General features: G+C 69.3%; 40 protein-coding genes (2 of these 40 only partly in view). 23 read left to right on the forward strand and 17 right to left on the reverse strand.

Going from position 1 to position 57,671, the window contains the following annotated elements; genetic code table 11:
• The 4 genes from NMK34_RS06825 to NMK34_RS06840 all read right to left on the reverse strand — a co-directional run.
• Positions 1–223, reverse strand: partial view of a hypothetical protein gene (locus NMK34_RS06825; protein ID WP_318332684.1) — the 5' portion only. 686 nt of this gene lie to the left of the window's left edge; 223 of the gene's 909 nt are visible here — the first part of the coding sequence; its start codon is at positions 221–223; the stop codon falls past the left edge of the window.
• Between the two features lie 80 nt (positions 224–303).
• Positions 304–1,122: a ribonuclease HI gene (locus NMK34_RS06830; protein ID WP_318332685.1), complete on the reverse strand. Its 819-nt coding sequence runs from the start codon at positions 1,120–1,122 to the stop codon at positions 304–306.
• Between the two features lie 25 nt (positions 1,123–1,147).
• Positions 1,148–1,894 (reverse strand): hypothetical protein, encoded by a 747-nt coding sequence (locus NMK34_RS06835; RefSeq protein ID WP_318332686.1) that lies wholly within the window; start codon positions 1,892–1,894, stop codon positions 1,148–1,150.
• Between the two features lie 68 nt (positions 1,895–1,962).
• Positions 1,963–2,496, reverse strand: a complete 534-nt coding sequence (locus NMK34_RS06840; RefSeq protein WP_318332687.1) for a DUF4352 domain-containing protein — start codon at positions 2,494–2,496, stop codon at positions 1,963–1,965.
• A 100-nt stretch (positions 2,497–2,596) separates the two neighbouring features.
• Here NMK34_RS06840 and NMK34_RS06845 point away from each other — a divergent pair, with 100 nt between their 5' ends.
• From NMK34_RS06845 to NMK34_RS06860, 4 genes are all read left to right on the forward strand, one after another.
• A complete protein-coding gene (locus NMK34_RS06845; RefSeq protein WP_318332688.1) occupies positions 2,597–4,504 on the forward strand; it encodes an N-6 DNA methylase in 1,908 nt (635 codons plus the stop codon).
• A gap of 383 nt (positions 4,505–4,887) precedes the next feature.
• Positions 4,888–11,136, forward strand: a complete 6,249-nt coding sequence (locus NMK34_RS06850) for a protein kinase domain-containing protein (protein WP_318332689.1) — start codon at positions 4,888–4,890, stop codon at positions 11,134–11,136.
• Between the two features lie 51 nt (positions 11,137–11,187).
• The gene (locus NMK34_RS06855) at positions 11,188–14,121 is read left to right on the forward strand and encodes a DEAD/DEAH box helicase (RefSeq protein WP_318332690.1); all 2,934 of its coding nucleotides are present in this window, start codon (positions 11,188–11,190) and stop codon (positions 14,119–14,121) included.
• Complete coding sequence (locus tag NMK34_RS06860; RefSeq protein WP_318332691.1) at positions 14,121–18,224, forward strand: Eco57I restriction-modification methylase domain-containing protein; 4,104 nt, start codon at positions 14,121–14,123, stop codon at positions 18,222–18,224. The genes NMK34_RS06855 and NMK34_RS06860 overlap by 1 nt, the downstream gene beginning before the upstream one ends.
• 86 nt (positions 18,225–18,310) lie before the next feature.
• On the opposite strand, the gene NMK34_RS06865 is transcribed toward NMK34_RS06860, so the two are convergent.
• Together NMK34_RS06865 and NMK34_RS06870 are read right to left on the reverse strand one after the other, a co-directional pair.
• Positions 18,311–18,814: a hypothetical protein gene (locus tag NMK34_RS06865; RefSeq protein ID WP_318332692.1), complete on the reverse strand. Its 504-nt coding sequence runs from the start codon at positions 18,812–18,814 to the stop codon at positions 18,311–18,313.
• Between the two features lie 6 nt (positions 18,815–18,820).
• Positions 18,821–19,057, reverse strand: coding sequence for a GntR family transcriptional regulator (locus NMK34_RS06870; RefSeq protein ID WP_318332693.1), 237 nt, complete (start codon positions 19,055–19,057; stop codon positions 18,821–18,823).
• A 111-nt stretch (positions 19,058–19,168) separates the two neighbouring features.
• On the opposite strand from NMK34_RS06870, the gene NMK34_RS06875 reads away from it, so the two are divergent.
• Together NMK34_RS06875 and NMK34_RS06880 are read left to right on the forward strand one after the other, a co-directional pair.
• Positions 19,169–19,687: a hypothetical protein gene (locus NMK34_RS06875; protein WP_318332694.1), complete on the forward strand. Its 519-nt coding sequence runs from the start codon at positions 19,169–19,171 to the stop codon at positions 19,685–19,687.
• Positions 19,684–20,118, forward strand: coding sequence for a hypothetical protein (locus NMK34_RS06880; RefSeq protein ID WP_318332695.1), 435 nt, complete (start codon positions 19,684–19,686; stop codon positions 20,116–20,118). The genes NMK34_RS06875 and NMK34_RS06880 overlap by 4 nt, the downstream gene beginning before the upstream one ends.
• Here NMK34_RS06880 and NMK34_RS06885 read toward each other — a convergent pair.
• Positions 20,099–23,290 carry an N-6 DNA methylase gene (locus tag NMK34_RS06885; protein ID WP_318332696.1) on the reverse strand — a complete coding sequence of 1,064 codons (3,192 nt, stop codon included), beginning with the start codon at positions 23,288–23,290 and terminating at the stop codon, positions 20,099–20,101. The two genes, NMK34_RS06880 and NMK34_RS06885, sit on opposite strands and share 20 nt — an antisense overlap.
• Positions 23,291–23,408: 118 nt before the next feature.
• Here NMK34_RS06885 and NMK34_RS06890 point away from each other — a divergent pair, with 118 nt between their 5' ends.
• On the forward strand, positions 23,409–25,556 hold the full coding sequence (locus tag NMK34_RS06890) for a UvrD-helicase domain-containing protein (RefSeq protein WP_318332697.1): 2,148 nt from the start codon (positions 23,409–23,411) through the stop codon (positions 25,554–25,556).
• A gap of 124 nt (positions 25,557–25,680) precedes the next feature.
• Here NMK34_RS06890 and NMK34_RS06895 read toward each other — a convergent pair whose 3' ends face one another.
• The gene (locus NMK34_RS06895; protein WP_318332698.1) at positions 25,681–26,472 is read right to left on the reverse strand and encodes a winged helix-turn-helix domain-containing protein; all 792 of its coding nucleotides are present in this window, start codon (positions 26,470–26,472) and stop codon (positions 25,681–25,683) included.
• Positions 26,473–26,660: 188 nt separating this feature from the next.
• Here NMK34_RS06895 and NMK34_RS06900 point away from each other — a divergent pair, with 188 nt between their 5' ends.
• Complete coding sequence (locus NMK34_RS06900) at positions 26,661–27,518, forward strand: hypothetical protein (protein WP_318332699.1); 858 nt, start codon at positions 26,661–26,663, stop codon at positions 27,516–27,518.
• A 59-nt stretch (positions 27,519–27,577) separates the two neighbouring features.
• On the opposite strand, the gene NMK34_RS06905 is transcribed toward NMK34_RS06900, so the two are convergent.
• A complete protein-coding gene (locus NMK34_RS06905) occupies positions 27,578–28,339 on the reverse strand; it encodes a DUF429 domain-containing protein (protein ID WP_318332700.1) in 762 nt (253 codons plus the stop codon).
• A gap of 173 nt (positions 28,340–28,512) precedes the next feature.
• On the opposite strand from NMK34_RS06905, the gene NMK34_RS06910 reads away from it, so the two are divergent.
• The 4 genes from NMK34_RS06910 to NMK34_RS06925 are packed head-to-tail and all read left to right on the forward strand — an operon-like array spanning position 28,513 to position 35,603.
• Positions 28,513–29,784 (forward strand): hypothetical protein, encoded by a 1,272-nt coding sequence (locus NMK34_RS06910; protein WP_318332701.1) that lies wholly within the window; start codon positions 28,513–28,515, stop codon positions 29,782–29,784.
• Positions 29,781–31,781, forward strand: a complete 2,001-nt coding sequence (locus tag NMK34_RS06915) for a hypothetical protein (RefSeq protein ID WP_318332702.1) — start codon at positions 29,781–29,783, stop codon at positions 31,779–31,781. Before NMK34_RS06910 ends, NMK34_RS06915 begins: the two co-directional genes overlap by 4 nt.
• Positions 31,778–35,239 carry a helicase-related protein gene (locus NMK34_RS06920; protein WP_318332703.1) on the forward strand — a complete coding sequence of 1,154 codons (3,462 nt, stop codon included), beginning with the start codon at positions 31,778–31,780 and terminating at the stop codon, positions 35,237–35,239. The genes NMK34_RS06915 and NMK34_RS06920 overlap by 4 nt, the downstream gene beginning before the upstream one ends.
• Positions 35,220–35,603 (forward strand): hypothetical protein, encoded by a 384-nt coding sequence (locus NMK34_RS06925; RefSeq protein ID WP_318332704.1) that lies wholly within the window; start codon positions 35,220–35,222, stop codon positions 35,601–35,603. Before NMK34_RS06920 ends, NMK34_RS06925 begins: the two co-directional genes overlap by 20 nt.
• 162 nt (positions 35,604–35,765) lie before the next feature.
• On the opposite strand, the gene NMK34_RS06930 is transcribed toward NMK34_RS06925, so the two are convergent.
• A complete protein-coding gene (locus NMK34_RS06930; protein ID WP_318332705.1) occupies positions 35,766–36,008 on the reverse strand; it encodes a hypothetical protein in 243 nt (80 codons plus the stop codon).
• Positions 36,009–36,378: 370 nt separating this feature from the next.
• On the opposite strand from NMK34_RS06930, the gene NMK34_RS06935 reads away from it, so the two are divergent.
• Both NMK34_RS06935 and NMK34_RS06940 read left to right on the forward strand, forming a co-directional pair.
• Positions 36,379–38,475, forward strand: coding sequence for a hypothetical protein (locus NMK34_RS06935; RefSeq protein ID WP_318332706.1), 2,097 nt, complete (start codon positions 36,379–36,381; stop codon positions 38,473–38,475).
• An 8-nt stretch (positions 38,476–38,483) separates the two neighbouring features.
• Positions 38,484–40,136 carry an Hsp70 family protein gene (locus NMK34_RS06940; protein ID WP_318332707.1) on the forward strand — a complete coding sequence of 551 codons (1,653 nt, stop codon included), beginning with the start codon at positions 38,484–38,486 and terminating at the stop codon, positions 40,134–40,136.
• Here NMK34_RS06940 and NMK34_RS06945 read toward each other — a convergent pair.
• Complete coding sequence (locus NMK34_RS06945; protein WP_318332708.1) at positions 40,090–43,470, reverse strand: DEAD/DEAH box helicase; 3,381 nt, start codon at positions 43,468–43,470, stop codon at positions 40,090–40,092. The two genes, NMK34_RS06940 and NMK34_RS06945, sit on opposite strands and share 47 nt — an antisense overlap.
• A gap of 345 nt (positions 43,471–43,815) precedes the next feature.
• Here NMK34_RS06945 and NMK34_RS06950 point away from each other — a divergent pair, with 345 nt between their 5' ends.
• From NMK34_RS06950 to NMK34_RS06965, 4 genes are all read left to right on the forward strand, one after another.
• On the forward strand, positions 43,816–44,406 hold the full coding sequence (locus NMK34_RS06950) for a DUF7019 family protein (protein WP_318332709.1): 591 nt from the start codon (positions 43,816–43,818) through the stop codon (positions 44,404–44,406).
• 9 nt (positions 44,407–44,415) lie between these two features.
• Entirely contained in the window at positions 44,416–47,874 is a 3,459-nt protein-coding gene (locus NMK34_RS06955; protein WP_318332710.1) for a protein kinase domain-containing protein, read from the forward strand.
• Between the two features lie 6 nt (positions 47,875–47,880).
• Complete coding sequence (locus NMK34_RS06960) at positions 47,881–48,495, forward strand: hypothetical protein (RefSeq protein WP_128136632.1); 615 nt, start codon at positions 47,881–47,883, stop codon at positions 48,493–48,495.
• A 144-nt stretch (positions 48,496–48,639) separates the two neighbouring features.
• Positions 48,640–49,431, forward strand: coding sequence for a class I SAM-dependent methyltransferase (locus NMK34_RS06965; RefSeq protein ID WP_318332711.1), 792 nt, complete (start codon positions 48,640–48,642; stop codon positions 49,429–49,431).
• A gap of 23 nt (positions 49,432–49,454) precedes the next feature.
• On the opposite strand, the gene NMK34_RS06970 is transcribed toward NMK34_RS06965, so the two are convergent.
• From NMK34_RS06970 to NMK34_RS06985, 4 genes are read right to left on the reverse strand one after another with little or no spacing between them, the layout of a single operon-like run.
• On the reverse strand, positions 49,455–49,739 hold the full coding sequence (locus tag NMK34_RS06970) for a hypothetical protein (RefSeq protein ID WP_318332712.1): 285 nt from the start codon (positions 49,737–49,739) through the stop codon (positions 49,455–49,457).
• Between the two features lie 3 nt (positions 49,740–49,742).
• Entirely contained in the window at positions 49,743–50,882 is a 1,140-nt protein-coding gene (locus tag NMK34_RS06975; RefSeq protein WP_318332713.1) for a WXG100 family type VII secretion target, read from the reverse strand.
• Positions 50,879–51,199 (reverse strand): type VII secretion target, encoded by a 321-nt coding sequence (locus NMK34_RS06980; RefSeq protein ID WP_318332714.1) that lies wholly within the window; start codon positions 51,197–51,199, stop codon positions 50,879–50,881. Before NMK34_RS06980 ends, NMK34_RS06975 begins: the two co-directional genes overlap by 4 nt.
• Entirely contained in the window at positions 51,186–51,587 is a 402-nt protein-coding gene (locus NMK34_RS06985; RefSeq protein WP_318332715.1) for a YbaB/EbfC family nucleoid-associated protein, read from the reverse strand. The genes NMK34_RS06980 and NMK34_RS06985 overlap by 14 nt, the downstream gene beginning before the upstream one ends.
• Positions 51,588–51,751: 164 nt before the next feature.
• Between NMK34_RS06985 and NMK34_RS06990 the strand changes: the two genes are divergently transcribed.
• From NMK34_RS06990 to NMK34_RS07010, 5 genes are read left to right on the forward strand one after another with little or no spacing between them, the layout of a single operon-like run.
• Positions 51,752–52,609, forward strand: a complete 858-nt coding sequence (locus NMK34_RS06990; protein ID WP_318332716.1) for a hypothetical protein — start codon at positions 51,752–51,754, stop codon at positions 52,607–52,609.
• 19 nt (positions 52,610–52,628) lie between these two features.
• Complete coding sequence (locus NMK34_RS06995) at positions 52,629–52,955, forward strand: hypothetical protein (RefSeq protein ID WP_091427010.1); 327 nt, start codon at positions 52,629–52,631, stop codon at positions 52,953–52,955.
• Between the two features lies 1 nt (position 52,956).
• On the forward strand, positions 52,957–53,451 hold the full coding sequence (locus tag NMK34_RS07000) for a hypothetical protein (protein WP_318332717.1): 495 nt from the start codon (positions 52,957–52,959) through the stop codon (positions 53,449–53,451).
• A gap of 28 nt (positions 53,452–53,479) precedes the next feature.
• Positions 53,480–53,929, forward strand: coding sequence for an EndoU domain-containing protein (locus tag NMK34_RS07005; protein ID WP_139135500.1), 450 nt, complete (start codon positions 53,480–53,482; stop codon positions 53,927–53,929).
• Between the two features lie 2 nt (positions 53,930–53,931).
• Positions 53,932–54,345: a hypothetical protein gene (locus NMK34_RS07010; RefSeq protein ID WP_318332718.1), complete on the forward strand. Its 414-nt coding sequence runs from the start codon at positions 53,932–53,934 to the stop codon at positions 54,343–54,345.
• A gap of 6 nt (positions 54,346–54,351) precedes the next feature.
• Here the strand turns inward: NMK34_RS07010 and NMK34_RS07015 are convergent, their stop codons facing one another.
• Positions 54,352–55,719, reverse strand: coding sequence for a pyridoxal phosphate-dependent decarboxylase family protein (locus NMK34_RS07015; protein ID WP_318332719.1), 1,368 nt, complete (start codon positions 55,717–55,719; stop codon positions 54,352–54,354).
• Between the two features lie 40 nt (positions 55,720–55,759).
• On the reverse strand, positions 55,760–57,671 hold the 3' portion of the coding sequence (locus NMK34_RS07020; protein ID WP_318332720.1) for a BTAD domain-containing putative transcriptional regulator. It continues 56 nt past the right edge of the window; 1,912 of the gene's 1,968 nt are visible here — the last part of the coding sequence; its start codon lies off the right edge, out of view; it ends in the stop codon at positions 55,760–55,762.

Here is a 57,671-nt window from a genome sequence, read left to right on the forward strand (position 1 = left end):
CCTGGTCGGGCGGTGGCGTCGGGCTCGGAGTAGGGGATGCCGCCGTGGGCGATGCCGCCGTGGCCGACGGCGTCGACCTAGCGGCGGGCGCCGCGCCGTCGTCGCCGCACGCGCTGATACCGACGGTCGCGAGGGTGGCGGCGAGCAGCAGGCCGGCGGGTCGGCGCCGCAGGAGGCCGGGACCGGCCCAGCGGGTCCGGTCGGAGTCGGGGAGGAAAGTCATCATCGTCTCCAGGCACGTGCGATCTTCGGATCGACAGCTCGTAGATTCGCTGCTGGGTGGTGTGTGAAGTCGCGGATCGCTCAGCGGGTGAGGCTTGCGTGCCAGTCCTCGAGGAACGCCTCCACGAGGGCGTGCGCCCGCGGGCGTACGTCGAAGGTCTCCTCGAGCCGGCGCCGGGCCATGTGGGACAGTCCGTCGGCGGCCTCGTTGAGTGCGTGTCCGCTGTGCCCCTTGACGTGCTGGAAGGACAGGTCCGGCCGGCGGCTCACCTGCTCGGCGAGCCGGACCGGGGTCGGCTGCTCGGACCAGCGGCGCGGTCGCAGGCTGTAGCCGGCCGGCATCGCGGCCACCTCGCCGGTCTGCCATCGCCGCAGCCAGCGCAGCGCCACGATGCTGTCCAGCAGCACCGTCATCCCCGCCGGTGCCTGCTCGTAGGCGGAGAGCAGGAAGTCGACCGCGCGCAGCTCGTTGATCAGCACCCGGGAAGCGCCGGTCGGGTCGAGTCGGCCGGTGCCCCGGCCGCGCAGGCCGTAGTGGCCGTCGCTGACCACGTACGCGATCCCGCCGCCGCGCCCCTTCCAACTGGCGTCGGTCGCGGCGACGACCGGTGCCGGCGCCGTTGCCCACCGGCCGACCCGGCCACGGCCGCGCTGCTGGCCCGGCTGCGGCCGGCAGGCGGTGCCGTGCGCGGCGGCGAGCCGTGTGGCGGTGTCCAGGAGCTGCTCGGCCGAGCCGATCTCGTCGTAGTGGGCGGCGGTGAGCGCGATAGCCACGGCGTCGCCGATCCGCAGGCATTCCGCGCAAGCGGCACCGAGGACATAGCCGCGCAGTGGAAGGGCGCGGGCGTGCAGTGCCGGGGGGAGCAGGTGCAGGGCGTGGAGGAACTCATCGGGACGCACGACGCCTCCTGTCATGCCGTAGGGGTCAGACCACCTTGATCGAGTCGATCTGGAGCAGCGGCACGGTCGTCGAGCCGCCGATCTGGGTGTCGTAGCTGAACGAGCCGAGGACCATGACGTTGGCGCGGAAGGTGTCGTCCTCGACGAGGTTCTCCAGGTCCGATCCCGAGCCGGAGAGCATGGTGTTGGTTTCGTAGTCGAACTCGTCGGCCATCCGCCGGTGGGCGACGTCGGCTCGGAACGTGTCGGTTCCGGTCGCCGCGTCGAACTGGGTCACCCGGCCGTACACGACGTAGTGCTCGCCGATGTGCCCGTCGGGATTCTTGGCGATGAGCTTCCACTGCCGGGCGGTCAGGGTCTTGTAGGACGGCGGCTTCGGCGGCGCAGCGGTCTTCCTCGGCGAAGGCGCGGCGCTGGTGGGGGCCGCCGTCGTGGGGACGGCGGCGGTGGGCGTGCCAGTGGTCGGCGTGGCAGTGCTCGGACTCGTGGACGTCGGGCCGGCCTGGGTCGTCTGGTCGCCATTCGTGGCGATCACGACACCACCAATGCCGAGGGCGATGACGAGGGCGATGCCGCCGACCGCCCAGGCGCGAGTGTTGGAGCGCGCGGGGGGAGTGGCCGGGCTGTCCGTTCCGGCGACCGCGGCATCCTGAGGGCCACCGGCGGGCGGGACCGCGGCGGCGCCGGCGAGGAGCGGGTCCGGCTGCGGCGACCCGCCGGTCATGTTGGCGGACTCGTCGGGCGGCGGCGCGGAATCGGTCGGGTCGGTCATGACGGTCTCCTTCGTGAACACGGGGCAGGGCGGGGCGGGCGGGTTGCCCGCCCCGGGTCGGCGGTGGGTCAGGTGAGGGAGACGGTCACGCCGCCGGAGAACGGCGAGTCGTGCAGCTCGAGCTTGGCGAGCTTGACGTCCTTCGGGATGTCGAAGACGACCACGCCGGTGACCTGGTTGCCGGGGTTGATCTCGTTGAGGAACGTCTCGGCGTTCTTGTTGGCGTAGATGGCGGCCCCGCCGTCGGCGGAGTACTCGGTGCCGTTGGCCGCGTACGCCTTCTGGCTGCTGCCGTCGAACATCTGCGCTTCCTTGCCGATGTTCTTGACGGTCATGGTGACCAGGCAAAACTGGCCCTGCGCCTTCGCGCCGAGGGTGCTGTCGCCGACGTTGGCGACGCCGCACTTGGCCGACTTGACGGTGAACTCGAACTTCCCGTCCCGGGCCGGCTTGCCGATCTTCGCGGTCTTGGCGGGGGTGTCCCCACCCTTGCCGCCGCTGGTGTCGTTGCCCGAGCCGCCCGCGTTGTCGGTGGCGCCGGAGCCGCAGCCCAGCGCGACGAGGCCGGTGGCGATGAGGGCGAGGGTGGTGGTCTTGCGCATCGATGTCCTCCTGGTGTGAACCGTGGCGGCGTCAATAAGAGCATCCTCTGTGAACGGTGTCAACATACATGATGCTTGACGGGTGTGACACACTTCGGAGGTGCAGGAGACAGCGACAATCACGGCGGCGGAGATCGCCCGGCTCGCCGGGGTCGGACGCGCGGCGGTCAGCAACTGGCGCAAGCGGCATGCCGACTTCCCGGCCCCCGTGGCCGGCACGGCGGCGAGCCCCGAGTTCGACCTGACCCAGGTCGAGCAGTGGTTGCGCGGCCAGGGCAAGCTGCCCGAGCTGTCCGCCGTGGACCGGCTCTGGCGCCGGCTCGCCCCCACCCCCGAGGTCGGCCCCGGAGCGCTCGCCGCCGTCGGCGCGCTGCTGCTCGCCCGGCAACGCGGCGAACGCCCGTCACCCCGGCAGGTCGACCGACGCCTGACCGACCTGCTTCCCGACATCGACGCCCTCGCCGAGGAGTCCGGCCCGCAGGCTGCCTTCGACCAACTGTGGCAGCGCCTCTCCGCCCCCGGCCCGGGCCGGCCGTGGGCCACCCCGGACGACCTGGCCGACCTGATGGTCGGCCTCGCCGACGTCGGCGGCGGCTCCGTCCTCGACCCGGCCGCCGGCTCCGGCGCCACCCTGCGGGCCGCCGTCCGCGCTGGCTGCACCTCGGCGAACGGGCAGGAACTCGACGAGACCCTGGCCCGGCTGGCCGGGCTCTGGCTCGCCCTGCGGGACGTACCCGGGGAGGTCTGCCCCGGCGACTCGCTGCGCGCCGACGCGTTCCCCGGCCGCCACGTCGACGCGGTGCTCTGTCACCCGCCGTTCGGCGCCAGCAACTGGGGACACGAGGAACTCGGCTACGACCCGCGCTGGGAGTACGGCGCCCCGCCGCGTACCGAGCCGGAACTGGCCTGGGTGCAGCATGCCCTGGCCCACCTGCGACCGGGCGGGCACGCCGTATTCCTGATGCCGCCGGCGGCGGCGAGCCGGCGGGCCGGGCGACGGATCCGGGCGGACCTGCTGCGCCGTGGCGCGCTTCGGGCCGTCGTCGCGCTGCCCAGCGGGGTGGCCGCGCCGCACGGCGTACCGCTGCACCTGTGGGTGCTGCGGCGACCTGCGGCCGACGCGCCCGCACCGGCGCGGGCGCTGCTGGTCGACGCCGGCGAGGGTGACCTCGTCGAGTTGGCGCCTCGGGTGCTCGCCGCCTGGCGTGCGTTCACCGCCGCGCCCGAGGCGGAGGTCGAGGAAGCCGGATTCGCTCGCGCGGTTCCAGTGATCGAGCTGCTCGACGAGGAGGTCGACCTCACCCCCTCCCGCCGGCAACCCGCCGTCGGGGGCGAGCAGAGCGGCGAGCACGTGGTACGCACCAGAGAACGCCTGGCCGCCATCGTCGGTGACCTGCCGGCCTTGATGCCGCAGGTAACCCCCGAGCCCGACGGGGCTGCTGCGCTCACCCTCTCGGTCGGCGAGCTGGCCCGGACGGGTGCGTTGCAGCTCATCGGTCCGATCCGGACCGCCTCAACCGAGGGGCAGGGGACCTCAGGTGACGGGCCGCCCGTGCTCACCGTGCAGGACGTGCTGAACGGTGAGGGCGCCTCTGGGCGCGACGACGGCAAGCTCGGGCAGAAGATTGCGCTTGCCGTGGGGGATGTGGTGGTGCCGATGATCGCCCGAGCGCTCACCGCTCGGGTGGTCGCCACCGAAGGGGCGCTGCTCGGGCGCAACCTCTACCTGCTGCGGCCCAACCCGGCAGCGCTCGACTCGTGGTTCCTTGCCGGGCAGCTGCGCACATCAACCAACGAGAAGCAGGCGTCGAGCCTGTCGGGGACGCTGCGTTTCGACATCCGGCGGGCTCAGGTGCGGCGGCTGCCGCTCGACGAGCAGCGGGTGCAGGGGGAGGCTTTCCGGCGGCTCGACGCCTTCGAGTCAACAATCCGACAGGCCACAGAGCTTGGGGAGACGTTGGTCAGGCTCATGGCGGATGGTCTCGCCTGCGGGATCCTTCGACCCTGATTGCCTCCGGTACGCAACGCCGCTTCCGGCGCGCTGCCCCCGGCTCGAGGGAAAGAATTGGCTGCTCAGGCGATATCAGCGCCGCGATGTGACCGTCGATGATCAACCGATAGCGGCACAGACCCAGTGAGATGCGGCCCAAGTGGACGCCCCGCAGTCCTGTCAAGGGCGGAGACGATCGGTTGATCATCTCCGCCGACCGGAGGATCCTCCGCTGCCTGCGGCCAGCGATACTCCACGGACGGCAACGCGAAGGAGCCTTCGCAATCCAAGTGTCGGAGCGAGTCCTGTAGGCGGGACCGAGGTGGGTCGAGCGGCCAGCCCACCTCCCGGTATCTGGTGGACGGCGCGTTCGCCGTAATAACGAGCTGGGGGCGTTGAGGGTGACGGGGACAAACGACTGGGTGGCGGGCCGGTTTCGCCTGCAGGGCGCAATCGGCAAGGGCAACATGGGCGAGGTCCATCGCGCCGAGGACATGGACGCGGGGGAGAGCTCAAGCGATCGGATCGTCGCGCTCAAACTGATCCTGCGCAGTCGAACCGGCGCCATGATCGACACCTCCCCCGACAGCAATGCACGACAGCGCTTCGAGCGCGAGGTGCGCATCATGCGCAAGCTCCAGCATCCGCACCTGCCGCGGATCATCGCCGGTGCCGCGCGCGTCGATGAACTGCCGTACATCGCCATGGAGCTCCTCGACGGGGAGACGCTGCGGGATCTGGTCTCCGAGCACCCGCAGCTGCCGATCTCGTGGGTCGCTGCGGTTGGTGCGCAGATCGCGGACGGGCTGTCGGCCGCCCACATTGCCGGAGTTGTGCACCGCGACCTCAAGCCGTCCAACGTGATGCTGCTTCGCGGCGGAGCGGTCAAGGTTCTCGATTTCGGTATGGGCCGGATCCTCGAGGACGGCGACGCCGGACGGTTGACCAGCACGGGAGTCACCGTCGGAACTGCTCGCTACATGGCGCCCGAGCAGTTCCGGGCAGCGGCGGTCACTCAGGCAGCCGACCTGTACGCCCTCGGGTGCGTGCTGTTCGAACTCCTGACCGGTGTGCCGCCTTTCCTCAGCGAGTCCGCTCATGAGCTGTATCAGAAGCACCTAGAAGAGCGGGTTCCTTCGGTCCGCCTGATGCGCTCGGACGTGCCGACCGACATCGCGAGGTTGATCGACCGGCTGCTCGCCAAGGACCCCGCCGACCGCCCGGCAGACGCGGTGACCGTCCGCGAGGCGCTTCTGCCCTTTGCCCAGGGCGCCGATACGGTCCCTGGCTGGGAGAGCTTCGACCCGGTGCGTTACCTGGCGAACGTGCGGGATGCCAGCAGTGCCGCCCTGCCGTCAGTTCAGGCAGAGGAGAACCGCGCTACGGACGCCATCGGTGTTGGCATGGATGTCTTTGGAGTGCACGAGCGGCTTCTCAAGGACTACCGCGCCTTCACCGAGGGCGGCACTATCATCCGGGACGACCGGATCGCGGCCTTCGTCGAGGACGACCTCGACGCCAAGTCGCAGTGGCCCGACCCGTGGGTGTCGCTCAACCCGTTCTTCGCCTCCGGCGGCTCGATCCTCGAACTGGTCAGTCAGGGCGTGCTGCACGACGAGTGCGCGCGGATCTTCCAGGCCGGCAAGAGCGAGGGCGGCAGGAGCTGCGACGGTCGTTCCCTGACCTTGCATCAGCACCAGCGTGAGGCGATCGCCAAGGCGCAGTCCGGCGCGTCCTACGTCCTCACCACCGGCACCGGCTCCGGCAAGTCGCTGTCGTACATCGTGCCGATCGTCGACAAGGTGCTCAAGGCGCGCCAGCAGGAGGGACCGAAGGCGGCGAAACGGGTACGCGCGATCATCGTCTACCCGATGAACGCGCTCGCCAACAGCCAGCTCAAAGAACTCGACAAATACCTTCAGGACGGATACGGGCCCGGCCGGGAGCCGGTTACCTACGCCCGGTACACGGGTCAGGAGAGCGACGAGCAGCGTAAGGAGATCCGCGACAGTCCGCCGGACATCCTGCTCACCAACTACGTGATGCTGGAACTGATGCTCACCCGCCCCGACGACCGGCGGTCGCTGATCAAGATGGCGAAGGGACTTGAGTTCCTCGTCTTCGACGAGCTCCACACCTACCGGGGCCGTCAGGGCGCCGACGTCGCCCTGCTCATCCGCCGAGTACGTGAGGCCTGCCAGGCGGAAAAGCTGCAGTGCATCGGCACCTCCGCCACCATCTCCAGCGAAGGCACCATCGACGATCAGCGGGTGGTCGTCGCGCGGGTCGCCAGCACCCTGTTCGGCGTCGAGGTCACGCCGGCGAACGTCATCGGCGAGACGCTCGTCCGCGCCACGGCCGCCGCACCTGAAACGGTGCCGGTGGATCGGTTGCGGGCGCCCGGTGCACCACGGGCCTACGGAGACCTGGTCAACGATCCGCTGGCCCGCTGGATCGAGACGCGTTTTGGTCTCGCTGTGGACGCCGTAGGGCATCTCGTGCGCCAGAAGCCTGCCAAGATCGAGGATGCCGCGGTCGAACTGGTTGAGGCCAGCGGCCTGACCGCTGCGGAGTGCGCGCGGGCGATCCGGCGCACCCTGAAGGCCGGGTCCGAGGCGCGACACCCGGTCACCGAGCGGCCGCTGTTCGCCTTCCGGTTGCACCAGTTCCTCTCCAAGGGCGACACGGTCTACGTGACCCTTGAGGACGAGCTCACCCGCCACCTCACCCGGGACTACCAGCTCGTCCTACCCGGCTCGGACGGGAAGATCCTGCTGCCGCTCGCCTTCTGCCGCGAATGCGGTCAGGAGTATCTGACGGTCTGGCGCACCACTCGGGACGGCAACGTCGTCTACGAACCGCGCCGGGACATCGTCGCCACGGGCGGGAAGGCCACGGACGGCTACCTCTACATCGACACGGACCGGCCGTGGCCGAACACGCGTGAGGAGGCCATAGAGGGACGGCGCATCCCGGAGTCCTGGCTCGAGATCGACGACAACGGGCAGGAGGCCGTCCGCAGTTCCTACCGGGAGCGGCTGCCGGTCGCGGTCACCGTCGACCCGTACGGATACGAGGGTCGGGGAACACTGAAGGCAGCCTTCATCCCCTCGCCGTTCCTTTTTTGTGCCCACTGCGGTGTGAGCTACGAGCAGACTCGGGGCAAGGACTTCGCCAAGCTCGCCACCCTCGATCAGGAGGGGCGTTCCTCGGCGACCTCGCTGGTTTCCGCCTCGATCGTGCGCTCCCTGATGAGCGCGTCGCCGGAGGCACTCGACAAGAAGGCCCGCAAGCTGCTGACCTTCGTCGACAACCGGCAGGACGCCTCCCTGCAGGCCGGTCACTTCAACGACTTCGTGCAGATCACCCAACTGCGGGGAGCGCTATACAAGGCGGCGCTGGACGCTGGTGAGGAGGGCATCAACCACGAGGACCTGGCTTCCGACGTGACTACCGCCCTGGGTCTCCAAGTCGCGGACTACGCACGGGGTGACGACCTGCCACCCGCGATGGCGCGCAACGCCGCGAAGACGCTGCGTGATGTCGTCGCCTTCCGCCTCTATCTGGACCTTGAACGGGGTTGGCGAATCACCATGCCCAACCTGGAGCAGACCGGCCTGCTGGAGATCGACTACCAGGACCTCGACTGGCTCGCGCAGAACCAGGAGCGCTGGTCGAAGAGCCACGACGTCCTTCGCGACGCGGAGCCTGGCCAGCGCGTCGAGATCATGCGGGCGTTGCTGAACGAGATGCGTCGGTCGCTCGCCATCGACGTGCAGTATTTCCGGGATGATTTCGACTCGCTGCAGCGCGCGAGCGAGGAACGTCTGGTCGACCCGTGGGTGCTGTCAGCGAGCGACGCTCCCAAGGTTGGCACCGCCTACCCGCAGCCGTCGCGGCCGGGCATGGACCGCTCGGGGCTGTTTCTCTCCGGCCGGGGCAAGTTCGGCAAGTACCTGCAACGGGTGCACTTCGGCAAGAAGCTCGGCTTCGACGACGCGCAGCAGGTGATCGTCGATCTCCTGGAGGTGCTGGCGAACGCCAGCGTGATCACCAGGATCGACGCCGCGCCGCAGCGGGCCGGTCGTTTCCGTCGGCCGGCCGGCGCCAGTGCCACCGGCTACCGCGTCTCGGCTGCCTCCCTCATCTGGCGGGCCGGCTCCGGCGAGATTGGCACTCACGACCCGCTGACCCGCACCTACGCCAGCGGCGACGGCCCCCGGGTCAACACCTTCTTCCGCGACCTCTACCAAGAGGCCGCCGGGACCCTCGCCGGCCTGACCGCCCGGGAACACACCGCCCAGGTCGACCCGGCCGAGCGGGAGAGGCGCGAGGAGGCCTTCCGCAAGGCGGAGCTCAAGCTGCTCTACTGCTCGCCGACCATGGAGCTCGGGGTCGACATCTCCGAGCTCAACGCCGTCATGATGCGCAACGTCCCGCCCACGCCCGCGAACTACGCGCAGCGCAGCGGCCGGGCCGGCCGGTCTGGTCAGCCGGCGCTGGTCACCACCTACTGCGCCACCGGAAACAGCCACGACCAGTACTACTTCCGCCGCTCGGCCCGGATGGTCGCCGGCGCGGTGGCGCCACCGCGCCTGGATCTGGCCAACGAGGACCTCGTCCGGTCCCACGTGCAGGCCATCTGGCTCGCCGAGGCGGGCATCAAGCTGGGGCGTGCCATACCCGAGACCATCGACATCAGCTACCCGGAGGACTCCCGCCGGCCGAACCCGGCCCTGGCGCTGCACGACCATATGACGGCCGCGCTGCACGACAGCCGGTCGCAGGAGCGGGCGGCCGCCGCGGCACGCACGGTGTTCGCCGGCCTGCTGTCCGAGTACGCCCAGTCGAGCTGGTGGGACGACCAGTGGATCGAGGACACCGTCCGGACCACGGCCGAGCGGTTCGACCGGGCCTTCGACCGCTGGCGGGACCTGTTCAAGGCTGCCCTCGTCGACCAGGCCGAGCAGAACCGGCGGGTCCTCGACCACACCCTGTCCGAACGCGATCGCCGGATCGCCGTCGGCCGCCGCAAGGAAGCCGAGACCCAGCTCAACCTGCTCAAGAACGAGAGCGTCGACAGCAAGTCGGTGCTGTCGGACTTCAACCCGTACCGCTACCTGGCCAGCGAGGGATTCCTTCCCGGCTACTCGTTCCCGCGGCTGCCGCTCGCCGCCTACGTCCCCACCACCGGCCGCAAGTTCGGTGACGGCGACTATCTGCAGCGACCACGATTCCTCGCCATCCGCGAGTTCGGCCCGGGCGCCCTGATCTACCACGAGGGTGCGCGCTATCAGGTCACCCGGATCCAGTTACCCCCGGACGCGGCCGGCGACGTGGTGACCGGCGAGGCGCGTCGGTGCCACCACTGCGGCTACCACCACGACATCAAGGAGAGCGCCGACCGCTGCCAGATGTGCGGTGAGGTGCTGGGCGAGCGGACCACCGGCCTGCTGCACCTGCACACCGTCTACACCAAGCGCCGCGAGCGCATCTCCTCGGACGAGGAGGAGCGACGCCGGGCCGGCTTCCGGCTGGTCACCTCGTACCGCTTCCATGACCACGGCGCCCGCCCCGGCCGCCGGGACGCCATCGTCTCGGATGCCGTCGGCGGCCTGGCGGTCCTCTCCTACGGCGACTCGGCCACCGTCCGTATCACCAACACCGGCCGGGTCCGGTCCAAGACGGACGAGCCGGACGGCTTCTGGCTCGACCCGGCCGACGGGCGGTGGATGAACGAGCGCGACGCTAGCGAGGCCTCCGGCGACTCCAGCGAGATGCCCCTCATCGACACCGACGGCAACGAGAAGCGCCGCAAGAAGCGGGTCATCCCGTACGTGGAGGACCGGCGCAACATCCTGGTCCTCAAGCTCGACGAGCCGCTCGACGAAGCGGTCGCGCTCTCCCTGATGTATGCGCTGGAGCGCGGCATCGAGGCGGCCTTCGAGCTGGAGGACTCCGAGTTGACCACGGAACTCCTGCCACCGAACGACGGGCCGCGCGAGCGGATGCTGTTCACCGAAGCGGCCGAGGGCGGCGCCGGTGTGCTGCGGCTCATGCAGTCGGACCCGAACGCCCTGGCGCGAGCGGCCACCGAGGCGCTGGCGATCTGCCACTTCGAGCCCGATGGCACCGACACGGGCGGCCCGCACCCCGATCGTCCCTGCGCTCAGGGCTGCTACGAGTGCCTGCTGACCTACGGCAACCAGCTCAACCACCGGTCGATCAACCGGCACCTGGTGCGCGACCTGCTGCTGCGCTTCGCCGCAGCCAAGGCCGCATCCACTGGTCAGGGTGAGTCGCGGACCGAGCAGCTTGAGCGGCTGACCGCGCAGTCGGACACCGCGCTGGAGTCGAAGCTCATCACCTGGCTCAAGCAGCGGGGCCTGCGCCTGCCGGACGAGGCGCAGATCTTCGTCACCGAGGCACTGGCCCGGCCGGACTACGTCTACCGGCTGCCCGGTGCCAACGTTGCCGTCTTCGTGGACGGGCCGGTCCACGACCACGCTGCGGTCGCCGAACGCGACGCCGAGGCGCAGGAACGGCTCTATGACCGGGGCTGGGACGTCGTCCGTTTTCCCCACAACGGCGACTGGGCCGCCATCACGGCGAAACACGCCAACTACTTCGGAACCAGCGCCAGCGGCTGACACTCACCTCCGCACTGACAACAGAACACCACGACGCGCAAGGAACCCCTCATGACCACCCCCTTCAGCGCCGGCTCCCTCGTCACGGCCCGCGGCCGGGACTGGGTCGTACTGCCGGAAAGCGCCGACGACCTGCTCGTTCTGCGCCCCCTCGGCGGCGCGGACGACGACATCGCGGCCGTCTTCCCGAGCTTCGAGACCGTCAGCAGCGCCGAGTTCGCGCACCCGTCGCCGGCCGACCTCGGCGACGCCCAGGCGGCGGGCCTGCTACGGTCCGCGCTGCGGATCGGCTTCCGCTCCGGCGCCGGACCATTCCGTTCCCTCGCCGGCATCGCCGTGGAGCCGCGGGCGTATCAGCTGGTGCCGCTGATGATGGCGCTGCGCCAGAAGACCGTCCGCATGCTGATCTCCGACGACGTCGGCATCGGCAAGACTGTCGAGGCCGGCCTCATCGCCAGCGAGCTGTTGGCGCAGGGCAGCGCGAGCGGGCTCGCCGTGCTCTGCTCACCGGCACTGGCCGAGCAGTGGCAGGCGGAGCTGCGTACCAAGTTCGGCATTGACGCCGAACTGGTCCTCGCCTCCACGGTCTCCCGGCTGGAGCGCGGTCTGGACCTGGGTCAGTCCCTGTTCGACAAGCACCCGCACGTGATCGTCTCCACGGACTTCATCAAGTCGACCCGGCACCGTGACGACTTCGTCCGGCACTGCCCGGACCTGGTCATCGTCGACGAGGCCCACACCTGCGTCGCCGCCGACGACAACACCTCATCGCAGAATCAGCTCCGCTTCGAGCTCCTGCAACGCGTGGCCGCCGACCCCGAGCGGCACCTGCTGCTGGTGACCGCCACCCCGCACAGCGGGCAGGAGAGCGCCTTCCGGAACCTGCTGCGCCTGGTCAAGCCGGAACTCGCGACGGTCGACCTCGGCTCGGACGCCGGCCGCCGGATGCTCGCCCCGTACTTCGTGCACCGCAAGCGCGCCGACGTCCGCCAGTACCTGACCCGGGAGGACGGGCTGGCCGACGACAGCCTGGCCGAGGAGACGTCGTTCCCCGCCGACCGGCACTTCAAGGACGAGACCTATAAGCTCTCCCCGGCCTACCGCGCCCTGCTCGACGACGCCATCGCGTACGCCAGCGAGCGGGTGAGCGCCGCCGACAAGCAGGGCCGGCGAGAGGCCCGAATCGCCTGGTGGTCCGCGATCGCCCTGCTGCGATCCCTGGTGTCCTCGCCGCGCGCCGCCGCGCAGACCCTGCGTACCCGCTCGGCGACCGCGACGGCCGGCACCGCCGAGGAAGCCGACCGCCTCGGCGCCCCGCTCACCAGCGACTTCTCCGACAGCGACGCCCTGGAAGGCCTCGACGTGGCCCCCGGCGCCGAGACCGGCGGCGTGGCTGACGCCGGCGCGCGGCTCGCCGAGCTGGCCGACCAGGCGGCCCAGCTGGAGGGGCCGACCGAGGACCGGAAGCTGGCCGCCCTGGTCACCCACCTCAAGGCGCTGCTCAAGGAGGGGTACCACCCCATCGTCTTCTGCCGCTACATCCCCACCGCCGAGTACGTCGCCGAGCACCTGGACGGCAAACTCGGCAAGAAGACCGTGGTGCAGGCCGTCACTGGCACCCTCTCGCCGCAGCAGCGCATCCAGCGCATCGAGGAGCTCGCCGAGGCGGCCGGCGATGATCCCGCCGCCCGTCGGGTGCTGATCGCCACAGACTGCCTCTCCGAGGGCGTCAACCTCCAGCATCACTTCGACGCCGTCGTCCACTACGACCTGGCCTGGAACCCCACCCGCCACGATCAGCGAGAGGGCCGGGTCGACCGGTACGGCCAGAAGCGCACCGTCGTACGGGTCATCACCCTCTACGGCAGCGACAACGGCATCGACGGCAAGGTCCTCGACGTCCTCATCAAGAAGCACCGGCAGATCCGCAAGGACCTCGGCATCTCTGTCTCCGTCCCCGACGCCGCCTCCTCCGGGGTGACCGACGCGATCGTCGAGTGGCTGCTGCTGCGCGGCCGCGACGGCGAGCAGGGCAGCCTCTTCGACGTCGACGAGTACAAGGCGATCGACAAGAAGGCCGCCGCCCTGGCCGCGGACTGGCAGTCCGCCGCGGAACGCGAGAAGGCGTCCCGCTCCCGGTTCGCCCAGCACTCCATCCGCCCGGAGGAGGTGGCCCGCGAGGTCGCCGCGGTTCGCGACACGCTCGGCCGGGCGGCGGAGGTCCGCGGTTTCGTACGCCAGTCACTGCGCGCCCTCGACGGCGTGCTGCGCGACGACCCGGGCGGCTCCGGGGACTTCACCGCGGAGCTGAGCGGCACTCCCGCCGGGCTCCGCGACGGCCTCGCCCCGGCGCTGGGCGGCGACGTCGTCGAGCTGGGCCGCCCGGTTCCGTTTCGCAGCACGGCGGCCGTCGCGCGCGGCGAGGCCGCACTAGTACGCACCGACCCGGCCGTGGTCGCGCTCGCCGGTTACGTCCTCAACGCAGCCCTGGACGAGAAGGCCTCCGGCCCCCGCCCGGCCCGCCGCTGCGGCGTCATTCGGACCCGGGCCGTCACCGGCCGCACCACGCTGCTGCTGGTCCGCTACCGCTTCCACCTCACCCTGCCGTCCCGGGCCGGCGTACGGCAGCTCGTCGCCGAGGACGCCCGGCTGCTCGCCTTCGCCGGTGCACCCACCAACGCCACCTGGCTGCCCACCGAGGACGCGCTGAGGCTGCTCGACGCGACCGCCGACGAGAACACCGACCGCGACTTCGGCGAGCGCACGATGAGCCGAATCCTCGACGGGCTGCCCGCCGCCACCGACCACCTTGAGGCGTACGGCGAGGAGCTTGCCGCCGAACTCCTCGCCTCGCACCGCCGGGTGCGTAGCGCCGCTGGCGAGATCGTCCGCGGCCTGACCGTCACCGCGCAGAAGCCCGCCGACATCCTCGGCGCCTACGTCTATCTGCCGGCTTCCACCCCCGCCGCCGGAGGAGTCGCCTGATGTCCGCTACCGCCCGCAACCAGGTCTTTGCCGCCGTCCACACGATCGGCGGGCTGATCCCCGCCGACATGCTGCTCCGAATCGCCGAGGGTAGGGACGTCACCGGCTCCAAGCCCGCCGACTACAAGGTGGTCGGCTCCCGGTCGGTGCGCGACGACGCCGAACGGCACTGGGACTACCTCAAGTCGATCTGGAAGGACCTGCGCGACAAGCTCCCCGTCGCCCCGGAGGCCGAGACCCCCGCCGACCCGACCGGCCTGGCGGTCACGCAGTGGCTCGAACCGCTCTTCGACGAGCTCGGCTTCGGCCGGCTGACCGCGCTCGGCGCCGCCGGCATCGCGTCGGACGACGGCGGTAAGACGTTCGCGATCAGCCACCGTTGGAATCACACACCCATCCACCTGGCCCCATGGAACGCCACGCTGGACAAGCGACCCGGCGGAGCCGGCACCGTGCCGCCGCAGTCGCTGGTGCAGGAGTGCCTGAACCGCTCCGAGGCCCACCTGTGGGGGGTGCTCACCAACGGCCGGCAGCTGCGGCTGCTGCGCGACTCCAGCGCGATGGCCACCGCCGCGTACGTCGAGTTCGACCTGGAGGCGATCTTCGACGGTGAGCTGTTCAGCGAGTTCGTGCTGCTGTACCGGCTGCTGCACGTCTCCCGCTTCGACGTCGCCGACGGCGCGGCGCCGTCGAGCTGCTGGCTGGAGAAATGGCGCACGGAGGCGATCGCCGCCGGCACCCGCGCACTGGACCAGCTCCGCAAGGGCGTCCAGGACGCGATCACCGCGCTCGGCACCGGCTTCCTGCGCCACCCGAACAACGGCGCGCTGCGGGAGGACGTCGATCCGCAGGCCCTGCATAACGCCCTGCTGCGCCTGGTCTACCGGCTGCTTTTCCTCTTCGTCGCCGAGGACCGCGACGCGTTGCACGCCCCGGACGCCGACGAGCAGGCCCGCGAGCGGTACGCCAGCTACTTCTCGTCCGCCCGGCTGCGGGCGCAGGCCCGGCGCCGCCGCGGCACTGCACACAGCGACCTCTACCAGGCGCTACGGATCGTCCTGAACGCGCTCGGCGACGAGAACGGCCGCCCCGAGCTGGGCCTGCCCGGCCTCGGCGGCCTCTTCGACGACAACGAGGCCGACGCCCCGCTGCACGGCCTGGCCCTGTCGAACGACTCCCTGCTGACCGCCATCCGGCACCTGTCGCTGGTGCGCGACACCAGCTCGCGGCGCTGGCGGTCGGTCGACTACCGCAACCTGGACGCCGAAGAGCTCGGCTCGATTTACGAGTCCCTGCTGGAGTTGGTGCCGAAGCACAGCGCGGTGGACCGCACCTTCGAGCTGGTTGAACTCGCCGGCAACACCCGCAAGACCAGCGGCTCCTACTACACCCCGTCATCGCTGATCGATTGCCTGCTCGACTCGGCACTCGACCCGGTGATAGACGACGCGGTCAAGCGCGGCGAGATGGCCGCTACGGCAGCCGGACAGCCCGACCCGTCCGACGCGATCGTCTCCGAGCTGCTCGGGCTCACCGTCTGCGACCCAGCCTGCGGGTCCGGCCACTTCCTGGTCGCCGCGGCACGCCGGATCGCCAAGCGGGTCGCGGCGGTCCGCGAACGCAACCCAGAGCCGACCGTCGACGCCGTCCGCCACGCCCTGCATGAGGTGGTCGTCGGCTGCATCTACGGCGTCGACCTCAACCCGATGGCTGTCGAGCTGGCCAAGGTGTCGCTCTGGATGGAGGCCCTGGAACCGGGCAAGCCGCTGAGTTTCCTCGACGCGCACGTGAAGCGCGGCAACGCGCTGATCGGTGCGACGCCTGCGCTGCTCAAGCGCGGCATCCCCAATGAGGCATTCAAGCCCATCGAGGGCGACGACAAGACGATTGCCAAGGGCCTGGAGAAGCAGAACTCTAAGCAGCGGGCGGGGCAGGGCAGCCTCTTCGACCTGGACGCTGGGGCAAAGGTCGCCAACACCGTCTTCGCGCGGGACCTGCGCCGTATCACGGCGGCTCACGTCGACACCCTCACCGACGTGCGTAAGCAGGCGTCCGCGTACCGGACCTGGAAGACTTCCGCCGAATACGCGCGTGCCATGCGCGTCGCGGACGCCTGGTGCGCGGCGTTCGTGTGGAAGAAGACGGCGGCTGCCCCGCCCGCCGTCACCCACGGCGTCTTCCGAGCCTTGGAAAACCCCGACGCCTCAGCCGCGTCGCAGGCGACGCACGACGAAATCGCCCGGCTGCGCGGGCAGTACCGGTTCTTCCACTGGCACCTGGAGTTCCCGGAGGTCTTCGAGGTTCCGGAGTACGGATCAGGTATCGACCCAGCAACGGGCTGGGCCGGCGGCTTTGACTGCGTCCTGGGCAACCCACCGTGGGAGCGCATCAAGCTTCAGGAGCAGGAGTTCTTCGCGCAGCGGGATGAGGCGATTGCGACCGCGGCGAACGCTGCCGCCCGGAAGAAGCTCATCGCCGCGCTGAAGGACGACGAGGACCGCCGCTCGCTGCACGAGGAGTTCGAGGCGGCAAAGCGGAAGGCGGAAGGCGAGAGCCACTTCCTGCGCAACGGTGGCCGTTACCCGCTCACCGGTCGGGGAGACATCAACACCTACGCGGTCTTTTCAGAAACCGACCGAATGTTGATGGGTGTGTTCGGGAGAATGGGCGTAATCGTTCCCACTGGCATCTGCACTGACGCCACCACACAGCATTTCTTTCGCAACGTTGTAGAAACCTCTCAGCTTGTCAGCATTTTCGACTTCGACAATAAAGAATCGATCTTCCCTGCGGTGGGAGCAGTCGTACGCTTCTGCCTCATGACACTGTCAAATGAGGCAGTACCAGAGGTTCTGACATCATTTCTGTCGCGGAATGCTGGAGAAATCCGCGATCCCAGCAGGCTTGTGCGCCTCACGCCCAAGAAGATCTTGCTTATGAATCCCAACACGGGCACACTTACGGCATTTCTGGATGCGAGAGCCGCCGGAGTGCTTTCCTCGATTTACGAAAGAATCAGCATTTTCTCGAGTGACATAAGGCGTGACGGCGAATGGCTCATCTCCTACGGAACAATGTTCCATATGGCCGGTGACTCTGCGCTCTTCCAGACCAGAGAGAAGCTCGAAGCTGAAGGTTGGATTCTTAAAGGATCCACCTTCGTTCGCGGAAATGATGTGATGGTTCCCTTGTATGAGCCAAAGAATCTCCACATCTACGACCATAGGTTTGGAACATTCGATGGAGTCGCCCCTGAGTCACGCTTCACGAGGAAAGCGCCAACGCTCGGCGTCGATCACGAAGACCCAAACGTCGAGGCGGTCCCTCGCTACTGGGTGTCTTGGGCCGAGTTCAACGATAAATGGCGGACTAGTCACCGGTGGGCTATATCTCTCCGCGACATGACCAATCCTGTCACTAACGCCCGAACAGCGATCTTCTGTATCGTCCCGGCGGCCGCTTTCGGGCACAGCGCCCCTGTTCTCTTCTCTGAGTCAATGGATGCACGTCAGCATTCCATGCTTGTGGCGAACTTTGGGTCTTTCATCTATGACTTCATTGTCAGACAAAAGATCACCGGTGGGCATTTGACGCTGTTCCTGATGCGGCAAATTCCTGTTCTTGGTCCGAGTCAATTGTTCATCCATGGAGATTTCATCACCCGCCGCGTGCTAGAACTCAGCTACACCTCCTTCGCCATGGCCGCGTTCGCAGCCGATCTTGGCGATGCGGGAAGCCCATTCCGCTGGGATGAGGCTCGTCGAGCCGTTATTCGCGCCGAACTCGACGCCCTTTTCTTTCATCTTTACGGTATTTCCCGCGATGACGTGGATTACATTATGGAGACGTTCCCGATCGTTAGGCGCAAAGACGAGGCGAAGTACGGCACATACCGCACCAAAGAATTGGTCCTCGCTGAATACGATCGGATGTCCGAAGCGGGTGTCGGTCTGACTAGCCCGCTGGTTGAGGGAGAAAGCTACACGTCAACTCTCGCACCGTCGCCTGGGTACGGTCACCGCCACTCGGCGGCCCCAACCATTCCTCGGCAGCGGGCGGGGGAATCCGAGCCTCAAGCAGCAAGCCAGGTTCGGCCTGGTTAGATGTGCTGACAAGAGGACACCTAGGGGCTGAGCGGATTCCTGGGTGTCCTCTTCGGACCACAAAGAGCAGACGACTTGCCTCGTCTTCAAACCCTCCCTAGGGCAGGCGCTGACGGGTAGGTCGGCAGCGCCCGGAACCTCGTTGTAAGCAGGGGCGTCAGGAGACGGTCAAGGAGGTCGACATCCGGTGCTGGGATGGCGAGCAGCGCTCTGCGCAGGTAGATGCTCCACGCCTCTGGCTTAGGGAAGGCGGATAGCTGCTCCACAATTGGCTGCAACTCCAGCCCACCTGGGTACGGCACCAAATTGTCGATCCGCAGGTCGCAGCCGGAGACAAAGGTACGGCCGGCGATCTCGATGGGCGCGTCCAGCATTTGGGCAGTGGATTGAGCTGTCGCCGTACCGATAATCCTGCCGCGATCTCGGGTCGGGTTGCGCCACGCGCCTCGGGTGGCATACAGGAAGAGGCGATCCTCGGCGGCAAGCGCGGCGACCTCGGCGCGTGGGGTTGCGGGAAACGCCATCCGCTGCTCGTGCAGCACCCATGAGATAGCTTCGCGGTGACCGAGGATGACCAAGTACGTATTCATCGGCAGTCACGAGTTCTGCTGTGCAGTGTCGGCCACGAAAACTCCCAGCCCTTGCCTGCCGACAAGCTCTCCAGACTCGATCATTGAGTCGACCGCTCTCCGGACCGTTGCTGAGCTCGTCGAGTACTGCTCCATGAGCTTCTGCGTCGTGGGGATCTTCTCGCCCGGCTTCAACAAGCCTGCCGTGATCCTTGCTCGGAGATCATCACGTATTGATCTCCAGAGAGGCGCGGCGTACGGCATGCCCTGAATGGCATCACTCGGGGTCGGCGGGTAGACGGGCAACCCTAGGTTTGCTAGGAAACTTAGTAAAGGGTGGTAGACTCGCCAGCGAGCGAAGTGCAGGTAGGGGACATGGGCAGGCAGTGGAAGTGGTTCTTGCGGCCTCGCAAGATCGTGACGGATCTGACCGGGCAGGCGGTGCCGGATGGGGACGTCCCGGGGCGCTTTCGGCGGCTGGCGGTCGAGCACGTCGTACCGGGCTTGCGGATGAAGTCGCGGTGCGACGGCGCGCTCGTCTACGAGTGGCCCGAGGAGCGGGCGGCGGGGTCTGCTGGGCGGAATCAGCGCGCGGGTCGCTACGCGCCGGATCGGCTCGGCGAGCGAAACCAGGGGAGGTTCACAACGCCGGACGGCGAGGCGCTGCCCGGCGGCGAGCCGGTGGAGCCCGTGCGGCCGGACGCGGACGGCGACTTCTTCGTCACCCCTGCTCAGCTCGGGCGGGCGAACCGGCTGGCCGAGCAGCACTGGCGGCGCCCCACGGAGGACCCGCGCACCAGAAAGTGCCCGGACTGTCGGGGGGACGGCACCTGCCCCCGGGCGGCCTGGGCGGACTCGATCATTTCGCGCTGCCTGCGGACGTACTGGAAATGAACGCCTTTGACCTGTCGCCCGCGCAGGTCCGCAACCGGCTGATCCTGCTGGCGCGGCGGGCAGCGCTGGCCGCCGAACCCCGGCCACAGCCGCGCGTGCGCCCGCACGGCCAAGTCGAGGTGGTGCCCGCGGTGACGGTGACCCGGGTACCGGTCATCCCGTGCGTGTCCCTCGCCCCCGGGAAGTTGGTCCGGCTCGCCGAGTCCGACTACCGGTACGCAGCCGGTCCGCTCCGGCTGCGGATCGTCCGGGTCCGGATCGACCTCAGCGAGTGGTACGACGGCCAGTGGGTGTGGCTCGAAGGCGTCGAGATCGGGCCGGATGGCCAGGACGGCCCGCTCCGGCCGGTGCTGGCCAGGATCGCCGCGCTGCCAGGGCCGGAGGAGCGCCAGCAGGAGCCGCGCGGGTCCGTCACCCGAGCATCTCCATGACGATGGCCTCGATATCCGAGGCGGCCGGGTGTCGGGCGAGTTCAGCGCGGATCCGGCGGCGCATCGTCACGAAGCTCATGCCTTCGTCGAAGCGCCCCTCGGCAACGGTCACGTGTTGTTCCCGGCCGAGTTCAGCGAGACGTTGATGCATCGCGTTACCCGCGTCGTACAGAGGAATGGGTAGGTGCCACAGGTGCTTGTCGACGTCGCGCTCGTCCTTGCCGTAGGACATCATCGGCCGGACAAGCTCGGTCAGTGTGGGGCTGTTCAGGATCGCGCACAGGAACAAGCCCTCGTCCCGGGATGCGATCGCTCCCCAGTAGAGCTTGTGTTCGATAAGCGCGGCCGGGTCGTCGACGATGGCGGCGGCTACGTGCATGCCGGACGCGCCGTAGGCCAGCCGCAGTGGCGGCGTGGGGAACTGGGCGGTGAGCTTGCGCCGGAAGTCGAGCTGCTCCGCCAGGGTGAGACGGTCGGAGCTGCGATGAGCCTCCCAGACGGCTTCCGCCTGCCGCCACCAGTTGGCGAGGCCCGGGTGGTAGTCGAGCCTGTGGTTGGTGCCGTTCATCAGGTAGGACCCATCGAGCGGCAGCACAGCCTGTCGTGCGGTCAGGACCCGGTACGGAACGATGCTTTCGCCGAGCAGGACCGGCCGAATGAACTCCTTTTCCACGACGCCTTTGAGAGCGGGAAGTCCCTTCCACGGCGTCTTTTCGAGGCTGCTGCGCGCCGAGCGAACGGCTCGACTGCCGGCGCTGAGCCCAAGTGGCCCTCCCGCCTCCGCTTCGACGAAGAACAGCATGCGCGGCACGATCGTGGCGCCTTGCGAGAACCGCGGCCCGTACGGTGACTCGGCAAGGGCTGGTTCGCCATGGACCAGGTGGGCTGGCTCTCGGGTGATGAGGGGTTCGACTACCTTCCATGTTTTGGCACTCGCCAGCAGATGTCCGGTCCACCGCTCGGTCACCGACGGCAGCCGTCGGTAGGTGCTCAGGGTGGCCCGGTCACCGAAGACGACACTGGCGCCCCGCGGAAAGGGATGGGGACGAAGACGTCGCAGGTCCCAGGAGCCGGTGAAGGCGACGCCGGTCATTTCGCCGGGATCCTCATACCACCCGCTGCGAAAGCCCTCGAAGTATTCGCGGTCGAGCACCGAGTTGGGCAGGACGAAGGCGAACGCACCGCCGTCTCGAAGGTACTGCTGGACCGCTCTCGCGACGAAGAGAGTCGAGAGGTCCTGGTGCGTTGCGAACTTGCTGCCGTGCCACAGCCCGCGGTCGTTGGAGAACTTCTTAAAACTTGCCTGCATCTCCCGCGGCATGTGGCGGTAGGACAGCCACGGCGGGTTGCCGATCAGGATGTCCACCCGACTCTTCTTCCTGGCCAGCCAGACCGGTCGGGCCAGGTTGCGCAGGTAGTAGCTCCAGATGTGGTCGCGCCCCTCGTCGTGCAGCCGGCACATCGCGTCGAAGGTGTCGATGATCATCGGCTGGTCGTCAGCCGCGATATCCATCCGATGGAAGAAGCCCTCCAGCGAGGGCGGGTTGTCTGGATCCCGCGGCTTCGCCGCCATGCTGGCGAGGGTGGCGACGATCCGGTCGAAGTGGCCGGGATCGTCGAGCAGGTGCTGAGGGAAGCGTAACCAGTCCTCGACCTGGCTCGCGTTGTGGCCAGCGCTGATCCGCACGTGGTCCTCCGTGAAGAGGTCCAGTCGCTCCCGCCACTGCATGCTGTCGCCGAGGTACACGGGGATGTTGATGGGCCCTCGCCGCTCATCGGTGAGGCGGTCATGCCCGATCGCGAGCAGGTAGGTCACCCGCGCGAGCGCCACGGCGACCGGATGCAGGTCGACGCCGACCACGTGGTGGGAGAGCTGCGTCAGGGCGGCGTCCATCGGCACGTCCGCCGCCTCGGCCGCCGCGAGATAGCGGCGTACGGCGTGGAAGAGGAACGTGCCGGAGCCACAGGCCGGATCCAGCACCCGTTGCTGCAGCGGATCGGTGACGACAGTCTCGACGAGATGCTCGGCGAGCCAGTCCGGCGTGTAGTACTCGCCCATTCGCTTGCGCGTCTCGGCGCCGATCATGGATTCGTACAGCACCTTCAGGATGTCGTGGTCGGCCCTTGTCCATTCGAACCGCGCGAGTCGGCGGGCGAGGCCGTGGATGAACTCGCGACCGCCGGGCACCTCCGTGGTCCAGCCGAAGAAGTCGTGCTCGACCACGCCGAGGATGCCGGCCTGGTCAAACCGCTGCCCGGTGATCAGGCCCTCGGGCTGCAACTCCATGACGTCGATGCCGACGACCAGGTGCGCGATGATGTGCGCGCTGTTCATGAGCAGCGTGTGCTCCACGAAGAGGCCCGGATCGTTGACGAACTGCGTGCCCAGCGCGCTTCCCAGTAGCTCCGCCCACAGCTGTCGCTTCAACTCCACGGTCGGCAGCTGCGCGTGCTCTTCGTGGAGAGCAGCCAGTGCCGCGAGGTCGAGCTTGTGGGAAGTGCTCTCTGCGCCGAGGCGGCGAGCCACCTCGCCCGGAGTCGGTGGGACGCGCTGGCTCGTCGCCAGGACGCCTTCCAGCCAGTAGAACAGGGCCAGCCCGTCGGGGCGGGCAGCAGCAACGGTGTGGCTGTCGACCAGGGTCAGCGAGCCGCCTCTCATCTGATATGCACGCCAGGTGGCGCCATCGGTGAGGATGCCGACGTACCGCTGCCCGGTCTCCTGGCTTCGCGATCTGACGTACCCAGCGAGTTGGCGTTCGGCCTCATGGAGTGTCCGCCCGGCGCGCAGTTGCTTCTTCACCTCGATGACGGTGAAGCCGATGTCGATGTCGATGCGCTGACCACCGCCGGCCGGAGCCTCCAGCTCGACGTCGAGATGGCTGTCGACGAGGCCGAAGTCACCGGCCAGCAGGAGCTGTCGAATGTCGGCCTGGAGGGTTGCCTCGCTACGCCCAGCGCGGCGATCTGCGATACGCGCCAGCAGCGGCTGCAACGAGGCGGGGAAGCCTTCGGATGCACCCACCCCTGGCGTGACTGGCTTGTGGCGGCTTCGGCTTCCGTTGGGCGTACCGTCCGAGCTGGCCATAAACCAGTTTGGATATTGCGGAACGTGAAGGTGAGTCACTGTCGGGTTATCGACAATCACCAAACGTGACGAATTGGTGGTGACCATGAACGGATACCGTCGGTCGCGTCACCCCGCCGACCCGACGTGTGCTGCCTGGCACGAAATCGCCGTCCGCCGGTAGGGTCACGTCCACCCTCCCGACCAACCATGCAGGAGAGCACCCGTGCCGCAGCTCGCCTTCGCCAACAGCTTCTGGCAGAGCTACGACGTCCTGGAAAAGCCGATCAAGGCCGGCGTGCGCAAGGCGATGGACAAGTTCCAGCAGCTCAGCATCGCCGAGCTGCGCGCCGACAAGGGCCTGCACCTGGAGTCGGTGACGAACGCCCGCGACCCGCGGATGCGGACTATCCGGATCAACGACTTCTGGCGCGGCGTGGTGCTGGCGCCCGACGACGGCAGCGACACCTTCCTACTGCTCAACGTCGTGTCGCACGACGACGCGTACGACTGGGCGGCCAAGCGCCTTTACACTGTCAACACCGCCACCCGAGCCCTGGAAGTCCGCAACGTCGCCGCCATCGAGCAACTCACCCCGGCACTGGAGAAGGCCGCTGCGGAGGCGCCGAGTCTCCTGTTCGCCCGCTACTCCGACACGGTGCTGCGTCACCTCGGCATCGACGACCAGGTGCTGCGGGCTGTACGCACGATCATCGACAAGCGTCAGCTGGATGCGTTCGGCACGCTGCTGCCCGAGGACCAGTTCGAGGTGCTGCAGTACCTCGCCGAGGGCTTCACGCCGGACGAGGTCTACCGCGACGTGGTGGCCGAGCGCCGGCCGGCCGACGCGACGCCGGAGCCGAGCGAAAGCCTGGCGTTGGCGATCGCCAACACCGCCAACCGCATCACTTTGGTGACCCGGCCGGACGAGCTCGCCGAGATCCTCGACAAGCCCTTCGCCGCGTGGCGGGTGTTCCTCCACCCGTCGCAGCGGCGAGTCGCCTACCGGGTCTCCTACAACGGGCCGGCCCAGGTGACAGGCGGACCCGGCACGGGGAAGACGGTGGTCGCCCTGCACCGGGTCAAGCACCTGCTCTCCCGTACGCCCAACAGTCGGGTGCTGCTCACCACGTACACGAATGCCCTGGCCTCGACCCTACGGGAGCACCTGGCGCTGCTCCTCGACGACGAGGAGCAGTTGGCGCGGGTGGAGGTGACCACGGTGAACGCCGTCGCGCACCGCACCGTGCGGGCCCTCGCCGGGCGGGTGCCAACCCCGATCGGCGACGTGGACGAGCGGCAGGTCTGGCGGCGGGTGTGCGGGAGGCTGAAGCTGCCCTGGACCGAGCAGTTCCTCGCCCAGGAGTTCCGCCACGTGATCCTCGCCCACAACGTGCAGAGCCGGGAGGAGTACCGCGCGGCCAGCCGGCGGGGGAGGGGGTCGGCGCTCGGACCGCGCCAGCGCGACCGGGTGTGGGACGCCGTGGACATGTTCCAGAAGGAGTTGTCCGCAGCGGGCACTGCCACGCACCTGCAGATCTGCGCCCGGGCGGCGCAGCTGCTCGGCGACGCCAGCCTCTCCGTCCACGGGTACGAGCACGTCGTGGTCGACGAGGCGCAGGACCTGCATCCCGCGCAGTGGCGGGTGCTGCGGGCCGCGGTGACGCCCGGCCCGGACGACCTCTTCATCACCGGCGACCCGCACCAGCGGATCTATGACTCCCGGGTCTCGCTGGGCGCGCTCGGTATCTCCGTCACCGGTCGCAGCAGCCGGCTGCGGGTCAACTACCGCAGCACCGAGGAGATCCTCTCCTGGTCAACCGGGGTGCTGGTCGGGTCGCGGGTCGAGGATCTCGGCGGCGACGGTGACGACAGCCTCGCCGGTTACCGATCGCTGCTCCACGGCAAGCGGCCCCACGCCGCGGGGTACCCGACGAGCCAGGCCGAGATCGCGGCGCTCGTGGAGCGGGTGGGGAAGTGGCTGGAGCAGGGCGTCGCGGCGAGCGAGATCGCGGTGTGCGCCAGGTTCAACACCACTCTGGGCGACGTGCAGGAGGCGTTGGCTGCCGCCGGGATGCCGGTTGTGCGGGTGCGGGACCAGCCTGGCGCGGAGGTCGACGGGGTGCGGCTGGCCACCATGCACGCGATGAAGGGGTTGGAGTTCCGGTGTGTGGCGGTGGTTGGCGTTACGGCGCGGTCGGTGCCGTTTGCCAAGGAGGTCACGCCGGCCGAGGTGGATCCGATGCAGCACGAGAGCGACCTGCTCCGGGAGCGGTGCCTGCTGTTCGTTGCGAGCACGCGGGCACGGGAGGCGCTGCACGTGTCCTGGAGCGGGCAGCCCAGCCCGTTCCTGGCGCTCTCCTCTGGCAGTTAGCCCAGATGATCCCTGAGCTCGTCTTGAAGTTTCGCCGCCTGCGGGGACTGCGGCGACGCCGTACACGGCGCGGCCGCTGCCGTGGCGATGCTCGGCCCGGCTGCCAGCGCGCCCCTTAAACGCATCACATCGACGTGTTCATTCCTTCTCGGGTCAGCTCCCATACGCCACGATGCGCGGTTCGCTTGATCAGTCCGTCGTCGACCATAGCCTTACGCTCCCAACGAGCGGCGTTCCGCCACCGCACTTCGTCCCCATCGACAACGCCATAGTCGCCATCGAGGAAGACGTGCTCCATGCGGCGTTCGAGTTCCGCGAGCACTTTGTCCACCTCCTGCCGGCCGCCGGCCTCCTGAAGAATCGCGAGTATGTACGGCCGAAAGGCCTTCTGCGGTGTCTGGCCGCGCTTCCGTCCTACGGAACGCTGAGCCGGCACCTCAGATGACGACTCGGTGGATGCGGTGCCGGTCGTTGATACAACCGGATGGTCAAGCTCCGCCCAGATGTCGCTGAGAGCCTTCCCGTCGCGCTGCCGCTGCCAAGCCGTCCAACCGTTGACTTCATAACCAGCGAGATGCCGGGCGGCGCTCGAAGGGGTGTCGTGCAGGGAGCCGTCCCGCAGGCGTAGCCGACCGTCGTCCGTGAGCCAGGCCTCGTGTTGCTGCCCCTGATTCCGCCGGTTCCATACGAGGCGCTCGTTGACGCGGAGGATGCCGTCGGCAAGCAGCCGAGCGAGTTTTGTCGACGATGCTGGCTTCACGCGCGGCCTTCTTGCTGGGCTTTCTACCGGGCCAGTGACGCCTCCGTTCAGGTTCAAGAGTCGTCGCAGCACTGTGTTGGGGGTGTCGACGAACGCTTCCGCCTTGGACTGCAGTAGGGCATACACCTCGTCGTCTACCCGGATGGTCGGAGCCATCTGCTGCCTTTCTGTCTCGACGTACCGGAGGTGACAGTGTTGCAGGCAGACGAAGGGTTTGGAAAGATGCTGGTCGCCTAAGCGACGGAAGGTGGACTGTCGATAGTCAACAAGGCCGTCGGAGCATGTCCGATCGGCGATTCGCCCCGCCTGTCTGTCGGTAAACCCGTACCTCGGTCGGTGCGAACATGATCACCATGTCGAACGACTGCGTCCCTGTTCCGAACCGCCTGCGAGAGCTTCTGCTTCGATGGGAGGCACAGGGGCGCCAACCTCAGGGCGGCATGGGGTGGAACCGCTCAGCGTGGCTCGCCTGCTTGCCGGAGCACCAAGGCCTTCTTGAGGAACTGCCGGACCGGATCGACCGTAACCATGTGACAGAACGGGGCCGCCGGGCTGGCGAAGGCCACGGCGAGGCCGTGCGGGCGTTCGTGACAGCGATGGTGTGGGGGTACGGGCCGGTCGGTTACGGCGCGTTCCGTACCGCCCGGGTGCTTTGCGAGAACGTCGACGCGCCTCGGATTCTCCGCGACGTGGCGTTGAAGACGCGCCGCGATGGCGGGGCAGAGGCGTTCGGTTGGCTGAAGCAGCACCGCCTGCGCCATCTCGGCGTCTCCTTCGCCACCAAGTACCTCTACTTCTGCAGCGGTGCGGAGGCATCGCCGGCGCTGGTGCTCGATCGGCGTGTGCAGCGGTGGCTGTGGCGGCACGCCGACCTCCACGTCAGCCTGAACTGGAACGTCGACGACTACCGCCGGTACCTGTGCCTAGTGACCAAGTGGGCGGGAGAACTCGACCTCAGGCCGGATGAGGTCGAGTACCTCATGTTCTCGGACGACGGCTCGCAGCAGCTCGCCGCCGAGGAGGGACTTGTGGAGTCTGACGAAGTCGCCGTGTTGGACGCTCTTGACGAGGCTGCTGCCGCCTTCGCGGCACTTCCGGGCGACATTGACGTGAATGACCTTGAGGACTTCGGGCGCGGCGTACGGCAGTTGCGCCGGATCGTGCTGGCTCGCGGCTGTACTCGGCGGGATGCGCCGGAGTGATCCGGAAACAGGTCAGGCAGCCGGCGGCTCGCCCGGAGCATCTTCCTCGGCAAAGGTCGTCAGCGTCTCGTGCTGGAGGTGTTGAGACTGCTCAGTGGTGCGGTCGGTAGGGCGATCCAGCCTTCAGTTGCGGCGGCGGCCAGATCGGCGGGACCGGGACGGCTGGCCTGGCCGATGGCAGCCGCACGAGCGGTCAGTGCGGCCACGACAGCGTCGACTGCGTGATCGCTGCTCCGGCACATCCCCTCAAAGTCGCCGAGCTGCAGCCACGGCGTAGCATCCACCAGCCGGTCCATCAAGTCGTTCAGCACGCTTCTGTTCTGTCGTCCCTTGTATCCCCGGTAGGGCAACCCCCATTTCTTGAGCGACGCCGCGGGATAGACCTCGACGATCGTTCCGCCGCCGCTGCGGTCCACGGGTTGCCCGTCTGCGGCGAGCCGCGCCAGCAGGGCGGCACACCGCATCGCCATGTGTGCGATGCGGTCCGCGGCGACGCTGAGCGGCGGGCGACCGGTCACCTCGTGGGCCACCGCGTCGGTCCGGCGCCAGGCCAGGCTTCTGCGCCAGTCGCGCCCGACCAGGTCGGTAGGGGCGACGAGATCCCCGCGATGGTGGGCGATGACGAACTCCACGAACGGCTCGGGCCAGCCCAGCGGACAGTCGATCCCGACCTTGTCCGTCGTCGAAGCGGCCCGCAGGAGCTGGCCATCGCCCGCCCCGATTGTCAGCTCCTCCAGCACGGCTCCAGTCGCAGTCCACCGGATCCGGGCCATCGCGGTGTTGGCGTCCTCCGCCGCAAGATCGATCCCCGCCGTCAACATCCGCCCAAGCTACTCAGCACCAGCAGGCCAACATATCGTCCACCACGTCATCTCTCGACCCGTCGATTCACCGATGACAGCCGAGTCATGGCGCCAGGCGAGGGTGGAATGCCCGAAATCTGTGCCGGTACGGACGATTGGCGGTCGAAATCCAGTTGAGAATGATTGCGCCCGTGGCGCTCTTCTTGACTGACCTCGATCCGCGTGCGCGCGTTAAGGGATCCCGCGACGGGCTCGGTGCGCAGGCCGTCTGGTCAGCCACGGGACGCCCGCTCATCGGCAATCTCACCACGGTCACGGACTCGCTGCCGGGCTTCACCACCCTGCTCGTTGGGCTGCGCCTGGCTGAACTCGCGTCTCCAGACGAGCTGGACAGCACCACGACTGCCTTCCTGATCTGGGAGCAGATGGCGGCGTACGTGCGGCACGTCGTCCACGATCATCGGGGTTTCTTCGGGCTGCAGCGGATCGCCGCGCGAGCAGCGAAGGCCGGCAGCAACGGCGGCAAGGTGCATCTGTCTGCCCAGCCGGAGCACCAGATCCTGAGCAACCAGCGAACGGACGGATTGCTCGGCAACTACACCGCGCCGGCCCGGGTGTCCGGGCTCGTCGCGCCGGGAAGCCCCGTGCGGCTCACCCCTGAAGCGAGCGCCTTCGTGGACGATGTCTACCTTCCGCGATTGGAATCCGGGTGGGGCCGAGATGTTCGCTACCTCGTACGGGAACTGCGGCGGGAGCGGGTCGTGTTCGACCTCGGCGCAAGCGCAAAGTGTGAGGCAGTGGCCAGCATCTTCATACCTGAGATGTCGCAGCAGGAAATCGACTTCTACCGTCACCACCTGGTCGAGGGAGGACCGAGTGATCCGACCAAGGGGCGGCAGGCCAGGCTCGTCGTCCTGCTCGAAAACAGACCCCCCAACTCGATCCGCCCCTCACGGCCGTATCTGACATCAATCGCCGACGACGCTGAGTCGCGCGGCTGGAACGACATCGCCGACCTGGTGCGCCGGATCATCGCCTGCGAATCCGTGCTCGCGCCGGCCTCCCTGCTCTTCAGCTACCTGCTCGGACGGGACGGTGCCCAGCTCGACCACGTCGTGGCCGACCTCCGATCATCCTGGGGGGACCGCCTCGAATCGATCGACCCGCTTGCCGCGTCCGCGCTGCCCGGCCAGGAGTGGCCACGCATCGCCGAGGCGCTCGCCTATGGCGATTATCCGGAGCTCATCAGGATCTTGGCCGAGCGTAACGCCACGGCGATGCAGGAGCGTGGTGCGGCGCTCGCCTGGCTGGAGGTGACCGACCAGGACCAGCTGCGGGTGCGGTTCCGGGATGAGCCGGCCGATCTGCCCACCGGTGACGAGGTCCGGGAGCTGTGGCGGTACCCGTACTTCATCCCGTCACTGGTCTCCATGCTGGCGGCAATCGGGAAGGGTGAGTTGTGAGCGAGGGCATTCCCCGGGCGGTGCTCACCGAGGCGCTCCGCGAGCAGATCAAGGGTCGCGAGGTGCTGGCCGCGGTGTTCTGCACGTTCCGCTTCGACCCCGGTTTCTTCGAGCGCGAGATCCTGCCGGCTCTCTTCGATGTTCAACTGCACCAGGACCCGCAGATCCGGCGCGTCCAGCTCGAGGAGGCGCTGCGACCACTCGCTGGCCGGGTCGCCGTCTACTACGACCCCGGTGCGATCGTGACGGGTGACGGAACAGCGTGCCTGGACGTACGCCGAATCCCGGTCCGGCCCCGCACCGGCTACTTCCATCCGAAGAACGCGTTCATCCTCGTGCGCGATACGTCGACCCAGGAGCGGTCGCTGGTGGTGCTCACCGGCTCTGCGAACCTGACACAGGCGGGCTGGTGGGAGAACGTCGAATGCGCCCACCTGGAGGAGATCGGCGAGCACAGCCGGTCGCGCACTGCCCCGGAGATCCAGCGGTTCCTCGAACATCTGCGGAGAATGGCGAGAAAGTTCGAGCCCCACATAGCCCTGGACGACATTCGCGGTCTGCTTCGCACCGTGCAACCGATCGTGCACCGCTCGGCGAACCATCGGATGCACCCCCACTTCCTCTACAACGGCCGGCGTGGCGCAAAAAACCTGGTAGATCAGCTCGACGAGGTCGCCGGCCAGTGGCTGCGTGGCGCGAATCTGGAGATCCTCTCCCCGTACCTCGACGACGCGGACGCCTCAGCACCGCTGAAGAGCCTGATCGACCGCTTTCAGCCGGGCGAGTGGCGGGTGCTGCTTCCCGAAGAGGGCGGTGTGGCTCGGTGTCGTCCAGAGCTTTACGACTGGGTACGCGAACGAGGCGGGGAGTGGGGGCGGCTACCCAAGGCGGTCCTCGCGCGCGGCGGCAAGCAGGCAACGGGAGCGACATACCGGACCGTGCACGCGAAGGTGTACCGCTTCTTCACCAAGGACTGGGAAGTCACCCTCGTGGGGTCGTTTAACCTGACCAGTCCGGCGCACTCTGGCGGTGGCAACGTCGAGACCGGGATGCTGTCGGAGGTGACCACCGATCGGCGCCCGAGGTTCTGGCTGGAGGAGATCGAGGAGCCGCCATCGTTCGCGCAACCGGTCGGCGAGGACGACGCCGTCGATCAGGGTTACGTGCCCTTGCTGGCGCGCTTCGACTGGGCGTCCGGCCAGGCCGAGGTCCTCTGGGACGGCGCCGGCGACAGCCCGCGCATCGAGGTGTACGACCGGGGCGTACACCTCTTCGAGATCGGCCACCTGGAGCCCGCCGTCTGGACAGCCCTCGCCGCCGCCGACGCGGCGATCCTGCGCGAGCGACTCCGCGAGACGAGCTTCCTCACCGCGGTCGTCGGCGACCAGCGCGGAATCGTCCTGGTCCACGAGACCGGCATGGCGCACCGGCCATCGATCCTGCTTGACCTGACGCCGGCCGACATCCTGCGCTACTGGTCGATGCTCACGGCCGAGCAGCGGAGCGCCTACCTGGCCCAGCATGGCGGCAAGCTGCCCGGCACCGGGGCGGATCTGGCCGTGGAGTCCGGCCCGTTCAAGCCTGTCGACACGATTTTCGATCGGTTCGCTGGGATCTTCCATGGGTTCGCGTCGCTGGGTCGCGCGGTGCGAAAGGCCCTCGACGAGGGTCGGATCGAGGAGGCTCGGTTCCGGATGTTCGGTGCCAAGTACGATTCCCTGCCCGTCCTCATCGAGCAGGTGGCGGACGACTCTGCGGGGGATCCGTTGGATCGGTACCTCATGGTGCTCTGCGCGCAACAGCTCGCCGACGACGCACGCGACGGCTTCCCGGCGTTCTGGGAGTCGGATCCGACCGGGGCCTCCCGGCTGGAACAGGCGCTCCCCGTGCGAGTAGTCCTACGGAAGCAACTTGTAGCGCGAAACGACGCCGAGATGGCCGCATTCCTCGACTGGTACGAACCCGGCTTCCTCAAGACGGAGGCGGTGCCGGCATGAGGATCAGTGTCGACACTGCCGCGCAGTTGCTGGACTTCGACCGGGTGATCCGCAACCCACAGCGGGCGAGGGACCAGCTCCACGGGGCGGTCGCCCTGCACAACATCCTGCAGCGCCATCACGTCGCGTACCTCGCCGACGAGGTCGGCATGGGCAAGACATATGTCGCCCTCGGCGTCGTCGCGCTGCTGCGCCACTTCACGCCGGACCTGCGGGTACTCGTCATCGCGCCACGGCAGAACATCCAGCAGAAGTGGCAGCGGGAGCAGGGCGTCTTCATCAAGAACAACGTGCGCCTCGACGACCTGCGGGTGCGGATGCCGGGTGGCCTGCCGGCGCGCCCACTCGTACACTGCCGCGACCTGATCCAACTCCTCGAGGAGACCGCGGTCGGCCCCGACCGCGACTTCTTCGTCCGCCTCCCGAGTTTCAGCCTCCCCATGCGACGGGACGCGCAGCAGCGACGCAACTTGCGCGACCGGCTGCGTGAGCAGGTGCCGTGGCTTCCCGAGGAACTGGTCGATCTGCGCGCCAACGCGGACGTCATCAAAGACCGGTTCGCGCAGGCGATCAACGCCGCGCTGCCGCACTTCGACCTCGTGATCGTCGACGAGGCGCACAACCTCAAGCACGGCTGGGGCCCCCAGTCGTCGTCCCGAAACCGAGTCCTCGCCACCGTGCTCGGCCGGGAGCGCGCGGACCTCACTCCGGGACTGCGGAAGAAGTACGGCCGGCGGGCCGGCCAGGTGCTCCTGCTCTCCGCGACGCCGGTGGACGACGACTACCGGCAGCTGTGGAACCAGCTCGATGTCTTCGGACTCGCCGAACCCTTCCGATTGCTTCGAGACCCGGACGCCGGCGAGCAGCAGAGACGGGACGTCGCGGGACAGTTCCTGATCCGCCGAGTGACATCGCTGGAGGTCTGCGGGCAGCGGTTGACCAAGAACCTCTACCGGCGGGAGTGGCGCGGAGGGGGCGTCACCGAGCACGATGAACCGATCTGGATCAGGGACGACCGGCAGCGGCTGACCGTCGCGCTGGTCCAGAAGAAGGTGAGCGAACTGCTCGACGACGAGCGGTTCGGCACCCGTTTTCAGGTCGGCATGCTTGCGTCGTTCGAGTCGTTCCTTGAAACCAGCGCGGCGAAGAAACCGGCCGCGGCCGAGGATCCCGACGACATCACCGACGACGCCGTGGAGGCGAACTTCGACGACGTGGAGCAGGCCGCGGATGCGGTCGAGCGGCAAGGTCTCGACGTGCCGATGCTCAACGACCTGGCCCGTGACTACTTCCACCGGTTCGGTCGCGAGTTGCCACACCCAAAGATGGACGCCCTCGTCCATGCTCTAAACACCTCTTGGCGCGACGGTCGCAAAGGGCTCGTCTTCGTCCGTCGCGTCGCGTCCGTCTCCGAGCTCAAGCGCAAGCTCGACGACGAGTACAGCGACTGGCTCGTCGACCGGTTGCGGAGCCGGCTGAACGAGCGGCACCGAGCCGCGTTCGACGACGCCGCCAACGAGTTCCGCCGACAGCGGTCGCTGCGCGAGTCGACCGCCGCCGTGGCGGCCGACCAGGTTCGGGAGGACGATGACGCCGGCGGGCCGGAGACCTTCTTCGCGTGGTTCTTCCGGGGTACCGGTCCCGCCGGCATCGTCAGCGGTGCGACCATCCAGGCGAGGTTTTGTAACCAGAGCGGCACGCTGGGCACCTTCTTCGACGACAACCACGTCATGGCGCTTCTGGGCGTCCGCCCCGGACAGGTCGGAGACTCGTTGGCGGTCGCGCTCGGCAAGGAGCGCGACAAGGTCGACCGGCTCGTCCGCGAGCGCTCACGCCACTATCTGACCGAGGCGAAGCAGTCGACCCGCGGCGCTCGGTTCGACGCCGTTCAGGCCGCCGCGCTCGAACTGCTCGCTCATCACGACGGGCCGTACCGCGAACGTGCCGAGTTGCTCTGGCGCGAGCTGTATCGCCCCGAGAAGCGGAGCGCCGTCTCGGCCGAGGCCGATCCGATGCTTCTGGAGACCCTGACCTTCTTCACCGAGCTTCGGCAGCGGCCCGAGTTGCGCAACCTGATCTGGCCAGAACCCTCACCGACCAACCTCGACGAGTCGTTCCGAGAGCAGTACCTCCGGGCACAGATCCTCTCGGCCGCCGCCCGTCTAGGGCACCCCTTCCTCGATCTGTACGCCGTCGTCAGCGATTACCTGCCAACCCTGGACCCGGCGGCTTCGATCGAGGCCGATGGACTGATCAGCGCTTACCTCGACGAACTCGAACGACAGGCAGCGGTTCCGACCGGAGATCGGGACTGGTCGGCCGTGGACGAGCTCAAGGCCTTGGCCGAGCACCATGACCTGGTGCTCGACATCAACCTTCCCGATGTGCGGCGTGGCGATCTGCGAGAGGCTCGCAGCCTCGTGAGCCGGCTCTTCACGGCGCAGGAACCCGTCGCCGGGATGTCCGGGCGGGTCAACAATCGGCAGGTGCAGCAGTTCCGTCTCCCCGGATATCCGCTCGTGTTGATCTGCACCGACCTCCTACAGGAAGGCGAGGATCTGCACACCTTCTGCTCCCGTGTTTACCACTACGGTCTCGCATGGACCCCGTCGGCCATCGAGCAGCGGATTGGACGGGTCGACCGGGTGCGATCCGAGAGCGAGCGCCGGCTGACGAACCTGACCGGCTCGGCGACCGGGGACGACCTGCTGCAGGTGTACTACCCCCACCTCACCGACACGGTCGAACGCCTGCAGGTTCGTCGCGTACTGCGCAGGATGAACGACTTCCTCCGACTCATGCACGAAGGCCTCACGCTGCCGGCGGGCGGGGACAGCCACCTCGACGTCAGCCGGGAGGCACTCATCGACGACGCCGTCCCACCGCTGCCGGCCGGGCCGCTCCAGACCTCGTTTCCCGTACGCCCCGAGCACCTAAACGGGAAGGATCGGCCGCTGGCATTGGACGAGACGCGCGTCACCGAGCAACTCGAGCGCTTCAACGCGCTGGCGCGCGTGGTTCTGCCTGATTTCGCCGTCGACTGGGAGCGCATCCAGCCCGGCGGCGGGACGCTCCTCGGCGCCGTCGTCTTCGCCGGCGGGCGGCAGCAGCCCTTCAGCCTGCAACTTGAGTGGGAAAGCGCGCACCTCCTCGTTCGGTGTGTGAGCCCCATCGGCCGCACTAGCACGGCCGAGCACTGGGATGACCTGGCGAAATGGTCGGCCGGGGTTCCGGCGCGGCTCGGCACCGTCGAGGCTCGCGGTGGCAGCTACGACGTCACCGTGGAGGAAGATGTCTTGCTTACCACGCCGACGTACGACTCGTCCCGGGTCGCAGCTCTGATCAGGCGCGTCACGACGCTTGCCGATGGGCTGGAACGGGAGCATTTTCCCGAACGCGATCGGCTGCTAAAGGAGTTCAGGGCGGAGTTGGAGCGAGATGTTCGGCACACGCGATAACTGGCGGCGGCTCTGTGGAAGCGACGACATGCGGCCGAAGGGGCACCAGGTCAGGGTTTCGTTCGCCAACAGCCGCTCGCACTCCGTGCACGTACACGATGGCCCGGATGGATATCTCCTTACCGCCGTCGTTGCCGGCGCCGACGTCGTCGACCAGTGGGTCCGCCTGTACCGCGAGGCATGGGAGAAGAACCGCCACAGCCGGTTGGTGGGGTTCCGGGTCGACGGCGAAGGCCGGATGGTCGCCCACGGCTGGACGCCGAAGGATGGCCTTACCGCGGAAGCCTTTCAGACTCTCGTCCGTGCCGTAGCCCGCGAGGCGGATCGTTACGAGTTCCAGCTGACGGGCACCGACCGTCGCTAACCGTCGCCGCCGACCTGTCCACGCGTTCAGGGGGAGACGATGGGCAACGAGTTTCGGTTCTCCAAGATCACCCCTAGCGAGCGATCAGAACCCGGGGACGCTCGCCTACATGGCGCCGGAGCAGGTCCTGGGGGCGAATGAGCCCGGCGCGGCCTGCGACCTCTAGGCGTTGGGCTGCACGAGATGCCCTCCGTGGAGCGGCCGTTCGACGGGTCGACCACGTACCTCCTCATGAACCAGCAGGTCCATGAACCGCCGTCGCCGCTGCGCGACGTTCATGCCGATGTTTCGGCCCGGCTGGAGCGCCTCGTGCTTCAACTGCTGGCGAGGCGGCCCGAGGGTCGCCCGGCCGACGCCGGTGTCGTTCACCAACGGCTGCCGCCCTTCATCCGCGATCTGGGACACCTGCCGGGCGCCCTCGACCCGCGGTCGCATCGCAGCCATGTTCGGATGTACGCCGGCGTGCTGAGCCGGGCATTTACCGATGCGCAGGTGATGGCCCCCGTTCCCGCACCGGTACCGCAGCAGCCAACAGCTCCCGCCGCTCCGCCATCCAGGGGCGCGAGCACTGGTGAGGAGGATGGGGCGGATCTCGGTAGTCGGCTCAGCTCGTCGACACGTTGTTCGACGGCGGAGACTACCCAAACGCGGCACAGGCGTACGCGGAGGTCGTCAGCGACCTTGAGGTGAGCGAGGATCCCGACCGGCTGCTGCACTGCCGGAAGCGGGAGGCTAGTTGCTACAGCCGCCTCGGCGCCGGTCTAAAGTCTCTGCCGTGGAGCGAGCTGAGGTCGTCGTCCGGCAGTCCTTTCGGCGTAGCGGGCGGGCACGGGTCGGCGTGGTGCTGTCGGGAGACAGCGGGCGATACCGCGTCCGCTGGGAGGACAGCGGCGAGGAGGAAGAGCTGCAGGTCGGCGGGCAGTACCGGTGGGCGCGGCGAGGGTCTCTACGTCATCAATTCCTGGTCGATCCGCAACCGCTCCGGGCCTCGTTCGCTGAGGACTCGACTGCCTTCATCCTGCGTCTGCTCCGGGAACAGGGTTCCGCGATGACCCTCAAGCGGATCACCGAAGAGCTCGGCGGGTTGGGCCTCGACAGCCAGGCGGCCAAGAAGGCCTGGCCGGCTGCTAAGCGTGCGATCGACAAGTGCGACCAGGTGCAACAGAATGGCACGGGGTCGGGGCGTACCTACAAATGGATCGGGCCCGATGAAGAGGTGGCTGGCGCAGTCGCGGCAGCGACCACCGACCCTGATGCGGTCCCCAACACGCCCCCTACTGCGCCCGACTCCGTCATCCCGGTCGCTGAGGAACCACCGATCGCGGAGCCAGCCGCCGCCGACGGGGTCGCCGAAAGTCACCACGTGCTGGGAGAGGGCGAACCGTCATCCGTCGAATCGATCCCAACGCAGCCCGCCGAGGCGCCGCCGGATCAGGAGTTCCCGGGCGGCAAGGAGGCCGAAACCCGACCGCGGACAGCACAACCCTCCCTCGCCGAGCGGATCGCCGAGCTCACCGGTGATGAGCACCCAGCCAACCTGCAGGATTACGTGGTGCGGCCGTTGGCTGTCGGCGAACGCTTCGGTGAGATCGAGAGTCAGCGGATCGACGACTTCCTCGCCACCCTCACCGAGCACGATCATGAAGTGGCAGAGAGCCTGCTGCTCGCGCTACCGCGCCAGTCGGCAGCAATCGACGGCACCCGCCGCCGAAGGCCAGTCGACGGAACGGTCGTCGCGCTGGTCCTCGCCCGAGCTGCCGAAGAAGTCCGTGCGTACGCGGAACCGGAACCTGGGGTATTCGCAGCTGCCACCTGGCTGCTGCGGCGCGCGTCGGCGGTCGAGGACCTGCCCGGGTCAGCCGCTGCGAGCCTGATGTCCCTCATCATCGCCGTCGCATCCGTACGGCGGGAGCAGGACATCCCCGTCCTCGACACGGCCGCTGTCGCGCTCGGTCGCCTCCTGCCGGCCTTGTCGCACGATGAGCGTACGAGTCTGGACCTCACCGGACTCGCGCCGGCGTTGGCAAACCTGCCGTTGAGTCGCGACAGCGGCCGCGCCGCCCTGCTCGCCGCGATCGGGAAGTTCCGGAGTAAGGATCTGCTGGCGCCGGAATGGTGGGTGGGCGTGAGCGTTGACGCCCTCGCCGAGTGCGCCACGGGCCCCCTGGGCGGCGTCACCTCGCGTCCCGAAATCGTCGAGCAGTACGTCCGCCCGCTCGTGGCTCGGGAGCTGTCCCGGGTCACGTCCCGGACCAGGCTCGGGTTTTTGCTCGGCCTACCGGGCGAGTTCGTGTCGAATCTGCCGGCAGACGCGCTCGCCGCTGCCTTCCGGCAAGTAGCTGGTGACGACCAGGTCGTGGCCGCGCTGTTGGGCGCCCTGGGTCAGGAACGGCGGATCGACGCGTTGCGTCAGGACGTGGAGCGGGCACGCGCGGAGGCGGCGGCCGCCGGCGAGCGTGTCGAGGAGGCGGAACGGCGAACCGCCGCCCTCGCCGACCGGTGTGACCAGCTGGAGGAGAGCCTGCGCGCGGAGCACCGCCAAGCCTCGTCACTCCGCTCCGCTCAGGACCGACAGATCCAGATCGACGTGATCCGGTCGCTGGCCGACCTCGCCGCCGAGGTGGAGGAGCTCGCCGCCGAACACACCGACCCGGAGGTGCTCGTGGAACGGGTGCGGGCGCTGGCGTACGCGCAAGCCCTCGAACCCGTTGGCCAGGCCGGCCAGAAACTGCCCTTTGATCCGACTGCGCATGAGCCCATCGTCGGTGCCCCGAGCAACGATGACGAGGTTACGGTCATCCGACCTGGATATCGCTGGCGCCCGTCCGATGAGGACGTCCTCATCGAGAAGGCGTTGGTGACGACGACCTAGGAGCGATCATGGGGGGAACCCACGGCCACGCCGTCGGGGTTGACTTCGGCACGTCCACGTCGCTGGTGGCTACACGGGCGGGCCGGCGGCCGGTGGAGATCGCGCCACTGGGCCGTACCACGCGGTGGTTTCCGTCGTTGGCGGGCTACCGGGGCGAGACGCTGCTGATCGGCGAGGACGCTGACGCGCTGCCCAGCGACCAGGTGATTCGGTCGGTCAAGCGTGCCATCACCGAAAATAGGGAAGCCGTCGAGCTGCCCGGTCCAGACGGGCCACGGGCCGTGCCCGCGGACGAGGTGATCATCGCCGTGATGGCTGAGATTGGCGAGCGGGCGGCGCGGGCCGGTGAACTGTTGACCTCCGACCGGGAGTTCCGGCTGGGCTGCCCGGCGATGTGGGACGGACCGCAGCGGCAACGCCTTCTCGGCCTGGCTGCCAAGGCGGGCCTGCCGGTCGAGGACTCGGCCCTCGTCGACGAACCGATCGCCGCCGGCATCGCCTGGGTCACCCACCGGTTCCTGGCCTACGGGGAGCGTCCCGAGGGTCGGCTGCTCGTCTTCGACATGGGTGGCGGCACCCTGGACATCGCCGTCCTCGACATCGTCGGCGGCGCCCGCCCGGAGGTGTCGGTGCTCACCGCGCTGGGCACCGCGTACGCCGGCGACATGCTCGACCACGCGATCGCTCGGGACCTCTTCGAGGACCTTGGTGGGCGCGGCTTCGACCTTGAGGCCGTCCCACACCCGGAACTGATGCGGGCACTCGTGCTCCGCGCGGCCCGCGACGCCAAGGTGAACCTGTCCCGGCTCCCGGAGCACCGGATTGTGCTGCCGTCGCGGGGGATCGGACGGGTTCCCGTCCTCACCTATACGCGTGAGCAGTTGGAGGACGCTTTCCGACCTCAGATGGACGCAGCCGAGCAGCTGGTTTGGGCGGCCCTGCGCGCCGCTCGGCTGACCGAGCGTGGCAACCGATCGCCGTCCGAGCTGCGCGCACTCGGCCCGGCGGAGCTGAGCCGCGACATCGACTACGTGCTGCTTGCCGGCGGGATGAGCCGTATCCCGTACGTGGAGCGGCGCATCGGCGCGCTTTTTCCGAACGCTCAGGTGTTCGACAACGCCGGTGTCGAGCCGGACGAGGCGATCGTGGCCGGTCTTGCCGACACCGCTGGCTACGAGCGGCTCAATCTGCACCGTCCCGGCTTCGACTTCGTTGTCGAGTGGGAGGGGAACGGGCAGCTCCGACAGGAAACCCTCTACGCCGCGTACACCCCGTTCTACGAGCCCTGGCAGGTGTTGAGCGGGCAGTCCGACCTCGGCTACGCACGCCACGGCCGCGACTTTCCCGGCCCACAGCAGGGCACCGGCCGACTGCGGGTACGCGCGACGACCGGTGAGCCACTCGGGCTGATGTTCGACGGTCAGACCATGGACGGCGTGAGCCTGACGTTCGGCCGTGACATGGGGTTCAAGCTCTACTGCGACGGCCGCATTCTGATCCGCCACGGCTCGGGCAAGCGAGTCCACATGCGGGTCGACCGCTGGCCGGTGATTCGTGGCCGGGACCACGCGCAGTTGGTGCTGCGCAGCGCCGAGGAGGCGATCCCGACGCCGCCTACCCCCTGGTACATGGAGAAGGAGTGGGCTCCGCCGATTCGATGAGGGCGACCGCGACGGCGCTCAGCGAGATGTCGAGCTCCTTGCTGGCGGCCAGCTCATGCCGGACGTCGGCGCGACGAGCCTGCAGGTTGCGCAGCCGCCCCTCGTGCAGCCGGACGATGCTCGCCCCCCGGCCGTCGGAGCGTAGCTGCTGGAGGACGCTGCGAGTCTTCTGGATCTGAAGATCCAGCGAGCCCTCACGGGCTCGAATCCGCCCCTCCACCAAGGCCGTGTTCTCCTGCTGCCGGAGGCGCTCAATTTCCCGGTGTCGTACCGCGAGGTGTTCCTGAGCCTGCCGCCACACCTCATGCACGTCAGCCGGTGGAGTCAGCCGACCGTCCTTGAGCCGACCTTCCGCCAGGGCGGTGAGGATGGCATCCCCAACATCGGGATTCGGTTCGCGCGTGTCAAGGTCGATCGCTGTCGCCCAGAGTTCAAGCAGCTTGCGCAGACCGCTCGTCTCCGCGAGGTCGATTGTCACCAGGTACCGCTTCCCCGGCGGTAGCCCTGGCACGGCCACGGAACCATACCGTCGTAGGTCCAACGTCTCGTCATCGAGCACCTCCAGAGCGAGCTTCACGAGCGGATGCCTGCTCGACAGCAGTTCGGCGTCGTACTTGCTCGCCGTCTCCGGCTGGAACGTGCACTCCAGTGGCGTCCCGTTCTGCAGCAGCGCGGCGAGCTTCGACCGGGTGAGCCGGCTGCCGCCTTCGCCTACCCGGCTGGACCGCAGCCGCTCTGCCAGATCGCGTGACCCGATCACCTGGAAGATGCCGTTCTTGTCGGCCTTACGCCGCTTACCGCCAAGCCGCTGGAAGAACTTGTCGAGCAACCGCTGGATCTCGGCGGCGCCGATGAAGCGGCCATTCCCGGGGCCGGACTCTGTGAATCCCTCAATGAGCAGGCCGTCGAGGCCCGACAACTGAGCCTGCGAGGCCCGCAGCTCCTCAATCTCGTGGGACCGCTGCTGCATCGCCACCGCGATCCGTTCGATTTCCCGCCGTCGGGCCGCCGCGTCGAGCCTCGGATCGAGCAGCTGTTTGGTGATGTCGCCGAGCTGGTCACGCAGGATCGGTTCCAACTTGCCGATGGAGCTCTCGAACACCCCAATTCGGTGGTAAAGCCGCTGGAAGATGTCGGTCTCGATCGTCCCCGGCACGTGCATGTTGTAGATGAAGATCTTCTCGTGCTCCTGGCCGAACCGGTCGAGGCGCCCGATGCGCTGCTCCACCCGCATCGGGTTCCACGGCAGGTCGTAGTTGACCAGGACATTGCAGAACTCGAAGTCCAGGCCCTCGGAGCCGACCTCGCTCAACAGCAGAATCTCAAACTGTCCGTCGCGGAACTCTCGCATGATCGCTTCTCGCTCCGGCATCGGCACTCCGCCGTGCATCACCCGAACCTTGAAGTGCTCCCGCAGGCGCCCCGCCAGGTAACCAAGCGTGCGACGGAAGAACGAGAAGATCATCACCTGCCGGAGGCCGGCGGCGCGGACCTTGAGCAACTCGGCGAGGAGCTGGTCGTACTTGCTGTCGACGCGCAGCCGTACCGCGAGCGCCGGGACGTCCAGCAGGCCCGCCACGTCGGCCGCGATTTCCTCCTCCAGGTCGTCGATCTCCTGCCGGAAGTGCTCCGGATTGCGTTCCCGGATCAACTGCTGGGAGGCCGGGATGCAGCTCGCGGCCTGCCGCAGCGGCATCTGCATCGCAAAGCCGGGTGGAGTGTTCATCTCCAACGCCCGACTCATGTACCAGGCGTAGACCGCGTCGTAGTACGCCTGCTCCTGCTCGGTCCACACCACGTTGATGTTGCGAGCCTCGCGTACTGCCTTCCGGTCCGGAACCTCCGCCTTACGGGTACGGGTGAGGACGCCTCCGAGCACGTTGAGGTCAGCAAGGAGCCGGCGTGACCGGGCCACCTCGTCGTAGTCGAGCGGTCGGTCAACGTCAAACAGCGAACGGAGCAGCTCGTAGTCCGGTCGATCCGTGATCGTCCTGCCGAACTGGAGCGTGTCCAGCTCCGACAGGCGGCGCACCAGCTCGCGCGGTGTCTCGCGTCCCTTGTCGAGGAGTGACCGGGCGACCTCGTTCAAGATTTCGTTCGGCCTCAGTTGGGCCGCGAAGACGGCCCGGTCGCCGAAGTGGCCTTCGTCGAGAAGGTTCATCAGGTTGAACAGGTCGTCATTGCCCAGGTTGAGCGGCGTCGCGGACAGGAAGACCAGGTAATCGGACCAGTCAGCGAGAAGTTGTCCGAGAGCGTGCGACTTGCTCTCCCGGTTCCGCAGGTAGTGGGCCTCGTCAACGATGACGAGGTCCAACCGCGGGTGAAGATCGTTGAGCTGCTCCAAGACGCCATCGGCGCCGCGCAGTGCCTCGAGCGAAACGACGCCCTGAAGGGTCGGCTCGTCGCCGTCCCGCAGCCGCTCGGCGAAGTCAGCGAGATCCCGAGGTCGGAGGATCTCGAGCTGGCGATCGAATCGCCGGCCCATCTCCGCCTTCCACTTGAGGGTCAGCACTGCGGGGGCAACGACAAGGACCCGGTCGAGCCGGGACCGCTGCTCCAACTCGCTCCAGATGAGCCCAGCCTCAATCGTCTTGCCGAGACCTACCTCGTCGGCGATAAGCAGCCGCCCCGATGATCCGGTGAGCACCTTCAACACCGGCTTGAACTGATACGCCCGGAACACCGTCTTGCTGGAGGCAAACGAGTACAGCGTGTCGGTCAATGGGTGACGCAGCTTGGTCCAGGTCAGGGTGAGAGACAACTCCTCGGCGCCGACCGGCGGCTGTGACAGCCAAAAGGCGGGATCTCGCGGGTCGCCGACGACCAGTACGAGGGAATCTTCGTTGTAGCGCTTGATCTCCCCGTACAGGTCGACCTGGTACTGGTAGGTGTCGGCCAGCGGCAGGGCCTCCTTGACGCGGCCGATGCCGCCGGCGCCACTCCGGGTGCGGACCATGTCGCCACGCCGGAACTTCGCCTGCCCAGCGAACGCCTCGGCCCCCGGCCACAGGGCTTCGTACACGATGCCGGCGTGTACCAGGTGCCCGTCCTCGGTGTACCGCGAGCGCGCCCTTTCCGGTCGCGCCGGCTCCCCGCCGGACGTGACGATCGCCGCATGCCACGAACCGGCGCGCTTGAAGGCGTATGTGCCTTGATGGAGTAGCCGGACCAGCGAGTTCGCCGGTGCCTGGCGCACCTCGCCGGCGAGCGTGCTCACCACATCCCGATCGCTCTCGGCTACCTCGCCGACGACGAGACACGTCGCCGGCTCGAGTTGCTCCAACCAGTCGAAGCTGTGCTGTGGCGGCTCGTACCGAAGGTCGTTCTCGACCACGCCCTGGCCCCCGTCCTGCCTGCGTACGTTGAGCCTCGATCCTGGTAGAGGAAGGGTTGCTGTTGCAGGGCCGCACGTCCAGAAGCCGATCCGCCGTTAGTGTCGGCCGCCGCCGCTGAAGGCGCTTGAGGAAGCGTTCGAGAGTGCTTCAACAGCCTTGCCCTCTATGACAGCGTCGCCGCGTTCGTCCAGCCCAACACATATCCGCACTTCAACGCCTTTGACAGCGAGCCGTGTTACGCGATGTGACGCGCGGACACCGACCACCATCAATTGGGGGCCAGCGGCGCGAGCGTGCGCCACGTAGGGTGGGACTCGGACGTCTCCCCGTAACCGGAGTGCATCTTGAGCCTCAAGTACTACCTCTACCTGTCGCATCTCAAGATCGGGCTCCTGGCCGCGCAGGTCGCCTCCGCCGCTCAGCACGAGACCGAACTCGCCGTGGACCTGAAGGTCGTCCGCTACAGCCGCAAGGCGGTGCTGCCCGAGCGCCACGACCTCGACAAGCTGGAGAAGGTGATCCGGCACCTGCAGGACGCCGACCAGATCGGCGCCGCTTACGAGGAACGCCCCTACTTTCAGGCCTGCCTGGAGATGCGCTGGCAGGTCTTCCCGACCGCCGGCATCGTGGTCTTCGCGGGGACGCTCGACGACCAGGTCGTCGTCCTCGGCGGCTCGGCGTCGCACGTGGTCGGTGGCGGCGACGCCGAACCGGTCGGATCGGTCCCGCCGTACCTGTTCCGCAAGCTCCAGGAACTGCGGGCCGACCCGGGCGAGTTCGACGACGAGCGCTTCCACGAGTCGCTGGCGCAGATCGGCGCCGCGCTCCCGGGGCCGGCGCAACGGGTCGAGTTCGTCGCGAAGCGGCTGGCCGAGAAGCCGGGCCCGAACGGCACGCTGCTGGGCAGCCCGATCTACGTGGCGCTCGTCGACTAGGGCCTCGGCGTGGACGCGGGGCAGGTCATCCGGTGGCAGCCGGGGGAGACCGTCCTCGACACGTTCCGCATCGAGGAGGTCGTCGAGACCGGCGGCACGGGGTTCGTCTACCGCGCCCATCACCTCGCCTGGGGCGTCGACCTGGCGGTGAAGACGCCGCGTCCCGACCTGGCCTCGGCGCCCGGGATCCTCGACCTGCTCGCCCAGGAGGCGCAGGCCTGGACCGATCTCGACCCGCACCCGAACGTGGTCGGCTGCAACTACGTGCAGCGCGTCGGGGCGTACCCGGTGATCTTCGCGGAGTGGGTCGCGGGCGGTGACCTGACCGCGGCGGTCCGGGACGGGCGGTGCCGTGATCTGCCGCATGCTCTCGACGTGGCGATCCAGATGCTGCGCGGCATCGGGCACGCCCACGCGGCGGGCCTGGTGCACCAGGACGTCAAGCCCTCGAACGTCATGTACGACGGCGAGACGGCGAGGGTCACCGACTTCGGCACGGCCAAGGCGAAGGCGTTCGTCTCCTCGCCCCCGCAGGGTGGCGAGGAGACCGGGTACGCGACGCTCGGCGGCTTCACACCGCAGTACTGCTCGCCGGAACAGGTCGATCCGGAGGGCCGGATCGGCCGGGCCAGCGACATGTGGTCCTGGGCGCTGACCGTGATCGAGTTGCTGCACGGGCGCCGGCTCTGGAAGTGGGGCCACGAGGGTGCGGACGCGCTGGCGGAACTACGCGACGATCTCCCGCCGGCGCTGCGCGACCTGCTGGCGGGCTGCCTCGCCCGCGACCCCCGGTCGCGCATCGGCGACACCGCCGAGGCGGAAGCCGTGCTCCTGGACGTGTACGCCGACGGCACCGGAAGCCCCTACCCGCACTCGGACCAGATTCCGCCGTCGCTGCGGGCCGACGGCCTGTCCAACAAGGCGCTGTCGCTGTGGGATCTCGGTGAGCAGAGCCGGGCGATCGAGCTGTTCGAGCGGGCCAAGGCGATCGACCCGAACAACGTCCGCGCGGTCTACAACCACGGGCTGATCAGGTGGGCCGACGGCCTGGTCACCGACGAGACCCTGCTGTCGGAACTGCGCGCCACCGGCGACTCCTGGGAGGCGGACTACCTGGCCGCGATGGTGCACATGGAACGCGGCGACGGTGTCCTCGCCGCACGCCACCTGGCCGAGGCGGACCGGAAGCACCCGGGCTCACCCGAGATCGCGGTCGCGCGGGAACGCTGCGCCCGGCTGGAGCCGAGAGGCACCCTCGAGGTGTTCGGGCGCACGTCCGGCAGGGTGGTGGCGATGGCCTGCGACCACGACGCGACACACGTCGTGGTGGCGGAGGAGTCGGGCCGGGTGCGGATCTGGGACGCGTTCGGCGGCCGGGTCCTCGCTGAACTCCCCGATTCCGGTCGGACTCCCGTCGACGTCGCCATCGACCACGCCGGCGCCCGGATCCTCGTCTGCTACCGGGATTCCCTGGTCGAGATGTGGCGCCTCGTCGACGGAGCCGCCGAACCGGACGGCCGGTGGGAGGGAGGAACGGCCGTGGCGCTCAGCCCCGAGGGCGGCTTCGCGGCCGTGGGCACGGCCGACGGCCGCGTCCTCGTCCTCCGCACCGGCACGTGGGAGACGGTTGCCGACATCCGGCCCCACGAGGGCAGGGTCACCCGGGTGGTCCTCGGCCCGGACGCCGAGGTGTTCGTCTCGGCTTCGCTGGGGCGTGTCCACTCGGGCGTCGACCACCGGGTGGAGCAGTGGTGGCCGCTGCGGCGCACCCGGATGCGGGGCCTGGAGATACCTCCCGACGAGGTGGAGCCCGACGACCAGAAGGTGACCGTGGCAGCGGACGGCTCCACCGTCCTGAGGTGCGGCTTCCGCTCGCTGATGGCGGTGGACATGCGGGTCTGGGACGGGCCGCGACAGTGGGAGATCCCCTGGCTGATGAGTTACGACCTGCTCGGCGTCTCGGGCCGTGCGGGCTGGGCCCTGGTCGACCCCGGGACCGGAGACCTCCAGGTCCTCGAACTGGCCAACCGCCGCTGCGTCCGCACCTTCCCCAAGGACTTCGAGCGGGGTACGCGTCGCGACACGACGGCGTTCAGCGGCGACTGCGGGTACGCCGTCGTCGCCGAGTCGGAGGGTTTTCCCCGCGATCAGACCTCGCTTTCCCGCCTGCCCATGCCGCTCAGCGGACACCTCGCCCCGTGGTCGTACGCGCCACCCCGCCCGGTCGGTGTCCTCGCCCACGAGGAGAGCGCGTTCGAGCAGGTCATGGACCGTGTCGAAGCGCTGATCAAGTCCGGCGAGCAACGGCTGGCGGCCGATGCGATCCGCGAGGCCAGGGCCATTCCCGGCTATCACCGCCACCCGCGTCTGCGCCGTGCCTCCCGAGCCGCCGGCCGGAACCTGCGGCGCACCGGGCTGGCCGGCGTCTGGGTGCGGCAGGAGCTGTCCGACGTTATGCTCACCCGTGGAACCTTCGACGTCAGTGATTCCGGCAGGTTGTTCGCCTTTCCCGCCAACGTCGACGAGGTGGAGGTCTTCGACCTGGAGACGCTCGAGAAGGCGGGCTCGGTGACCCAGCGACGGAACCCCGCCACCACGCTGCGCTTCGCCAGGGGCGACCGCGATCTGGTCGTCGTCTACTCGGACGGGTCGGTCGCCTGCCACGACACGGCGACGTTCCAGCCGCGGTTCCGGGTCGCCGGTGCGCTGCCCAGCGACGAGGGGACCACGACGCTCGACCTTTCCGGCGACCTGCTGACCGTCGGATTCGGGTACGGCCTGGCGACGGTGTGGTCGCTGGACGCCGCGGCCTGTGTCGCGGCGGTCCGCACCGGGCCCGGCACGATCGCCGGTGTCACGGCCGACGAGGAGTCCCGACTGATCGCCGTGCACCTGCGAACGGGCGACACGAACACCGTGGAGGTCCGGTCGACGGACACCGGAAAGTTGGTGCGGACCTTCCCGCACGTCGACGCGCACACGGAGATCCGCTTCGCCTCCGGTGTGTTGTTGATGGCCGGGATGACCCGCCTGAGGGCGTGGCGACCCGGTGGCCGGCGTCCGCTGTACGAGCTCCAGTGGGTCAAGCACAGTTCCTCGGCCGCCCTGTCCTTCACCGGCGGCCGTCGCCTCGCCGCCATCGCCGGTCAGCAGGGCTTCGTGGTCTGGAACACCGCGACCGGAGACCTGGTGTTCGACGGGAGGGCCGTCGGCGATCCCGACCACCCCGTCTACGGCATCGACAACGTGGCGGTGTCCGCCGACGGAACGTTCGCCGTCGCGGGCGACCCGGGCGAGCAGACCGTCGATGTCTGGGACCTGCGAACAGGACGCCGGATCCGCACGCTGCACGGTCACCTCGCCTGGGTGAACACGGTACGCGCCGACGGCTCCTTCAGCACCGTCGTCACCGGCGACTTCCAGGGCAACGTCCGCGTCTGGGGCCTCGACTGGGACTTTGGGGAGTGATCGATCATGTTCGGGCGCCGCCGCCGGCACGAGGAGCTACGGGCGAAGTTCCTGACCAACCGGGATCGGGTCCGGTCCTGGTGGGAGGACTGGGAGATCCCCGAGGTCGTGTGGGCCGACGAGTTCAACGACGTCCCCGCACCCTGGATCGTGCTGGAGCAGGACCGGGAGAGCTGGCTCAGGATCCACGCGCCCGTCATGGACACCTACTTCTGGACGTTCCTCGGGCGTCCGCTGACCCCGGGCGTCCGCGAGGTGCGGGTCCGATGGCAGTTCGGGGCGGGGCACCGGTTCGAGGAACTCGACCTGACGATCGTCAGCGTGTGCGACCCCGCGTACCTGGCCGAGAAGCTGACCCTGGCGGTTCACCAGGCCCGGTTGAAGGGCTGGCGGGACGAGGACGCGCAGCCGGTCTACCAGTGGCTGGTCGAGGGCGTCGGCATGACCCCCCTCGACAACGCCGTACGGGGCACCAAGCGGTTGGGATTCGTCCTGATGACGTTCAGCCGTTTCCCTGACACCGACGGCAACGTGATCGTGCGACTGACCGCGGTCGAGACCGATCGCGCGCAGGACGGCTCACCGCTCGACGCCGACGGGGTGTCCATTCCCGAACGGTAGGCGATCGGCGCCGGAGGCGACGGTGCGGATGCGGTACGGCAGTTGCGGCGCGGACAGGGGACGAGCGCGGCGGTCGAGGCGTTCGGGGCGTGCCCTGAGCAGAACCGCTGGCCTCGGAACCGCCGCGGCGGGCAGGCTGCCGGCATGGCGACGGGCTTCGGCGGTGAGGTGGCGACCTACTACGCACGGCATCGGCGCGGCTATCCGCCGGAGGTGCTCGACGCGCTGGCGGCAGTTTTCCGTCTCGGCGGCGACGACACGGTGGTCGACCTCGGCTGCGGCACCGGTCAGTTGAGCCTCCCGCTCGTCGAGCGGGTGCGCGCGGTCGTCGGCGTGGACCCGGAACCGGACATGTTGGCGATCGCCCGGCGTACCGCCCTGGACCGGGGGACCGCCAACGCCATGTGGTTGCTCGGCAGCGATGGCGATGTGCCCGCGTTGTCCCGGCTGCTCGGCAGGGGGAGGGTCGGTGCGCTGACCGTCGCCGTCGCCATCCACTTCATGGACCGCGACACGCTGTTCGAGGCGGCCAGGCCGTTGCTGCGCCCCGGCGGTGGCATCGCCGTCGTCACCAACGGCGAACCCCTGTGGACGCAGGACGCCGAGTGGTCGCGCGCACTGCGCGGATGCCTGGAGCGGATGCTCGGCCACCCGGTCACGGCGAGATGCCAGACCGACGAGGACGGGCGTCGGCGCAACCGGGAGGCGCTCGTGCGTGCCGGCTATCGGTACGAGGAGACGTCGGTGCGGTACGACGCACCGCTCACCGTCGACGACATGGTCGGCGGCGTCTTCTCCGCCATGTCCGCCGAACGGTTGCCTACCCTGCAACAACGCGCGGCGCTCGCCGCCGACGTGCGCGACGCTCTCGGCGGGGTGGACGTGGTGACCGAGCAGGTCATTGTCCGGTTGCAGTGCGGGATCGCAGGCTCATAGCCGATCGCCGGACGGAGTTTCAGCTACGTCACCAGACGGTAGTTGGGAATACCTCTGGTGCGTTCCTCGATGGGTGCGGCAATGGACCGGGCCTCCGCTCCGGCGGGCACCGGAGCCCGGGAGATGTGTATGCCCTCCAGGCAGGTGTCACACCAGAAGGAGGCGTAGCCGTACCCGGCGCCCGGAGGGCCGGTGAACACCATCCGGAGGGTTCGGTGACCGCAGTTCGGGCACTGGTGGTCGGATTCGGCAGGCAGGGCGCCGTAGACGACCTCGTACGCGTCCAGCCAGTCGTCGAATGAAGCCACCAGCTACTCCTCCGGTCTGACCGGGTGGTTTCCCCACCACTGGTCCTCGTGAGCATAGGCACGATCCTCGAATGCGATCGCCTCGTCACGGTTTCGGGGATACGGACGCCCTGCGCGGAGTTCCTCCACGTGGAACCGCTCATGCGCGAGCGTACGGGCGAGGTCCTCCTCGCTGTGGAAGGCGTTCCGGCAGAGCATGACCGACTGGTCAGCCCTGGTCACTCCGTGGATCCCCGACCTGCCTTTGTCGATTACGAACCGGATGTCGGAGACCTCGATGCCGTACTTCGCGGCGATCTGCTGCACCGACTCCGTGGTCATCGGCATGCGTGGTCCGCGCCCTCGGCCGCGCACGCGGTTCAGGTTCGCCGACTCGGGCCCCGCCGCTCGCAAGCGGCTCAGCGCCTCGCGGAGCTTCTCGATCAGGTCGCCGAGGCGGCGCATCTCCGGCATCAGCCGCCGCAGACTCGCCAGCAACCCCCGCAGCAACCGCGCGATCCGCGCCGCCCACGACGCCACGGTCGTCGTCACCTGCTCCACCACCAGCGGCGTCGCCAGCCCGGCCGTGGCGACCAGTTCGGCCGCGTACACGATCAGGCGGGACACGCAGGCGGCGATGGCGTCGCGGACCAGTAGCCGCACGGCCGCGACCAGCCCGGCGGCGCCCTCGGTGATCGCGGCCATCGCCTCGGCGCCCTGCGCCAGCCCGGTGACGGCCTGCTGCTGCTCGGCCGCCCAGCGGCGGTAGCCGGTGGCGGCGGCGCCGGTCCACCCGGCGACCTCGGTGCGCACGGCGTGGGCCAGTTCGGCGGCGTCCTCGCGCAGCGACGCGGCGACGTTGCGCCAGGTCTGCGCGTGCGCGGTGATCTCGGCGGGGTCGCCGGCGAGCCAGTCGAGGGCCTCGCTGAGCGGCTTGACGTGTTCGATGAGCCAGGCGATGCCGTACTGGAGGAGCACCCCGGCCGGGTCGGACACCAGGGCGAGCGCGTCGAGGCCGGCGCTGACGACGCCGAGGCTGCCGTCGATCCAGTTGCCGGTGCGTACGCCCTGGGCGATGAGTTCGATGTCCTCGCAGATCCACACGCCCGCCCAGGCGCTCGGCGCGGTGTCCGAGGCGGCGGCGACCAGCGGGTTCGTGGTCACCGACGCTGTCGTACCCGGTCGAGCAGGTCCGCGGCGTGCGCGTCGGAGGCGCGGTAGCGCTCGGCGCTGGACCGCAGCTTCCCGGCGGTGTCCCGGACCGAGGTGGCGGCGGTGCCGATGCCGTCGGTGAGCGTCCGCTGGAGGCCGTCGAGCAGGACCGGCATGATCGCGCAGAGCTGCCCGTACGCGTCGGCACCGAGCCGGACGTGCCGGCCGGCCTGCCGTGCGGCGTCGATGCTGTCGGCGCAGCGGCTCAGGTGGGCGGCGTGCGCGGTCAGGTCGTCCGGGTCGACCCGGAGGCCGTCACCGGGCGGCATCCGGCGCGTCCGGGTCGGGGCCGAGCCGCCGCTGGTGGGACTCGACGATCGCCCGCGCGGCCGGGTCGTCCGCGCCGAGGGTCGCGGTGGTGGCCTCGGTGAGCCGTCGCAGCAGGTCGGCGCGGGCGTCCCGGGTGACCGCCAGGATCTGCCGGGCGGTGTGTGCGGCGGAGTGCTGCCGGACACGTTCGTCGAGTCGCAGGCCGGTGAGCAGCCCGGACGCGTCGACGGTGACCTCGACCAGGCCGTCGGCGCTGCGCGCGGCGCCGGTCAGTGCCTGTGTGCGGGCGGACAGGTCGCGGGCGCGCGCCGCCCGGGCGGCCAGCGACGACTCCCACTCGTCGAGCCGTCGTGCCGCCGCGTCCAGCGCGGCCTCGTCCGCCCACATGACGACCCTCCCCAGAGGACAACGGTGCCCGACACGGTAGCAACCGGTAGCGCTGCGTGTGGGCCCCGTGACGGCACGGTGATGAGCGCACTCCCCTGTGGAGGGACATCTCGGCGTGCCGGGCGTTGCTAGGGTCTGGTTGACCGTGACGGGGAGGCAACGGGATGACACAGGACGCCGCGCCCGACGACTACGCGCTGCGCGTCTCCGGCTACCGCGAGGAGCTGGCGGCCCTGCGCGCCGGCGTGCACCCCGCCCGCGGCGTGACCGCCGACGGCCACACCGCCGGCGGCGTGACCGCCGAGGCGCTCGGCCGGTCCGCCGACGGCCAGGTCGAGGTGACGGCGGAGGACGGGCGGTTGCGCTCCGTCGAGCTGGCCGCGCCGTTGATGCGGCTGTCCGAGGACGAGCTTGGCCCCCTGGTCGAGCAGGCGGTGAACGACGCGTTGACCGCGTCCCGGGGCAGTCTGGCGAGCAGCGAACCGGTGGCCGACCTGTCCGCGCTGACCCGAAGCCTCGGGGCCGTCCTCGCCGAGAGCGAGGCGGCGATGCGCCGGCTTCACGGCGCGATCGCTGACGCCGTCGCCAAGGCCGGTCCGGCGACCGGGCTCGGCGGGGACGTCCCGGCGAACGGCCCGGCGGATCTCCTGCACCAGGTCATGGACGTGCTGGGCACGGCGACCGGCGGGACGCCGGCCGACGACGGCGGGGACGGGCGGTGGAGTGGATCCGATGACGCCGGGACCGTGCGCGCGGAGGTCGACGGCTCGGCCCGGCTGACCCGGCTGGAGGTCACCCGCCCACCCCGCCGGCTGTCCTCGGCGGAGCTCGGCGAGTCGGTGGTGGTAGCGGTCAACCGCGCGCTGGAGCAGATCCCCCCGGCGGCGGCGCCGCAGGGGCTCGGCTCGGCCGCACTCGACGCGCGGCTGCGCGACTTGCAGGAGGCCGGTGTCCGCCAGATGTCCGCGCTCACCGGCGCGCTGACCGGCGTGATGCAGACCATCCGGGAACCGGGACGATGACCGACGGAGGGGAGCGCTGATGGCCCGCGAGATCGAGATCGATCCTGAATCGATCATCGGGGCGGGTGACGACATCGTCGCCTCGGCGCAGCGCATGCGTGCCGCACTGTCCGCGTTCGACGCCGAGCTGGCGGCCTTCGGCACGCCGTGGGGCAACGACGACCTCGGCTCGCTCATCGGGATGGTCTACGAGACGATCCGCGACCTGGCGCTGGAGAGCTACGACGCGAACCTCGTCGAGATCGAGGACATCGGGAAGCTGAGCCGGGTGATGGGCCTCAACTACCAGGAGACCGAACGCATGATCACCGAGAGCCTCGGCCGCTTCCGTGAGGTGCTCGGCTGACATGGGAATGACCCTGCCCGGAGAGCTGGTGTCCCTTCTCGGCATGCTCGGCTACACCTGGCCCGAGGCCGACGAGACGAAGCTGCTGGAGATGGGCCAGGCGTGGCTCGCCTTCCCGGACCGGCTCCGGACTCCGGTGGCCGACGCCGACCGGTCGGCGCAGCAGATGTGGACCCAGAACCGCGACGACGCCATCGAACGTTTCCAGACGAGCTGGCAGGCCGCCGACTCGGCGAAGACCAACCTGGACGACGGGGCCTCCGCGGCGGCGCTCATCGGGACCGGGCTCATGGTGTGCGCCGGGATCGTCCTCGCGTTGAAGATCAACGTGATCGTGCAGCTGACGCTCCTGGCGATTCAGATCGCGCAGGCAGTCGCCACAGCCGCTGTCACGTTCGGCGCCTCCCTGCTGGAGATCCCGATCTTCAAGCTCATCACCGGTGTCCTCATCGACCAGTTGCTCACCATGGCCACCGAAGCGGTGCTCGGTGGGTAGGCGGGGAAAGGCCGGTCTCTTCACGCCGGTGGAGAAATGGCTCCGGGCCCGGATGCGGCACCGCCGCTACGCGCACATCTTCCGCGGCCACGTGAACACCAACGCCACTCCGCCCCGGGGCACCGGCTTCCACCACCGGTTCATGGGAGAGAACCCGCCGGGTGCCCGGGTCCGGGTCGACGCGGACGGCCGCGAGATGATCCTCGAACGGCACGCCGACGGCACGTACCGGGCGCGCGTCGACGTGCAGGACGACGGCGGTGTCTGGCGCCAGAAGCGCGGTTCGAGCACCTTCTTCCCGGACAACTGGACGCCGCAGCGGGTCGACGAGACGATCGAGGGCGCGTTCCGGTCCGGCGGCCCGCACCCCGACGACCCGAACAAGTGGCAGGGGAGGGCGAACGGGCTGCTCGTCGAGGGCTTCTACAATCCCGGTGGCACGACGTGGTACTCGGCTTGGCCGGTGGGGGGACGCTAGCTGTGGGTGACATCCAGTTCGGGCGCAATCAGAACGGCGCGCCCACCATGACCAGCGGTGACGCGCGTTTCCGCCCCTTCGCCTCCCAGCTCGTCAGCGACATCCAGACGTACGCCCCGGACTGCCTCGAGCTGCTGCAGTGCATCGACGACGTGATGTCCGGGCGATCGGACTACGAGGAGTACGAGGGCAACTCCGCAGTGGTGCGCTGCACGCCGACCGGCGTCAGCGTGGACAGCCTCGGCCCGGTGCCGTCGGGAGCGTCGTACACGGTCGACGAGGCCCGCAGCGTGATCCTCGCCTACTTCGACTTCCTCGCCCCCTCGTCCGAGGAGAAGAAGCGCCACCTCGCCACCTGGGAGCGGGAACACGGCGGCCCGTTCCCCGGGCGGCACCTGCTGCGTCTGCCCGGCTGACGCCGTTCAGCGGGCCAGCCGGGCGATCGCCGCCACGGAACGGTCCACGTCGGCCTCAGTGGTGGTCGCGTTCGACACCGAGATCCGCATCAGCCGCCGTCCCCGCCACGTCGTCCCGCCGGCCCAGCACGTCCCGTCGGCCTGCACCGCCGCGACCACCCGGTCGGTGCGTGCGTCGTCGCCGAACCCGACGAGTACCTGGTTGAGCACCACGTCGTTCACCACCTCGAACCCGGCCGCGGTCAGCCCGTCGGCGAACCGCCGGGCCAGCGCGCAACACCGCTCGACCAGCGCGGCGACGCCGTCGCGGCCCAGCTCCCGCAGGCCCGCCCAGACCGCGAAGCCACGGGCGCGGCGCGAGGACTCCGCGGTCAGCTCCGCGCCCGCCGGCACACCACCGGAACCCACGAGGTACGCGGCCGCGAGCGACATGGCCGCCGCGTGCGCGTCGGGCCGGGCGCAGAACGCGAACGCCGTGTCGTACGGCAGGTTCAGCCACTTGTGGCCGTCGCAGGCCCACGAGTCGGCCGCCTCCAGCCCGTCCACCAGGTGCCGGGTCGACGGGCTGGCCGCCGCCCACAGTCCGAACGCGCCGTCCACGTGCGCCCAGCCGCCGTACCGGTGGGCCAGGTCGCAGGCGCGGCGCAGCTCGTCGCACGCGCCGGTGTTCACGTTGCCCGCCTGAAGGCAGACGATCGTCGGTCCGGGACCGGCGTCGCGCAGCGCCGCTTCCAGGGCGTCCGGGTCGATCGCGCCCTGCGTGCCGGTCGGCACCGGGCGCAGCGCGTCGGTGCCGAGACCGAGCAGGCGCAGCGACCTGTCGACGGTGGCGTGCCGTTCGGCGCCGGCGAACACGCGTACCGCCGGCGCGCCGGACAGGCCGCGCCGTTCCACGTCCCAGCCGGCGTCGGCGAGGACCTGGTGGCGGGCGGCGGCGAGCCCGGCGGTGTTGGCGGCCTGCCCGCCGGTGACGAACCCGACGGACGCGGTCGCCGGGATGCCGAGCAGTTCCTTGAGCCAGGTTCCGGCGGCCGACTCGGCGGCCACCGCGGCGGGCGAGGTGACAGCGTTGAACGCGTTCTGGTCCCACCCGGTGGCCAGCATGTCCGCGGCGGTGGCGGCGGGCGAGGCGCCGCCGATGACGAAGCCGAAGTAGCGCGGCCCGGCGGTGGCGACGAGTCCCGGTTCGGCGGCGGCCACCAGCTCCGCGAGAACCTGCTCGGGCGGGGTGGGCGCATCAGGCAGCGGGCCGGCGAACGCCTCGTTCAGCGCGGCCTGGTCCACGGGTACGCCGACCGGCCGGTCCGGCAGGGACAGCCGGTAGTCGGCCGTGTGGTCGGCGGCGCGCCGGAACAGGTGCCTCAGCTCGTCCATCGCCGCACCCTAGCCGAGGGCGCGTTCCACCGAGCAGCCCTCACGAACGGTCCTGACCGCCGGTCACCGCGAGTGCGGCGTCGAGGCGGTCCAGATGCGCGGTGACCGGCCCGACGGTGAGCAGGCCACTGCCCGCCCCGGCCAGATCACCGGCCGCCGGGGCGAGCACGGACCGGGCCCGGAGCATCGCGTCCCGGTCGTCCAGCGCGACGGCGGCCCGGCCGGTGAGGCACCACAGCGCCTCCATGAGCAGGTCGCGCGGCGGTGCCGGAGTGCGACGCAATGCCCTGGCGGCCTCGTCGCGCCGCCCGTCGGCGAGCAGGAGCAGCGGGCGGGCCCAGGGCGCGTACGGCCCCCAGTCCGTGTCGGTGGGGAGGACGGCGGGCAGGTCGTGCCACACGCGCAGGCAGAGCAGCGCCAGCGGCACCAGTCCGCGTTCCACGCCCGGCATGCCGCAGCCGGCCAGCCCGCTCGCCCACGACAGGTACGCCGCCTCCGCGTCCGGGTATGCGGCACCGGTGGCGGCGGTCCGCAGGGCCCGGTAGCCGCCGGTGAACACGCCGACGAGCGGGCTCTCGTGCCGCGCGGCGAGCCGGTCCGCCGCCTCGGCGTGCGCGTCGGCGGCGGTGACGTCGGCGAGCGCGCTGCGCGCCTGCACCCGGATCAGGTGCCCGAGGATCTCCACTGTGGGCAGGCCGTGCCGGGCGGCGAGCGCGACCAGCTCGGCCCCGATCGCGTCCCGCTCGGCGGCCAGCCCCGCGCGGTGGAACGTCTGCATGTACACGCCGTTGAGCGCCTGGGCCAGCAGCGCCGGGTCGGCCACCCGCCGGGCGATCGCCTCCGCCTCCCGCGCGGCCTCGGCGGGGCGCGGCGACGCCGTACCGCGGGACTCGATCGCGACGGTGGCCAGCAGCCGCGCGCGGGTCGCCTCCGGCGCGTCCGGACCCAGCCCGGCCAGGGCCCGCTCCGCGGCCGCGACGACCCGGGCCGCCTGCGCCGGGTCGTCCGAGCGGGTCCAGATCGCGGGTACGTCGTACCCGCCGATGACCCGCGCGGTGAACTCCGGGTCGCCCAGCTGCTCGGCCGCGGTGATGGCCGCCTCGCGCTGGCCCCGGGCGGCCTCCAGTCCGCCCGGCCCGGTGACCGCGAGGCTGCGCAGCAGCCCGACAGTCGACTCCAGCCGGGCCCGCGCGCCGGGCACCACAGTGCGCTCGTACGCCGCGGCGGTCTCGGCCCAGACCCGCGCCGGGCCGGTCGGTTCGGGTTCGGCCTGGCGCAGCAGGTCGGTCTCCAGCCGTCGCAGCCGCGGCCCGGGGTCCAGGCCGAGCTGGTCGCGCAGCAGTTCCCGGGCGCGGCGCAGCACGGCGAGCGCGTCGGCCTGCCGGCCGGCCCGGTAGAGCGCCGACGCCAGCAGCGCCCACCCGTCCTCCCGCCACGGGTGCGCGGCGACGTGGGCGTCGAGATCGGGTACGGCGTCGGCGGCCCGGTCCAGCGCCAGCAGCGCCTCGGCCCGCCGCTCCACGGCGGTGAGCCGGATCTGGTCGAGCCGGACGCGTTCGGCGTGCGCCCACGGCTGGTCGAAGTCGGCGTACGCGGGCCCGCGCCACCAGCCCAGCGCCTCGTCGAGCCGGTCCAGCGCGGCCCGGGGCAGCGCGTCGGCAGCGGCGGTGACGGCGTCCTCGAACCGCCAGGCGTCGACGGTGTCCGGTTCGGCGCGCAGCGCGTACCCCGGTCCGTCGGTGACCAGCAGCCGGGCCGGCTCGCGTGGCGGACGGTGCGGTTCCAGCCGGCGGCGCAGCGCCGCGACGAACGTGCGGACCGCGCCCACCGCGCCGGCCGGTGGGTCGTCCCACAGGTCGTCGACGATCTGCCCGACCGGCACGGTACGGCCCCGGGCGGCGACCAGCCGCGCCAGCACGGCGCGGTGCCGGGGCCCCTTCAGGTCGACCGGC

Source organism: Micromonospora sp. BRA006-A (genome assembly GCF_033433935.1).
Lineage (GTDB): Bacteria > Actinomycetota > Actinomycetes > Mycobacteriales > Micromonosporaceae > Micromonospora > Micromonospora aurantiaca.

Coding starts and splice junctions, on each gene's coding strand:
- NMK34_RS06835 (WP_318332686.1), bottom strand. CDS start 1,894: ATGACCGACCCGACCGATTCCGCGCCGCCGCCCGACGAGTCCGCCAAC.
- NMK34_RS06840 (WP_318332687.1), bottom strand. CDS start 2,496: ATGCGCAAGACCACCACCCTCGCCCTCATCGCCACCGGCCTCGTCGCG.
- NMK34_RS06855 (WP_318332690.1), top strand. CDS start 11,188: ATGACCACCCCCTTCAGCGCCGGCTCCCTCGTCACGGCCCGCGGCCGG.
- NMK34_RS06860 (WP_318332691.1), top strand. CDS start 14,121: ATGTCCGCTACCGCCCGCAACCAGGTCTTTGCCGCCGTCCACACGATC.
- NMK34_RS06865 (WP_318332692.1), bottom strand. CDS start 18,814: ATGAATACGTACTTGGTCATCCTCGGTCACCGCGAAGCTATCTCATGG.
- NMK34_RS06870 (WP_318332693.1), bottom strand. CDS start 19,057: ATGCCGTACGCCGCGCCTCTCTGGAGATCAATACGTGATGATCTCCGA.
- NMK34_RS06875 (WP_318332694.1), top strand. CDS start 19,169: ATGGGCAGGCAGTGGAAGTGGTTCTTGCGGCCTCGCAAGATCGTGACG.
- NMK34_RS06880 (WP_318332695.1), top strand. CDS start 19,684: ATGAACGCCTTTGACCTGTCGCCCGCGCAGGTCCGCAACCGGCTGATC.
- NMK34_RS06885 (WP_318332696.1), bottom strand. CDS start 23,290: ATGGTCACCACCAATTCGTCACGTTTGGTGATTGTCGATAACCCGACA.
- NMK34_RS06895 (WP_318332698.1), bottom strand. CDS start 26,472: ATGGCTCCGACCATCCGGGTAGACGACGAGGTGTATGCCCTACTGCAG.
- NMK34_RS06900 (WP_318332699.1), top strand. CDS start 26,661: ATGATCACCATGTCGAACGACTGCGTCCCTGTTCCGAACCGCCTGCGA.
- NMK34_RS06905 (WP_318332700.1), bottom strand. CDS start 28,339: ATGTTGACGGCGGGGATCGATCTTGCGGCGGAGGACGCCAACACCGCG.
- NMK34_RS06920 (WP_318332703.1), top strand. CDS start 31,778: ATGAGGATCAGTGTCGACACTGCCGCGCAGTTGCTGGACTTCGACCGG.
- NMK34_RS06925 (WP_318332704.1), top strand. CDS start 35,220: ATGTTCGGCACACGCGATAACTGGCGGCGGCTCTGTGGAAGCGACGAC.
- NMK34_RS06940 (WP_318332707.1), top strand. CDS start 38,484: ATGGGGGGAACCCACGGCCACGCCGTCGGGGTTGACTTCGGCACGTCC.
- NMK34_RS06960 (WP_128136632.1), top strand. CDS start 47,881: ATGTTCGGGCGCCGCCGCCGGCACGAGGAGCTACGGGCGAAGTTCCTG.
- NMK34_RS06965 (WP_318332711.1), top strand. CDS start 48,640: ATGGCGACGGGCTTCGGCGGTGAGGTGGCGACCTACTACGCACGGCAT.
- NMK34_RS06980 (WP_318332714.1), bottom strand. CDS start 51,199: ATGCCGCCCGGTGACGGCCTCCGGGTCGACCCGGACGACCTGACCGCG.
- NMK34_RS06985 (WP_318332715.1), bottom strand. CDS start 51,587: ATGTGGGCGGACGAGGCCGCGCTGGACGCGGCGGCACGACGGCTCGAC.
- NMK34_RS06990 (WP_318332716.1), top strand. CDS start 51,752: ATGACACAGGACGCCGCGCCCGACGACTACGCGCTGCGCGTCTCCGGC.
- NMK34_RS06995 (WP_091427010.1), top strand. CDS start 52,629: ATGGCCCGCGAGATCGAGATCGATCCTGAATCGATCATCGGGGCGGGT.
- NMK34_RS07000 (WP_318332717.1), top strand. CDS start 52,957: ATGGGAATGACCCTGCCCGGAGAGCTGGTGTCCCTTCTCGGCATGCTC.
- NMK34_RS07015 (WP_318332719.1), bottom strand. CDS start 55,719: ATGGACGAGCTGAGGCACCTGTTCCGGCGCGCCGCCGACCACACGGCC.